At 35.0% G+C, this 57,671-nt stretch carries 58 protein-coding genes and 1 riboswitch (2 of these 59 cut by a window edge); of the genes, 24 read left to right on the top strand and 34 right to left on the bottom strand.

Going from position 1 to position 57,671, the window contains the following annotated elements:
* The 5 genes from CDH50_RS12870 to CDH50_RS12850 all read right to left on the bottom strand — a co-directional run.
* Positions 1-3: the start of a Fic family protein gene (locus CDH50_RS12870; RefSeq protein ID WP_100612750.1), read on the bottom strand. It extends 1,092 nt beyond the left edge of the window; only the first 3 of its 1,095 coding nucleotides appear in the window; the start codon lies at positions 1-3; the stop codon falls past the left edge of the window.
* A gap of 250 nt (positions 4-253) precedes the next feature.
* The gene (locus CDH50_RS12865; RefSeq protein WP_100612689.1) at positions 254-1,693 is read right to left on the bottom strand and encodes a TolC family protein; all 1,440 of its coding nucleotides are present in this window, start codon (positions 1,691-1,693) and stop codon (positions 254-256) included.
* A complete protein-coding gene (locus tag CDH50_RS12860) occupies positions 1,680-4,871 on the bottom strand; it encodes an efflux RND transporter permease subunit (RefSeq protein ID WP_100612688.1) in 3,192 nt (1,063 codons plus the stop codon). Before CDH50_RS12860 ends, CDH50_RS12865 begins: the two co-directional genes overlap by 14 nt.
* A 19-nt stretch (positions 4,872-4,890) precedes the next feature.
* Positions 4,891-5,970, bottom strand: coding sequence for an efflux RND transporter periplasmic adaptor subunit (locus CDH50_RS12855; protein ID WP_100612687.1), 1,080 nt, complete (start codon positions 5,968-5,970; stop codon positions 4,891-4,893).
* 186 nt (positions 5,971-6,156) lie between these two features.
* Complete coding sequence (locus tag CDH50_RS12850) at positions 6,157-6,564, bottom strand: hypothetical protein (RefSeq protein WP_100612686.1); 408 nt, start codon at positions 6,562-6,564, stop codon at positions 6,157-6,159.
* A gap of 289 nt (positions 6,565-6,853) precedes the next feature.
* Between CDH50_RS12850 and CDH50_RS12845 the strand changes: the two genes are divergently transcribed.
* On the top strand, positions 6,854-8,200 hold the full coding sequence (locus CDH50_RS12845; RefSeq protein ID WP_100612685.1) for a DEAD/DEAH box helicase: 1,347 nt from the start codon (positions 6,854-6,856) through the stop codon (positions 8,198-8,200).
* Positions 8,201-8,272: 72 nt separating this feature from the next.
* Here the strand turns inward: CDH50_RS12845 and CDH50_RS12840 are convergent, their stop codons facing one another.
* Positions 8,273-8,617 (bottom strand): TfoX/Sxy family protein, encoded by a 345-nt coding sequence (locus tag CDH50_RS12840; protein ID WP_100612684.1) that lies wholly within the window; start codon positions 8,615-8,617, stop codon positions 8,273-8,275.
* Positions 8,618-8,646: 29 nt separating this feature from the next.
* Positions 8,647-9,198 carry an antibiotic biosynthesis monooxygenase gene (locus CDH50_RS12835; protein ID WP_100612683.1) on the bottom strand — a complete coding sequence of 184 codons (552 nt, stop codon included), beginning with the start codon at positions 9,196-9,198 and terminating at the stop codon, positions 8,647-8,649.
* Positions 9,199-9,400: 202 nt separating this feature from the next.
* On the opposite strand from CDH50_RS12835, the gene CDH50_RS12830 reads away from it, so the two are divergent.
* The 3 genes from CDH50_RS12830 to CDH50_RS12820 are packed head-to-tail and all read left to right on the top strand — an operon-like array spanning position 9,401 to position 11,470.
* A complete protein-coding gene (locus CDH50_RS12830) occupies positions 9,401-10,162 on the top strand; it encodes a threonine/serine exporter family protein (protein WP_100612682.1) in 762 nt (253 codons plus the stop codon).
* A 7-nt stretch (positions 10,163-10,169) separates the two neighbouring features.
* Positions 10,170-10,658 (top strand): threonine/serine exporter family protein, encoded by a 489-nt coding sequence (locus CDH50_RS12825; RefSeq protein ID WP_100612681.1) that lies wholly within the window; start codon positions 10,170-10,172, stop codon positions 10,656-10,658.
* Between the two features lie 32 nt (positions 10,659-10,690).
* Positions 10,691-11,470 (top strand): S1/P1 nuclease, encoded by a 780-nt coding sequence (locus CDH50_RS12820; RefSeq protein ID WP_100612680.1) that lies wholly within the window; start codon positions 10,691-10,693, stop codon positions 11,468-11,470.
* A gap of 79 nt (positions 11,471-11,549) precedes the next feature.
* Here CDH50_RS12820 and CDH50_RS12815 read toward each other — a convergent pair whose 3' ends face one another.
* The 3 genes from CDH50_RS12815 to CDH50_RS12805 all read right to left on the bottom strand — a co-directional run bounded on the left by CDH50_RS12815 (position 11,550) and on the right by CDH50_RS12805 (position 15,712).
* On the bottom strand, positions 11,550-12,485 hold the full coding sequence (locus tag CDH50_RS12815) for an SMP-30/gluconolactonase/LRE family protein (protein WP_198513496.1): 936 nt from the start codon (positions 12,483-12,485) through the stop codon (positions 11,550-11,552).
* 130 nt (positions 12,486-12,615) lie between these two features.
* Positions 12,616-14,016, bottom strand: a complete 1,401-nt coding sequence (gene lpdA / locus CDH50_RS12810) for a dihydrolipoyl dehydrogenase (protein ID WP_100612679.1) — start codon at positions 14,014-14,016, stop codon at positions 12,616-12,618.
* Positions 14,017-14,119: 103 nt separating this feature from the next.
* Positions 14,120-15,712 carry a S41 family peptidase gene (locus CDH50_RS12805; RefSeq protein WP_100612748.1) on the bottom strand — a complete coding sequence of 531 codons (1,593 nt, stop codon included), beginning with the start codon at positions 15,710-15,712 and terminating at the stop codon, positions 14,120-14,122.
* Positions 15,713-15,853: 141 nt separating this feature from the next.
* Between CDH50_RS12805 and smpB the strand changes: the two genes are divergently transcribed.
* Together smpB and CDH50_RS12795 are read left to right on the top strand one after the other, a co-directional pair.
* Positions 15,854-16,312 carry an SsrA-binding protein SmpB gene (smpB, locus tag CDH50_RS12800; RefSeq protein ID WP_100612678.1) on the top strand — a complete coding sequence of 153 codons (459 nt, stop codon included), beginning with the start codon at positions 15,854-15,856 and terminating at the stop codon, positions 16,310-16,312.
* A complete protein-coding gene (locus tag CDH50_RS12795) occupies positions 16,312-16,845 on the top strand; it encodes a hypothetical protein (RefSeq protein WP_100612677.1) in 534 nt (177 codons plus the stop codon). The genes smpB and CDH50_RS12795 overlap by 1 nt, the downstream gene beginning before the upstream one ends.
* A gap of 5 nt (positions 16,846-16,850) precedes the next feature.
* Here the strand turns inward: CDH50_RS12795 and CDH50_RS12790 are convergent, their stop codons facing one another.
* A complete protein-coding gene (locus tag CDH50_RS12790; RefSeq protein WP_100612676.1) occupies positions 16,851-17,378 on the bottom strand; it encodes an SRPBCC family protein in 528 nt (175 codons plus the stop codon).
* 43 nt (positions 17,379-17,421) lie between these two features.
* Positions 17,422-18,081, bottom strand: coding sequence for a TrmH family RNA methyltransferase (locus CDH50_RS12785; protein WP_100612747.1), 660 nt, complete (start codon positions 18,079-18,081; stop codon positions 17,422-17,424).
* A 138-nt stretch (positions 18,082-18,219) separates the two neighbouring features.
* Between CDH50_RS12785 and CDH50_RS12780 the strand changes: the two genes are divergently transcribed.
* Positions 18,220-18,894: an SIR2 family NAD-dependent protein deacylase gene (locus CDH50_RS12780; RefSeq protein ID WP_100612675.1), complete on the top strand. Its 675-nt coding sequence runs from the start codon at positions 18,220-18,222 to the stop codon at positions 18,892-18,894.
* A gap of 6 nt (positions 18,895-18,900) precedes the next feature.
* On the opposite strand, the gene CDH50_RS12775 is transcribed toward CDH50_RS12780, so the two are convergent.
* A complete protein-coding gene (locus CDH50_RS12775; RefSeq protein ID WP_100612674.1) occupies positions 18,901-22,176 on the bottom strand; it encodes an Ig-like domain-containing protein in 3,276 nt (1,091 codons plus the stop codon).
* A gap of 332 nt (positions 22,177-22,508) precedes the next feature.
* On the opposite strand from CDH50_RS12775, the gene CDH50_RS12770 reads away from it, so the two are divergent.
* Complete coding sequence (locus CDH50_RS12770; protein WP_100612673.1) at positions 22,509-23,303, top strand: transglutaminase domain-containing protein; 795 nt, start codon at positions 22,509-22,511, stop codon at positions 23,301-23,303.
* 35 nt (positions 23,304-23,338) lie between these two features.
* Here the strand turns inward: CDH50_RS12770 and CDH50_RS12765 are convergent, their stop codons facing one another.
* The 5 genes from CDH50_RS12765 to CDH50_RS12745 all read right to left on the bottom strand — a co-directional run bounded on the left by CDH50_RS12765 (position 23,339) and on the right by CDH50_RS12745 (position 27,855).
* A complete protein-coding gene (locus CDH50_RS12765; RefSeq protein ID WP_100612672.1) occupies positions 23,339-23,728 on the bottom strand; it encodes a DUF1398 domain-containing protein in 390 nt (129 codons plus the stop codon).
* A gap of 101 nt (positions 23,729-23,829) precedes the next feature.
* On the bottom strand, positions 23,830-24,594 hold the full coding sequence (locus CDH50_RS12760; RefSeq protein ID WP_100612671.1) for a response regulator transcription factor: 765 nt from the start codon (positions 24,592-24,594) through the stop codon (positions 23,830-23,832).
* Between the two features lie 77 nt (positions 24,595-24,671).
* On the bottom strand, positions 24,672-25,241 hold the full coding sequence (locus tag CDH50_RS12755) for an SLATT domain-containing protein (RefSeq protein WP_100612670.1): 570 nt from the start codon (positions 25,239-25,241) through the stop codon (positions 24,672-24,674).
* On the bottom strand, positions 25,219-26,097 hold the full coding sequence (locus tag CDH50_RS12750; RefSeq protein ID WP_100612669.1) for an SMODS domain-containing nucleotidyltransferase: 879 nt from the start codon (positions 26,095-26,097) through the stop codon (positions 25,219-25,221). Before CDH50_RS12750 ends, CDH50_RS12755 begins: the two co-directional genes overlap by 23 nt.
* 120 nt (positions 26,098-26,217) lie before the next feature.
* Positions 26,218-27,855, bottom strand: a complete 1,638-nt coding sequence (locus CDH50_RS12745) for an ABC-F family ATP-binding cassette domain-containing protein (RefSeq protein ID WP_100612668.1) — start codon at positions 27,853-27,855, stop codon at positions 26,218-26,220.
* A 168-nt stretch (positions 27,856-28,023) separates the two neighbouring features.
* Between CDH50_RS12745 and CDH50_RS12740 the strand changes: the two genes are divergently transcribed.
* Positions 28,024-28,470 carry a KTSC domain-containing protein gene (locus CDH50_RS12740; protein ID WP_100612667.1) on the top strand — a complete coding sequence of 149 codons (447 nt, stop codon included), beginning with the start codon at positions 28,024-28,026 and terminating at the stop codon, positions 28,468-28,470.
* A 109-nt stretch (positions 28,471-28,579) separates the two neighbouring features.
* On the opposite strand, the gene CDH50_RS12735 is transcribed toward CDH50_RS12740, so the two are convergent.
* Positions 28,580-29,815 (bottom strand): glycosyltransferase, encoded by a 1,236-nt coding sequence (locus CDH50_RS12735; protein WP_232732012.1) that lies wholly within the window; start codon positions 29,813-29,815, stop codon positions 28,580-28,582.
* Between the two features lie 98 nt (positions 29,816-29,913).
* Positions 29,914-30,387 (bottom strand): heme-binding domain-containing protein, encoded by a 474-nt coding sequence (locus CDH50_RS12730; protein ID WP_100612666.1) that lies wholly within the window; start codon positions 30,385-30,387, stop codon positions 29,914-29,916.
* Positions 30,388-30,428: 41 nt separating this feature from the next.
* Here CDH50_RS12730 and CDH50_RS12725 point away from each other — a divergent pair, with 41 nt between their 5' ends.
* The 3 genes from CDH50_RS12725 to CDH50_RS12715 all read left to right on the top strand — a co-directional run bounded on the left by CDH50_RS12725 (position 30,429) and on the right by CDH50_RS12715 (position 32,639).
* Complete coding sequence (locus tag CDH50_RS12725; protein ID WP_100612665.1) at positions 30,429-31,004, top strand: adenylosuccinate lyase; 576 nt, start codon at positions 30,429-30,431, stop codon at positions 31,002-31,004.
* An 86-nt stretch (positions 31,005-31,090) separates the two neighbouring features.
* Positions 31,091-32,434, top strand: a complete 1,344-nt coding sequence (gene purB, locus CDH50_RS12720; RefSeq protein ID WP_100612664.1) for an adenylosuccinate lyase — start codon at positions 31,091-31,093, stop codon at positions 32,432-32,434.
* Between the two features lie 10 nt (positions 32,435-32,444).
* Positions 32,445-32,639 (top strand): hypothetical protein, encoded by a 195-nt coding sequence (locus CDH50_RS12715; RefSeq protein WP_100612663.1) that lies wholly within the window; start codon positions 32,445-32,447, stop codon positions 32,637-32,639.
* 58 nt (positions 32,640-32,697) lie between these two features.
* Here CDH50_RS12715 and CDH50_RS12710 read toward each other — a convergent pair whose 3' ends face one another.
* Genes CDH50_RS12710 through CDH50_RS12695 form a run of 4 tightly spaced genes read right to left on the bottom strand, consistent with a single transcriptional unit; the run spans position 32,698 to position 34,819 of the window.
* On the bottom strand, positions 32,698-33,237 hold the full coding sequence (locus CDH50_RS12710; protein ID WP_100612662.1) for a DUF4252 domain-containing protein: 540 nt from the start codon (positions 33,235-33,237) through the stop codon (positions 32,698-32,700).
* Between the two features lie 6 nt (positions 33,238-33,243).
* Positions 33,244-33,804, bottom strand: coding sequence for a DUF4252 domain-containing protein (locus CDH50_RS12705; RefSeq protein WP_100612745.1), 561 nt, complete (start codon positions 33,802-33,804; stop codon positions 33,244-33,246).
* A 42-nt stretch (positions 33,805-33,846) separates the two neighbouring features.
* A complete protein-coding gene (locus CDH50_RS12700; protein ID WP_100612661.1) occupies positions 33,847-34,323 on the bottom strand; it encodes a hypothetical protein in 477 nt (158 codons plus the stop codon).
* The gene (locus CDH50_RS12695) at positions 34,310-34,819 is read right to left on the bottom strand and encodes an RNA polymerase sigma factor (RefSeq protein ID WP_100612660.1); all 510 of its coding nucleotides are present in this window, start codon (positions 34,817-34,819) and stop codon (positions 34,310-34,312) included. The genes CDH50_RS12700 and CDH50_RS12695 overlap by 14 nt, the downstream gene beginning before the upstream one ends.
* 147 nt (positions 34,820-34,966) lie before the next feature.
* Between CDH50_RS12695 and CDH50_RS12690 the strand changes: the two genes are divergently transcribed.
* Both CDH50_RS12690 and CDH50_RS12685 read left to right on the top strand, forming a co-directional pair.
* Positions 34,967-36,460 (top strand): S41 family peptidase, encoded by a 1,494-nt coding sequence (locus tag CDH50_RS12690; protein ID WP_100612659.1) that lies wholly within the window; start codon positions 34,967-34,969, stop codon positions 36,458-36,460.
* Complete coding sequence (locus CDH50_RS12685; RefSeq protein WP_100612658.1) at positions 36,447-37,163, top strand: Dph6-related ATP pyrophosphatase; 717 nt, start codon at positions 36,447-36,449, stop codon at positions 37,161-37,163. Before CDH50_RS12690 ends, CDH50_RS12685 begins: the two co-directional genes overlap by 14 nt.
* A 52-nt stretch (positions 37,164-37,215) precedes the next feature.
* Here the strand turns inward: CDH50_RS12685 and CDH50_RS12680 are convergent, their stop codons facing one another.
* The gene (locus CDH50_RS12680) at positions 37,216-39,087 is read right to left on the bottom strand and encodes a TonB-dependent receptor plug domain-containing protein (protein ID WP_100612657.1); all 1,872 of its coding nucleotides are present in this window, start codon (positions 39,085-39,087) and stop codon (positions 37,216-37,218) included.
* A 68-nt stretch (positions 39,088-39,155) separates the two neighbouring features.
* Positions 39,156-39,445: riboswitch (cobalamin riboswitch) on the bottom strand.
* Positions 39,446-39,649: 204 nt separating this feature from the next.
* Between CDH50_RS12680 and CDH50_RS12675 the strand changes: the two genes are divergently transcribed.
* The 6 genes from CDH50_RS12675 (at position 39,650) to CDH50_RS12650 (ending at position 45,001) form a co-directional block, all read left to right on the top strand.
* Positions 39,650-40,795, top strand: coding sequence for an ABC transporter substrate-binding protein (locus CDH50_RS12675; RefSeq protein WP_100612656.1), 1,146 nt, complete (start codon positions 39,650-39,652; stop codon positions 40,793-40,795).
* Positions 40,796-41,827 carry a FecCD family ABC transporter permease gene (locus tag CDH50_RS12670; protein ID WP_100612655.1) on the top strand — a complete coding sequence of 344 codons (1,032 nt, stop codon included), beginning with the start codon at positions 40,796-40,798 and terminating at the stop codon, positions 41,825-41,827. It abuts the gene before it with no gap.
* A gap of 44 nt (positions 41,828-41,871) precedes the next feature.
* Positions 41,872-42,666 (top strand): ABC transporter ATP-binding protein, encoded by a 795-nt coding sequence (locus tag CDH50_RS12665; protein WP_100612654.1) that lies wholly within the window; start codon positions 41,872-41,874, stop codon positions 42,664-42,666.
* Between the two features lie 108 nt (positions 42,667-42,774).
* The gene (gene rmuC, locus CDH50_RS12660; RefSeq protein WP_100612653.1) at positions 42,775-44,091 is read left to right on the top strand and encodes a DNA recombination protein RmuC; all 1,317 of its coding nucleotides are present in this window, start codon (positions 42,775-42,777) and stop codon (positions 44,089-44,091) included.
* Positions 44,092-44,101: 10 nt separating this feature from the next.
* Positions 44,102-44,449 (top strand): 6-phosphogluconate dehydrogenase, encoded by a 348-nt coding sequence (locus tag CDH50_RS12655; RefSeq protein ID WP_100612652.1) that lies wholly within the window; start codon positions 44,102-44,104, stop codon positions 44,447-44,449.
* A 12-nt stretch (positions 44,450-44,461) separates the two neighbouring features.
* A complete protein-coding gene (locus CDH50_RS12650; RefSeq protein ID WP_394337013.1) occupies positions 44,462-45,001 on the top strand; it encodes an acyl-CoA thioesterase in 540 nt (179 codons plus the stop codon).
* 45 nt (positions 45,002-45,046) lie between these two features.
* Here CDH50_RS12650 and carB read toward each other — a convergent pair whose 3' ends face one another.
* Both carB and rpmH read right to left on the bottom strand, forming a co-directional pair.
* Positions 45,047-47,899: a carbamoyl-phosphate synthase large subunit gene (carB, locus tag CDH50_RS12645; RefSeq protein ID WP_100612650.1), complete on the bottom strand. Its 2,853-nt coding sequence runs from the start codon at positions 47,897-47,899 to the stop codon at positions 45,047-45,049.
* Positions 47,900-48,011: 112 nt separating this feature from the next.
* A complete protein-coding gene (gene rpmH, locus CDH50_RS12640; RefSeq protein ID WP_038527912.1) occupies positions 48,012-48,173 on the bottom strand; it encodes a 50S ribosomal protein L34 in 162 nt (53 codons plus the stop codon).
* Positions 48,174-48,423: 250 nt separating this feature from the next.
* On the opposite strand from rpmH, the gene CDH50_RS12635 reads away from it, so the two are divergent.
* Positions 48,424-49,323, top strand: coding sequence for a DUF6263 family protein (locus CDH50_RS12635; protein WP_100612649.1), 900 nt, complete (start codon positions 48,424-48,426; stop codon positions 49,321-49,323).
* Positions 49,313-49,888, top strand: a complete 576-nt coding sequence (locus CDH50_RS12630; RefSeq protein WP_100612648.1) for a hypothetical protein — start codon at positions 49,313-49,315, stop codon at positions 49,886-49,888. The genes CDH50_RS12635 and CDH50_RS12630 overlap by 11 nt, the downstream gene beginning before the upstream one ends.
* 13 nt (positions 49,889-49,901) lie before the next feature.
* On the opposite strand, the gene CDH50_RS12625 is transcribed toward CDH50_RS12630, so the two are convergent.
* From CDH50_RS12625 to CDH50_RS12610, 4 genes are read right to left on the bottom strand one after another with little or no spacing between them, the layout of a single operon-like run.
* Positions 49,902-50,573: an STING domain-containing protein gene (locus tag CDH50_RS12625; RefSeq protein ID WP_100612647.1), complete on the bottom strand. Its 672-nt coding sequence runs from the start codon at positions 50,571-50,573 to the stop codon at positions 49,902-49,904.
* Positions 50,574-50,587: 14 nt separating this feature from the next.
* On the bottom strand, positions 50,588-51,469 hold the full coding sequence (locus CDH50_RS12620) for a hypothetical protein (RefSeq protein WP_157804988.1): 882 nt from the start codon (positions 51,467-51,469) through the stop codon (positions 50,588-50,590).
* A gap of 30 nt (positions 51,470-51,499) precedes the next feature.
* Positions 51,500-52,420: a lytic transglycosylase domain-containing protein gene (locus tag CDH50_RS12615; protein ID WP_100612645.1), complete on the bottom strand. Its 921-nt coding sequence runs from the start codon at positions 52,418-52,420 to the stop codon at positions 51,500-51,502.
* Between the two features lie 44 nt (positions 52,421-52,464).
* Complete coding sequence (locus CDH50_RS12610) at positions 52,465-53,136, bottom strand: alpha/beta hydrolase (RefSeq protein ID WP_100612644.1); 672 nt, start codon at positions 53,134-53,136, stop codon at positions 52,465-52,467.
* A 115-nt stretch (positions 53,137-53,251) separates the two neighbouring features.
* On the opposite strand from CDH50_RS12610, the gene CDH50_RS12605 reads away from it, so the two are divergent.
* Positions 53,252-53,548, top strand: coding sequence for an N-acetyltransferase (locus CDH50_RS12605; RefSeq protein WP_100612643.1), 297 nt, complete (start codon positions 53,252-53,254; stop codon positions 53,546-53,548).
* 61 nt (positions 53,549-53,609) lie between these two features.
* Here CDH50_RS12605 and mtaB read toward each other — a convergent pair whose 3' ends face one another.
* Positions 53,610-54,935 (bottom strand): tRNA (N(6)-L-threonylcarbamoyladenosine(37)-C(2))-methylthiotransferase MtaB, encoded by a 1,326-nt coding sequence (gene mtaB / locus CDH50_RS12600; protein ID WP_100612744.1) that lies wholly within the window; start codon positions 54,933-54,935, stop codon positions 53,610-53,612.
* An 86-nt stretch (positions 54,936-55,021) separates the two neighbouring features.
* Here mtaB and CDH50_RS12595 point away from each other — a divergent pair, with 86 nt between their 5' ends.
* On the top strand, positions 55,022-56,641 hold the full coding sequence (locus CDH50_RS12595) for an ABC transporter substrate-binding protein (RefSeq protein WP_100612642.1): 1,620 nt from the start codon (positions 55,022-55,024) through the stop codon (positions 56,639-56,641).
* Here the strand turns inward: CDH50_RS12595 and CDH50_RS12590 are convergent.
* Both CDH50_RS12590 and CDH50_RS12585 read right to left on the bottom strand, forming a co-directional pair.
* A complete protein-coding gene (locus CDH50_RS12590; RefSeq protein WP_100612641.1) occupies positions 56,638-56,910 on the bottom strand; it encodes a hypothetical protein in 273 nt (90 codons plus the stop codon). The genes CDH50_RS12595 and CDH50_RS12590 overlap by 4 nt on opposite strands.
* A gap of 123 nt (positions 56,911-57,033) precedes the next feature.
* A protein-coding gene (locus CDH50_RS12585; RefSeq protein WP_100612640.1) for a lysoplasmalogenase family protein crosses the window boundary here: on the bottom strand, positions 57,034-57,671 show its 3' portion. 76 nt of this gene lie beyond the right edge of the window; 638 of the gene's 714 nt are visible here — the last part of the coding sequence; its start codon lies beyond the right edge, outside the window; the stop codon is at positions 57,034-57,036.

The raw sequence follows: 57,671 nt of genomic DNA, 5'->3' as shown, positions 1-57,671 counted from the left end.
CATGGCTAAATTGCTTAAAATATCTATGTCGATTGCATCGACATTCATTATATCTATGTCGAAAATATTAAAAAAAATCGACATACTTACATTTATTTCAAGATAATTAAAAAAAATCGACATAGTTTATCCCATCAATGAAGTCACAAACAAAATAAGGCAGATGTAAACATCCGCCTTACTCCTAACCAAACAATAAACAATGAATACATAAGTGAAAACATGCACTTATAACATGACAACAAATCAATCCCTATTTCCAACCGCCACCAAGGGCTTTATATAAATTAACCATGGTAAGCATTTGTTCTTTCTTCGTTTCAATAAGCACCGTTCTGGCTTCTAAGGCATCACGTTGGGTGAGCAACACTTCCATATAATCTGCTCGCGCCGATTGAAACAGTTGGTTTGCCACCGTGATGGACTCCTTAAGCAAATCTACTTGCTCATTTTTTAATTGGTATTCCTGTTCTAAATTTGCCATTTTAGACAATTGCGTACTCACTTCTTGGTACGCTTTTATAATGGTCTGTTCATACTCAAACGCCGACTGTATTTGTTTGGCGTTGGCATTTTTATAGTCCGCTTTAATGGCATTTCTGTTCACCAACGGCGCCACTATTTCGCCCGCCACGGAATAGAACACCGATTCTGGCGTCGTTAACAAATACTTGGTATTAAACGCTTGATAGCCCACGCCTGCTTTCATCCCAAAGGATGGGTAAAAATTGGCTTTTGCGACTTTAATGTTGAGTTTGGCGGCTTCCAATTCCAATTCCGCTTGCTTGATATCGGGACGGTTTGCCAATAACTGCGATGGTATGCCTGTATGAACCACTTTTGGGGATAAGGCCGTAAATTCACCCGTACTTCTTTGGATGGTTACCGAACTTTGCCCGACCAAAAATGCCAACCGATTTTCTACCTCAACAATTTCTTGCTTCAATCTGAATACCTCACTTTGGTTTTTTTGAACTTCGGCTTCAAAACGTTTTACCGCCAATGAGGTAGTTCTAGCTGCTTGCCTAAGCAATTCTACCATGCGCAACGCATCTTTTTGAAGGTTGATGTTCTGCTCAAGATTGCTCAACTTGCTATCTAAAGCCAGTAGCTCGTAATATGAGTCCGCTATCTCCGCAATCAAACTAGTAACCAAGAATTTTTTGCCCTCTACGGACGCCATATATTCCATATAAGCGGCTTTTTTGGAGTTTCTCAACTTCTTCCACACATCCAGCTCCCACGACATATACAGGCCGCCCTGTAAATTCGACAAAGGTTCCGGAAACTCTTTACCCTCTTCAATCTCCAGATTATGCTCCACGGCACCGTTTCGGGTATAGCGACCCACTTTATCAACATCGGCTCCGAGTCCTGCGGAAATAGATGGTAAATACTCTCCTTTTCTGGCTTGGACTTCATTTTGAGCCATGTTCACCTTTTGAAGCATCATATTCAGCTCTTTATTGTTGACCAAGGCGGCATCTATGAGTTGCACCAAATAAGGGTCTTCAAAAAAATCTTTCCAAACAATCTGCGCATCATTTACGGTATCTTGCATGTTGCTTTGATACTGTTCAGGAAGTGGCGCAGATGCGTTTCTTTGCGTGACTTTAGGCACACCGCAGGCATAGGTAAACAAGATGACTATACAGCCCAAACCAATCCGTTTTATTATATTATTCTTTTTCATCAGTAGCATCATTATCGAACGTATATTTATATTCTTCCGTTAGTGGCTCAACATCTTCGTCTTTGATGAGCTTGCGACCAGCGGACATTTTAGCAAATAGATAGTACAAACCAGGAATGGCAATAGCGCCTACCAAGGTTCCGAAAAGCATCCCACCTAAGGCAGACGTTCCAATAGTACGGTTACCAACAGCTCCCGCCCCGGTGGCTATCACCAAAGGAATTAATCCCGCAATAAAGGCGAAAGACGTCATTAATATGGGTCGGAAACGCACCCTAGCGGCTTCAATGGCAGCCTCTTTAATGCTCAAGCCTTTGTTATTTTTCTGCACGGCATACTCAATAATCAGTACAGCATTTTTACCTAGGAGTCCGACCAGCATGACCAGACCCACCTGTGCATAAATATCGTTAGCCAATCCGGTTACCTTTAACAAGAAGAACGCCCCAAAAACACCCGCAGGAAGTGATAACACCACCGCCAAAGGCAAAATGAAACTTTCATATTGCGCGGCTAAAATAAAGTACACGAATATCAATACAATGATGAAAATCACCACAGCTTCATTACCTCTTCTGGCTTCATCAAAAGAAAGCCCTTCCCACGCAATATCATAACCAATGGGAAGTGTTTCTTCTGCGACTTCTTTAACGGCATTAATGGCATCGTCCGTAGTATAACCTTTTGCTGGCGCTCCCATAATGGATGCGGAATTATACAAGTTATAACGGGTGATTTCGTTTGGTCCTTGGCGTTTCTTCAATTGCATGAATGATGAATAAGGCACCATCTCACCAGCTTCATTTTTAATGAAATAATTCAAAATATCACTCGGATATTTTCGATATGCTGGATCTGCTTGGGTATATACTTTGAAATAATTATCAAACCTGACAAACCCTTGCTCATAGGTACTACCGATTAAAATGTTTAGGTTTTCCATAGCCTCACCAATAGACACGCCTTTTTGCATGGCTTTGGCATTATCTATCTTCAGTTCATACTGCGGATAGTTTGCTGCGTAGAAGGTGAAAAGTCCAGTGATTTCTTCACGTTTTGACAATTCCTTGATAAAATCTTGGTTTATTTTATCGAAACCCAAATAATCTGATGACCCTGTTTTATCCAACAAACGCATGGCCAAACCACCTGCGGCACCATAGCCGGGAACGGCGGGCGGCTCAAAATACTCAATAACGGCTCCAAAATCCTTGGTCTTTTCTTCCAGTTCCTCAATAATCTCATGAACGGAATGTTTACGTTCGTCCCAGTTCTTTAAGTTTATCAAACACGTACCTGCATTGGAGCCCCTTCCTTCGGTTAATATTTCATAACCTGCGAGCGATGACACGGATTTAATGCCTTCAATTTTTTCAGCAATGCTTTGAAGTTGCCTAGACACTTTGTTAGTTGATTCTAAAGTAGAACCCGGAGGTGTTTGGATGATGGCATAAATAATCCCTTGGTCTTCATTGGGAATGAATCCCGCAGGCAAAGTTTTATTAACAAACAAAACCCCTAGAATAAATCCGATCAACACCAACAAGGTGATAAGGCGACGACTTACAATTTTATCCAAAATACGAATGTACTTGCCTGTGAGCTTTTCAAACCAATGATTGAAAACATCTAAAAACCTACTGATGGGTGTTTTCTTTTTGGCTTTACCATGATTGTTTTTCAATAACATGGCACATAATACAGGCGTTAGCGTTAAAGCCACTATACCCGAAATAACAATGGATGACGCCATGGTAATGGAAAATTGTCTGTAAAACACCCCAACAGGTCCCGACATAAACGCCACGGGAATAAATACAGAGGTCATAACCAAGGTAATCGCCACAATGGCACCTCCCACTTCACCCAATGCTTTTTGAACCGCTTTATACGGCGTAATATGCGCATCTTCTTCCATTTTGGCATGCACGGCTTCCACCACCACAATGGCATTATCTACCACAATACCTATCGCCAATACCAATGCAAATAATGTAATCAAATTGATGGTAAGTCCGAATGCCTGCATCACAAAAAATGCCCCAATAAGCGATACGGGAACCGCCAAGGTGGGAATGAGTGTAGAACGCCAATCACCTAAAAAGATGAATACCACCAATGCCACTAAAAGAAAGGCCTCACCCAAAGTATGGATCACTTTTTCTATGGAAGCATCCAAAAAGTTGGACACGTCATAACTCACCTCATAATCCATCCCCGCAGGAAATAAGGGCTTCAGTTCATCCATTTTATCTTTAATCTGTGCAATCACATCACTAGCATTACTGCCATAACTTTGTTTTAAGACAATAGCAGCAGACGGATAGCCATCTTTGTTGGAATAAATGTCGAAAAACTCACTGCCCAATTCCACTGTGGCAATATCTTTTAATTTTAATATTTCACCTTCCGGAGTCGCCCGAATAATGATGTTTTGATATTCCTCTGGTTTGTTGAAACGTCCTTGATATACCAATACGTATTCCAAAGATTGCGCTTGGATACCAGAACTTTGCCCCAACCTTCCCGGACGACCAATAACGCTTTGCTCGTCAATGGATTTCATGACCTCTTTCGTAGAAACATTATAAGCTCGCATACGGTCGGGTTTCAGCCAAATACGCATGGCATACTGGCGACTTCCCAATATTTGCGCACTGGAAATACCGCTGACCCTTTTTATTTCGGGAATCACGTTTACGTTGGCATAGTTGTAAAGAAATTTCTCGTCCGCGCCCTTTTCTTTGCTATATAAATTGATATACATCAACATACTTGGCTGAACTCGAGACACCACAACACCTTCCAACTGTACCAAAGCTGGTAATTTATTAATGGCTTGATCAACACGATTCTTGACATTAACTACGGCTTGATTCGGGTCGGTACCCAACTCAAAAATCACTTGAATGGTGGCTTCACCGGCACTTGTGGCATCAGACACAATGTATTTCATGCCCTCCACCCCATTAATGGCGCGCTCCAAAGGAATAAGGGACGTTTGTACCAATACATCGGCACTCGCCCCTGGATACGATACGGTGACGATGACCCTTGGCGGTGCAATTTCTGGAAACTGTGAAATGGGAAGTGTTTTTATGGATAGTAAACCCATGAAGAGTATAATGAGCGATGCAACGATCGCCATTACTGGTCGTTTTATGAATATTTTAAACATGTTATTTCTTCGTTAGGGGTTACTCTGATTCAAGTTCTAGACTAGCCAATACATTTTTGGGCTGAATAAAATTGACTTCAACTTTATCGCCTTTCTGTACCCTACGAAGACCCTCCAATAGGATGTCGTCAGATTCCTTTAGACCACTTTTAACAATGTATAAATGCGGTAATTCTTGGGCAACGGTGATTTCTCGTTGTTCCAGTTTATGGTCTTTATTCACAACAAACACATACTTTTTATCCAAGATTTCAAAGGTTGCTTTTTGGGGAATGATGAGGGCATTTTTATAGGGCAAACGCATTACAATATTCCCCGTTTCACCATGTCTTAAAATGGCGTTCGGATTTGGAAAAACAGCTCTGAAGGCAATGTTTCCTGTTTCATTATTAAATTCACCTTCAATAATTTCAATAAGTCCGGGTTCACTAAACAGCTTGCCATTAGCCATTTCCAACTGGACCTGTTTAAGGCTTTGCCTATTTGTATCGGTCATATAATCCAGATACTCCACTTCGGGCATATTAAAATACACCCACATTTTACTGTTATCTGAAAGTGTAGTTAATAATTCGCCTTCATCCAACAAACTTCCTACTCGCACATGAAGATGATCCATCACACCTGCAAATGGGGCATTGATATTGGTGAAATTTAGATGGGTTTGTGCCAAGGTCACTTCTGCATTAGCCTTATCTAACTTCGCTTTTGATAAAGCTAACTCGTTTTTAGAAACCACATTTTCATCTTGCAACATTTTTGTATTTTCATATTCAATTCTGGCAACAACGGCCTCAGATTTTACTTTTTGAAGATCGGCTTCATAAACATTGGGCATGATTTTAAACATGGATTGACCTTTGCTTACTTTTTGGCCTTCATCTACAAATATATTTTGAAGATAACCGCGTTCCAATGCCCTCAATTCTATATGTTGGCACGATTTAATTTGACACACGTAAACTTTTGAAATAATGGTGTCTTTGATAATGGGTTTACTTACTTGTAATTTTGGAGTTTCTTTATGATTTTTCTTGTCGGATTGACAGCCCGAAAGCAGTAATACGAACATTCCTAAAATAGCAACTATTCTATTCATCGTTAATTTTATATATGGGTTTTTGGATTGAAATGGCGTTAGGATATTGCATCATCAACCATGTCAAAACCGTTGATTGTTTTATGGAGTTTGTGTTTTAAAATTTAAAAACAAGTAATAAGTTTACAATCCTAATTACTATTAGGTTGTTTACTGTATTACTAAAAAACGGAAGAAAGGATTAAATCAAATTATGAAGGTATGATACAATATCTGCTTAGAAACGGCTGGAAATACTCCAGAGTTACTTTCAAATCTGTGTAAAAAAGACTTTAATGTTTTGTAATTTGAGTATGAGAAGTGGCTTTTGTAGCTTAAAAAGGCACTTTTGCTTGACGGATTTGTTTTAAATTCTTTATACTCATTAATTTCAATGAAATCAGTAAATGGGCTAATCTTATTTGAAAATAATGCGCTAACAACACTGTACGATTGGTTTTCCTCAGAAGAAAAAGATTCTGGAATATGAGATATGATAGTTTGTTTAGAGCTCTGTTCAATAGCTAAACAAACCTTCTCTGTTACATTAGATGCTCCAGAAGTATTGAATATACTACTGGCCAGTAGAAATACTAATAAATAAAAAAATCTCATTGTTGGTTATTACTAAGCAAAAGTATAGAAACGCCCAATATTAAAAAAACTTTTTGATGATATTTAAATGTAGCAATTCCATAAAAATTTGACAATTAAATCTTAACAAATACAATAACTAAATCCGTTTTTTAAATATTATGTGGAAGAATTTAATAAATGTTGAAAATTATATAAAATTCAAAGTGTAAGACAAAAAAGCAATGCTGCTTTTTACTTTTAAAAGAGCGTATATACTACATCACCAATTATTAATTTACCTTTGTACCAATAATTCATAAGCAAACACGTGACTTTTCAAGACTTAAATTTAAACACCCCATTATATAACGCCTTAGACGATTTAGGGATTACTACGCCCACGCCCATACAGGAACACGCCTTTAATGTAGTGAGTTCTGGTAAGGATGTGGTTGGTATTGCACAAACAGGTACAGGGAAAACCTTTGCCTATATGTTGCCCATTCTTAAAAACCTCCCTTTTTCCACGCAAGAGAATCCGCGTATTTTGGTGTTGGTACCAACGCGAGAGTTAGTTGTGCAAGTGGTTGAGGAAATTGAAAAACTGGCAAAATATATGAACACCCGCGTTTTGGGTGTGTATGGTGGCACGAATATCAATACCCAAAAACAAGCGATTGCCGAAGGTTTGGATATTTTGGTAGCAACGCCGGGACGGTTTTATGATTTGGCTTTAAGCAGGGTGTTGCAAGTGAAATCCATTCAAAAATTAGTGATTGACGAAGTGGATGTGATGCTGGATTTGGGATTTAGACATCAGCTTATTAATATTTTCGACATCCTGCCCGAACGCCGACAAAACATTATGTTTTCGGCAACCATGACGGAAGATGTGGATGATTTAATCAACGATTTTTTTAAGAGTCCGGAACGCGTTTCTATTGCCGTTTCTGGTACACCGCTAGAAAATATTAAGCAATTACGCTATGAAGTTCCGAACTTTTATACGAAAGTCAATCTCTTATTTGAATTATTGCAAGACAAGGAACGCTTTAATAAAACCTTAATTTTTGTTGCCAATAAAAAAATGGCAGACCGTTTATTTGAAAAATTAGATGAACGTTTTCATGACGAATTATGTGTGATTCATTCCAACAAAACACAAAATTACCGTTTAAGAAGTATTGAGCAATTTAGAACGGGCATGAACCGTATTTTAGTCGCCACCGATATCATGGCGCGTGGATTGGATATCGATAACGTATCGCATGTTATTAATTTTGACACGCCCAATTATCCTGAAAATTACATGCACCGTATTGGTAGAACAGGACGTGCCGAACGTGAAGGTGAAGCGATTGTTTTTACTACGGAAAGCGACTCGGAAGCTATTGAAAATATTCAAAGTTTAATGAGTATGCAGATTCCTGTATTGGATTTTCCTGAGGATATTGAGATTTCAGACCAGTTGATTGAAGAGGAACGTCCGCAAATAAAAGAGCGCAACAATCCCAATAGAAAACCTGAAGATGTAGGGCCAGCTTTTCATGAGAAATCTGAAAAAAATAAAAAGGAAAATTTAGGCGGCTCCTATAAATTTAAAATTGCGGAGAAGTATAAGAAACCTCTAACGAGAGGGGATAAAAATTATAATAGGCGGAATAAGAAGAAGTAGGTTTTAGTTGCAGTATTCAGTATCAGTTTACAGTCTAAGTTAACTATTAGAATTTAGATTCTTATTGGATTGTTATTTCTTTTTGGAAGATTTTGCTTCGTTATTAAAGCTTAAACATAAATTCAGCCAATATTCAAAATCTTGTTTGGTTTGAAATCCTTCTGAAGCGACGTAGCAATAACCTTTATATTCTCTACCCTTCATTACCATAGGTTGATAACCAATTTTTGAAGAAACCTCTTCTATTCTTTTAGAATCAAAACGGCACATTAGGTTGTCGCCACTCACATTTACACACATCTTGTCGTTTACCATAAAGGCAAGACCTGCAAACATTTTTTTCTCTTCTATGTTTTTGTCTGTAGACTTTGCTAAATATTCCCTAACTCTATCTGCCACTTTTACATTGTAAGCCATTATTTAATTTTTAAAATTTTAAGCTAAAACTATTTGTACAACCAATTCTTTATCAATTTGGTGTAGTTTGGCATAACCACATAAACCATTAACCACACTATAAGGCCCGTAATAACCAAAGTATCTAAAACAGGAAACTTTGGAACGGAAATCATTCTTAACAGAGGTAGAATAATTAGTGGAATGCCAAACGCCAAAGGAAATATGGCAGACCATGTCACCAAATATTGTTTCCAACGTGCCGGTGGATTTGATTTTTCGGTTTCAGATACAAACAAAAAGTCCAAGCCACTATTGATGTAATAATGATCGTCTTTAGCAAAAAGCGGTTTTGCTTTTTCAATCAATCGCTTTCTGTCTTGGGATTCCATCCAATTCTTAAGGTTTTCAATGGTATCAAATCTGATGATAACGGTATATATAAACGTTAAATTTGGGATAGGTCGGATAATTTGCCAATCTATATGCCCGGGATAACTTTTACAAATAGGTGCAATCTCACTTAACCATGCTTCATATGCTTCATGCTTGCCCTCTAAAATATGGTGGGATATCACAACCGATGCGCCTTGCTTTTTCATAAATTAAAAATATTTTTTTTCAATGTCATTCACTCTTTTTAGCGATATCTAAAGTAAGGAATTAATTTAAAGGGCATTAAAAATATCTAATAGTCCTAAACCAAATAAGCATTCAAAATAAAATTATTTTCCCAAAAAATATGTCCGAAAAGCCTATAAAAAACACTAAATTTACACACCGTTTACTGATTTAAAACAATCGATGGATTCTTCAAAGGAACTTATAAAAACCGTGGATTTGCTTTTAGAAATCTCATCACTTTTGATGGTTTCTGGGGCTAATACCAACCGAGTGAATTTGAGTATCGACCGATTTGCTTCAGCATTACATTGTAATACGTCCTGCTTTATAAGTCATAAAACTATTGTTATGACAGTTTATGAAGACAACTCTACTTTAAGTTGTACCCGCGTTAAAAATATTCCACCGTATGCCATTAATTTCTCCATTATTTCGGCTATAAGTAAAGCCAGTTGGACCGCTGTGGAAGAGGATTGGAACATAGACCAAATTGCCAAAGAAATTGAAGCCATTAAAAAACAGAAACGATATCCGAAGCTAGTCGTTCTTATCGCCGTTAGTTTAGCGGGTGCTGGATTTTGCAATATTTTTAGTGGTGATTATATAAATATGGGCGTGGCATTTGCCAGCACATTTATCGGGTTACTTATTTTTCAATTGACACATAGAGAAGGATACAATGTGTACCTGCGTATTTTTTCGGCATCGCTTATCGCTTCTGTTTTGGCGTCATTAGGCATTGTTTTTAAATTAGGAGCGAATCCTGAAACAGCACTAGCGACTTCTATTTTATTTTTGGTGCCAGGGGTAGCCTTGATAAATTCGTTTACGGACTTTTTAGATAATAACATTATTAACGGTTTGGTAAGGTATACAACAGGATTAATGACGGTACTTGCCATCGCCTTAGGCCTTTTTATTGCCATGCTTTTATTTCAATGACATTAATATGCTAACAATCATTTTAAATTTATTAGAAGTTGCTGCTTGGTCGGGTATAGCGGCTTTGGGTTTTGGCATCTTATTTAATATGCCTAAAGGAGTTGTACCTACCGTTTTTATATTAGGTTTTACGGCGGGTTTTATAAAATTTGCGTTGATGCATTTTAATGTCCATATTGTATTGGCAACTTTTATTGCTGTTTTTTTTATTGGCATTATTTGTATGCCCGTTGCCCATAAAATACACCATCCGCCCGTTGTGTTTTGTATTCCCCCAACCATCCCCATGATACCCGGTTATTTTGCGTATGAAACCGTTTTATCGGTTATGAATTTCATCTTTATGGAAGCCAATCAAGCCAAACGCATGGAACTGATAGATGCTATTTTCGCCAATGGATTTACTATGTTATTCATACTAATTTCGATAGCGGCGGGTATTTCGTTGCCGATGCTTTTGTTGCGAAAAAATACGGTTAAGAAAATTGAAGATTAACACGGTTAATTGTTACATATTAATTTTAGAAAATGAAAAAATCACTTCCCCTATTACTAGCTTTCTTGTTTATATATTCTTTTCGAATGCATGCTGAAGATGATTGGGGTGCCACAGGACATCGAACCGTTGGGGAAATTGCCAGTCATTATCTCACGTCCAAAACAAAACGCAAACTAAAGAAACTTCTTAATAATCAATCCTTAGCGTTGGCATCTACTTTTGGTGATGAAATCAAATCCGATAAGCGTTACGATAAATTCAGCACCTGGCATTACGTTAACATGCCCATGGAAGCGGATTACGATGTGCCCAAACAACATCCTGAAGGGGATTTGGTTTCTGGCATTGCGTTTTGTAAATCGGTGATCCTAAACAAAAATGCTTCTAATGATGACAAAGCCTTTTATTTGAAACTCCTCATCCATTTTATAGGCGATTTGCACCAGCCCTTGCATGTGGCGCTTGAAGAAGACAGAGGCGGCAACGACTTTAAGTTGCAATGGTTTTACAACGATACCAATTTGCATAGTGTTTGGGACAGCAAAATGATTGATGATTATGGGATGGGTTATTTGGAATTGGCAAAAAACGAAGATTATTTAACGAAAGACGCGATTAAGGAACTTCAAAAAGGAACCGTGATTGATTGGGTGAACGATACTCACAAACTGACAAGAGAGGTTTATGCGAATGTAAAACCAGGTGACAATTTACGTTATGAGTACTCCTATAAATACATGAACGTGGCTCGTAAACAATTACAAATTGCTGGTGTGAGATTGGCTAAGACTTTGAATGAGTTGTTTTAATATAATGGGGTGATTAAATAAAAAAACGGGGTTTTAAAAACCCCGTTTTTTTTACTACAATTATTTATAGAACCTGATTTTAATTATTAATATCAACCGCATGCAACAATCCCGTTTTCATATCAGGCAATAATAAACGTCCTTTATCTTCTTCCAAATAAAAGTCGGCCGCAGATTCCAAGCCCTCAATTAATATCGTAGATTCCTCTGTTTTACCATCAATTTTCCAAACTTTACCTTGTTGCCAGCTGCTCACATAATAATTCCCTTTACTATCTTGCTCAACCGCATCCGCGCCACGAAACTGCCCTTTAAGTGGGGTTAATTGGCCGTTTCTTGTAACCAAAAAATTACCCTTAAAAAATTCACCTACCATCATATTGCCATCATTATCAATCCCTACGCCATTTGGATTCAGCAATAAAGGTGATGTATTTTGGGCAATGGTGACGTTACCTTCTAAATCAATATGGTAAATGCGTCCCAATTCTGGCACCAACTTCGCTTGTTCACTATCAAGCGGCCAAAGATTATTGTTTTCATCCCTCATGAACTTTGTTGCTCCCATATCAACGACATAAATGCCTTTACCTTCGCCATCTACCGACACGTCATTTAAATACAAAACGTCTTCTGGAAAATCTGCCTTATCAGCCAAAATACTGGTGTTGCCATCCTTATCTACTTTCCAAACCCGTGTCACATCCGAAAAATATAAATGTCCGCCCACATAAGCAATTCCTTTGGGTTCATTAAATCCTTTGGCAAAAACCTTTAATGTGCCATCTGGAGACATTTCAACCAACTCAGCATCGCCTTCTTCACTGCCGTTCATAACGGTGATGTAATAGTTATCGTTAAATCCTTTTGTGATGCTTTCTGGATTTTCACCGACTTTAATCGGGAATTGAATATCAGAACCACATCCACTAAAAGATAAGGTTAACATTATTGAAATAACACCTATTGAAATGTGTTGAAAAGGGAGTTTGGTAAAAAATGGTCGTGTATTCATTGTTTTTAGTTTAGTTAAGCTAATTTAGTTTTTTATGGGGTTAATGGCAATTTTTTGGTATAAAAACAAAAAAGCAAACCAATTAGGTTTGCTTTTTTGCTATCAAAAGATTCCCTCCTGCTCGGGAATATTACATATGCAAAGCCCTATCGCCTGTAGCGGCTAAAGCAGCTTCTTTAATAGCTTCTGTAAATGTTGGGTGTGCATGCGACATTCTTGAAACATCTTCGGCACTGGCTCTGTATTCCATAGCCACTACTGCTTCTGCAATCATATCCGCAGCACGAGCACCAATCATGTGAACGCCTAAAATTTCATCTGTTTTCTTGTCCGCTAGAATTTTCACAAAACCATCCAAGTCCATACTCGCTCTACTTCTACCCAACGCACGCATGGGGAAAGAGCCGACTTTATAGTCTACTTTTGCTTCTTGCAATTGTTCCTCAGTTTTACCAACACTGGCAACTTCTGGCCATGTGTAAACCACGCCCGGAATTAAATTATAATCAATGTGTGGTTTTTGTCCAGCAATGGTTTCTGCAACAAAAACACCTTCTTCTTCCGCTTTATGCGCTAACATGGCGCCTTTTACCACGTCACCAATCGCATAAATGTTTTTTGCTGTTGTTTGTAAATGGTCGTTGACTTCAATTTGTCCTCTGTCCGTTACTTTCACACCCGCAGCTTCAGCATTCAGTCCGTCAGTATATGGACGACGGCCCACAGAAACCAAGCAATAATCGCCTTTAAATTCTATTTCATTACCTTTTTTATCATCTGCCTTCACAATAACTTCATTGCCTTTACGCTCAACAGATTTTACTTTATGGGATGTATTAATAGTAAACTTTTGTTTCTTTAGTACTTTAGTCAGTTCTTTAGATAAACCAGCATCCATCGTTGGGATGATTCTATCTAAATACTCAATAACCGTCACTTCTGAACCCAAACGTTTGTATACTTGTCCAAGTTCCAATCCAATCACACCACCGCCAATGACGATTAAATGTTTAGGTATTTCTTTAAGTTTCAAGGCTTCAGTTGACGTAATAATACGCTCCTTATCTAAATTGATAAATGGTAAGTTTGATGGTTTACTACCGGTAGCAATGATGGTGTTTTTTGCTTCAATTTCAATATTTTTTTCACCAGTAATGGTAATATGGGTCGCATCTTTAAAACTGCCCACACCACGATATACATCAATTTTATTCTTGTTCATTAAAAAATCAATACCGCCAACTGTTTGATCAACAACAGATTGTTTACGGGCAATCATTTTTTCTAAATTCACTTTAATATCCCCTGGAATCTCAATACCATGCTCTTCAAAATGTTTCACGGCATCTTCATAATGGTGCGAAGAATCTAAAAGTGCTTTACTTGGTATACACCCTACATTTAAACACGTACCACCAAGGGTTGCATATTTTTCTATTATGGCCGTTTTCATGCCTAATTGAGCGCAACGTATGGCTGCAACATATCCTCCTGGACCCGAGCCAATTACGGCTACATCGTATGAATTCATAGTATGATTTTGATATTCGTTGATTAAAAAATGAAACACAAAAATACAAATGTTTTATGTGAAGGCAATAAAAAACACTTATTTATAAAGCGATTTTATGATATTAATGAGGCTTATTTTCTTTTTCAGTAATGTGATTCAATACCCATTCCAATTCTACATCTTTTTTTAAAAAAACATCTTCCGAAGTCGGCACAATCGCTACATCAGGTTTTACACCATAACCATCTGGCGTTTGTTTGTACGGTGCGTCAATCTGCATTAAACCCATACGAACTTTAAGTTTGGTGGTTGGTAATTCGTAAATTTTGTAAATGCCTGCCACAGTACCATTGTAAGCGCCACCAGTTTCTTCACCTACAAAAATAGCTCTTTTGGTTGCTTGCAAATGTGTTGAAATTAATGAGGATGCCGAAAACGAATTCCCATTAATAAGCACGTATATTTCACCTTTAAAATGATTTGGTTTTGGACTTTTTGGTTTCGTGTACTTAAATGAATAATACAATTTACCATCTTTTCTTTTTGTCTTAATGAGGTTATGAATTACGACTATAGGCGACACGATAGCCGATAGTACTTTCAAACTATTGGGTGTGGTATTACTCATGGCTGCTGTTAAAAATGGTGTCCGACTTTTGACTTCACTATCTTCTAAAAATTGATAGTCAGTGTTGGTTAAATAAGCATATAAATAATTGATTTCTGATATTCTGCCACCACCATTATCCCTTAAATCCAAGATTAAATGTTTGGTTTTGGCAGAATCTAATTTATGAAAACTTTCTTTGTAAAACTTTCTATAAGTACCATTTGTGAAACTTCTAAGGTTCATACAAGCCACCAAACTATCTGTTTCCATAAATCGGAAATTACGAGTGTAATTTTTTGTTTCGGCTATATAACCATGTTTTCTGTTAAACTTTCTTTTTTGTTTTGCCGCTAATTTGGCAGCCTTTTTTTCTGCCTTTGTTAATTTTATTCTTTTTGAAACAGTGGTTGAATCTTTCTTTTTAGTGGGGTCTTCTTTTAAAATGCGCCTGAATGTTTTTGTGAATATGGAATCGCTTTTCTTGAAAGAAATTTGCAGACTATCCATAAATCCTTTATCCTTGAAATAAAAACTGGAAAAATACTTCCCTACAGATCGATCATGCAACGTGGCGTTAAAACCATCAGATGAAAATCGGTTTTTATAAGCTTTTATCAAATCCGATATGGAGTCATTTTCTATTTTAATAACCTCGCTTCCCACGACTGACGAATCCCTTCCTTTAACACCCTTTACCCAAAGCTTATTTTGTAAATAGTCTAAATCCAAATCATAAAACTCAAACTTTTGCTTTTTAAGTTTCTTTGATTCTTTTCTAGTATATCTCTTATTTGCAGAACCTACCGAAATATGACCTTGCCTCACATGACTCACCACCGGTGCTAATTTTTTATAAAATTCGCGGGAATCCATAGGTTCTGTAATGGATTGTTTTAAACTATCAAACTTAAAATCCAAAACTTCCCTACTGGTATATTGATACAATCTGGGATGATGCTTTTGCAACTGATTGTATAATTTATCGACATCTTTTTGTAAATCGCTTACAGGATGTAACCTTGTTATTTCCGCATTGTAATTTTTAATGCTTTTACAAGACATTAGCATCAATAAAAAAGATATGAATAGAATCGTTTTTCTCATGAAATAAATTCGGAATCCTTCTGCTAAAATAACTGTATTTTGTTTAAAATAATGGTTTTGCCGCATGCTTTAACGCCTAAATTATTTTTTCGGAAGCAACACCCATTTAAAAACTCATAAATTTGTGTAATTTTGTGCCCCATGCAAAAAAACATTAACATACAAAACAAAAAAGCGCGCTTTCTATTTGAAATCATAGATACGTACACGGCTGGTATTGTATTAACGGGCACCGAAATAAAATCCATACGCAGCAGCAAAGCGTCTATTGCCGAAAGTTTTTGTGAGTTTAATGAGCAAGGTGAACTATTTGTCATTAATATGACCATTGAAGAATATGCTTTTGGTAATTATTACAATCACCGACCAAAAGCGGAACGAAAGTTGCTATTGAGCAAAAAAGAACTTAAAAAGTTGCTTAAAGAGGTGCAAACTAGCGGACTCACCATCATTCCTTTACGATTATTTCTTAATGAAAAAGGCCTTGCAAAAATGGATATCGCTTTAGCAAAAGGTAAAAAATTGTATGACAAACGCGAAACCATTAAAGACCGCGATAACAAAAGGGATTTAGACCGCGTTAAAAAAATATTTAAATAATGAAAACGTTTGCCTCACTCATATTAACAATTCTCTTTACGGTTACATTAAATGCCCAAGAAAAAGAAACCAAAACGCCTGTTGACATTACCTCTGTTTTAACTATAGATAATACCATAAAAACACTTTACAATGTTATTTCTGGTGAAATAGGAAAAAAACGCCATTGGGAACAATTCAAATTTTTATTTACACCAGATGCCAAATTAATAGCCGCTGGAAAAGATACAAATCGTGAAACCAAAATAACCTACATGAAACCAGATGATTATATTAAAAATTCTGGGAAGTGGCTGGAAACGAATGGTTTTTTTGAAAAGGAAATTCACAGAACCGTAAATATATTTGGAAATATGGCGCAAGTGTTTAGTACTTATGAATGTTTTTATAATGTGACGGACAAAAAACCTTTCATGCGTGGCATTAACAGTATACAGTTATGGAATGATGGTAAACGTTGGTGGATTGTTAATTTGTATTGGACACAGGAAACCAGAGACAATCCCATTCCTGAGGCGTATTTGCCAAACTGATTTTTTTATTCTTCTAACATTTTTTTTAAACTTACTAAACCCTTTTCAAAATCCTCTCCAATCGCTTTCTCCATATTAAATAATAAGAAAAATATACTGGATAATGTTTTGTTTTTTCCAGAAAAACCCCATGTCACAATGGTAGAATTATATTTATCTAAGCCTTTTATTTTTATATAAGCATCCGATTCCGATTTCCATGGTTTATAAAACCGTAATTTCGTTTCAATGACTTCATTTTCAACAATACGTGTAATTTCCTGTTCGCCAGAGCCAACGTCTTTGTTACCTTCCCATTTAGCAATAAAACCAATTTTACCATCAACACCTGTATAACTTTGTTTCATTTCAGGATCTTTCTTTTTCCAAGGTGACCACTCATCTTGATTTTTAATGAATTTTAAATACTCAAAAACTTCATTTGCTGGTTTATTAATGACAATATTTCTGCTAATATTAAAATACTTCGGAATGGCTATAACCAATATAAAAAGTGTTGTGGCAATCATTAAAATAGCAAAAAATAAAAACATAATGAGGCAGGATTAGTTAGTTAGTTAGTTACTTTAAAGATAATCATTTTAAAGACTCATAAAATTTTTTTATTATGTCTTCATAACTTCGAGTGCTTTTTTTCGTCCAATCCAAACGTTTTTCAAGAATCTCGTGTTCTGATAGTTGCCAATTAATATTTGATTGCCTTAACTTGGAAGTCACATGCTGCAAAATAATCGCAGCAGATACCGAAATATTCAAACTTTCCGTAAAGCCCACCATGGGGATTTTTAAATAACAGTCGGCTGCATCCAATACCTCTTGCGATAGACCTTCCACTTCCCTTCCAAAGAAAAAACAGGATTTTTTGGAAATATCAAAATCATGCAAAACACAATCGTTGGTATGCGGTGTGGTAGCCACAATTTGATACCCTTTTTGTTTCATGTCCGCAATACAATCTGTAACCGAGTGAAACCGATTGACATCCACCCATTTTTGTGCACCCATGGCAATTTCCCTATCAATACGTTTGGTATTGCGCTCTTCAATAATTTGAACTGCTTGAATGCCAAACACATCGCAGGTTCTAATAACGGCACTGGTATTATGCAATTGATACACGTCTTCGGTCGCGACCGTAAAATGTTTGGTACGCTGTGCCAGCACTTTTTTAAACTTTTCCCTTCGGGAATCGGTTAAAAAGGTTTCTAAATGCTCTAAAAGTTTTAGGTCAATCATATTTCCAAAATTAATAAAGTTTTCGTCATTACGAGGAATGAAGTGACGAAGTAATCTCATTAAATAATAACAAAAAAGTAAGCAGATTGCTTCGTCGTGCCTTCTCGCAATGACCATAAATTGACTATTTTTATACCGATGAAAAAACATTTAGTTGTATTAACAGGGGCAGGCATCAGTGCCGAAAGCGGTATTAAAACCTTTAGAGATGCCGATGGTTTATGGGAAGGTCATGATATAATGGAAGTTGCGACTCCCGAAGGCTTTGCTAGAAATCCGGAGTTGGTATTAGATTTTTACAACCAACGCAGAAGGCAATTGTTTGAAGTCGACCCCAACCCTGCCCATGTCGGTTTAGCTGCTTTTGAAAAAGATTATAAAGTATCCATCATCACACAAAATGTGGATGATTTGCATGAACGCGCGGGTAGCACCAACGTCATCCATTTACATGGTGAATTGCTTAAAGTACGAAGTACCTATGATGATAATGATATTTTTGAATGGAAAACCGATGTTGTTTTAGGCGATTTTTGTAAAAAAGGGCATCAATTACGTCCGCATATTGTATGGTTTGGTGAAGAGGTACCCATGATTGAAAATGCCATGCGTATTTGCAAAACTGCCGATATTTTAGTGATTATTGGTACCTCCATGCAAGTTTATCCTGCAGCAGGTTTGATGCATTATGTGGCACCGAATACACCTATCTTTTATATTGACCCCAAGCCAACTTTAAGCAACAAACAAAACCTAACCGTTATTCCCGAAACCGCAACTGTAGGTGTTTTAAAACTTAAGGAATTACTTTAGAAAAATTTATCTGACCAAACTAAAATGGCCACGATAGGTTTTTTTATTTCCGTTTTCATCAAACAAATCCACAATAAACCAATAGTCTGTCGCGGTTAATTCCTGTCCGTTAAACGTACCATTCCAACCGTCGCCTCTTGGATTTAATTGCTTTATCAACTTGCCATAGCGGTCAAAAATTAAAACTTTGGAATCTTGGGAAAAGGTATCGCTCAAGCCTTTAATATTCCATGTATCATTATAGCCATCATCATTCGGCGTGAAATATTTAGGAAAACCCAGTACAAAAACTTCTAAGCTTGCAATACCACAGCCTTTCTTATCCCTAACATAAACGGTATGAACCCCTGCTCCAACATTATTAAAGACAGGTTCGTCTTGATAAGGTCCTACACTATCATCCAAAGCAAATTCATAATCCCCAATACCCAGATTATTGGTAGCAATCGTAATGGAATTATTATCTGAAAGTTCTACAATAGTCACGTCATCTAAAGTAATAGTGGCAATAGCCGACTCCACAACAGGAAATACAACAGGAAAAGATTCACAACCTAAACTTGATGTGGCAATAACCGTATAGGTTCCTGGTTCACTTAATGTAATGTTTGGCAAATTGCCTACAACGATGCCATTAGCATCGGTCCATTCATAAGTATAAGCCCCTTGTGAATTGAACGTGGATAAGGTTATTGGCGCATTATCAAAACAATAGACTTCGGATTGTTCTACCTCAAATTCTGGACGTGGATTTACAGTTAGCGTTAAATGTGGCCCAATACCAAAACAATCCCCATTATCCTCACTTTCCACACGAACATATAATACTTGCGAAAAAGGTACTTCACTCATATAATTGGTTTGGTTTATAATTTCATTGAGTTCCAATTGGGCATCGCTTAAATTTCTGTAATAATGCACCGTTAAATTTTGACCTGCAGGGAATTGATTTATGAAGTCGGGAGAAGCTACAGTTAAATCAAATTCATGCAATCCATCAATAAAGGCATCATCATCACAAGAATCTAATTCTTGCATATATCCTGGGGTAAATGACGTTGTAGAAACCTGTAAGTTTACAGTTGCAACCCTGAAACAGCCATTGGTATTTTCTACACGAACATACACGGTGTTTGCTGTTGTATTGTTAAATGGCACAGCATTAATTGCATTCGTTTTAGTATCAGCTTCGGCAGGATTTAGATAATATGTAAACTCCAAATTTGCTGAATTATCATTGGTAATAATATCGTTCACTTCATTCAAATTAAAATCCGTAAAACCATCTGGTGTACCATCTTCATCACAATTTCTAAATATGACTGATGATTGAATAACAGGCAGTGCATCAACTTGAATTGAAAAAGACGTATCTGTGTAACAGGTATTGTCTAAATTATTATTGATTCTCACATAGATAATCTGATTGTCCTGAACTGTATTAACAAAGGCAGTCGGATTCAATACTTGATTGGTATAAGCCACATCTGTAAAATAATTCACTTGAAAATCGGAAGCCGCACTTCCATTCAAGACAATAGCTTCATTTAATGTTAAATCAAACTCAGTAAACCCATTGGTATCATTACCATCTGTATTTGTATCACAAACTTGCAATGTTGGTATATTGGTGCTTAAAGGCGGAATTACCGTATTGTAAATAATAACATCTACCACTAATCTTGTATTACTCTCACAACCTAATTCCGTTTGAGTAGCGTAATATGTTTTGGAAGTTAATACTTCCGAAAGATTTAATGGCACTCCTCCAGTTGCTACATCATACCATAAAATATTGGTTCCTGCAGCTACCAAATTACTAACTGCTGCATTTTCTATATCACAAAACGTCTGCAATGCATTCCCTGTAGGAGCCGTTGTTTTTTGAACCGTTACCGTAACAGCAGACCTAGTAGCGGTCGAACAACCATTTAATGTAGCATCCACATAATATGTTGTTGTGTTTGTCACCACTGGTGTTGTAAATGCATTTCCAGTACCAACTAAATTACCTCCCACTAACGCATCATACCAAGATATGGTCCCTGAGCTTGCTGTCGCTCTTAACACCGTAGAACCATCATCGCAAATGGTGGCATTTGTGGTAGAAGTAATGGTGGGTATTTGATTAATTGTTGCAACTACAGGCCTCCTTACGCCTTCCATACAACCATTGTACGAAGCCATGGCATAATATGTTGTTGTTGAATTTATATTGGGTGTATTGAACGTATTTCCTGTTCCAACAGATGTCCCTCCAGTTGGAGCATCGTACCACACAACGGTACCTATGGATGCTTCTGCCTCTAAAGTTAAAGAACCAACACCACACCTAGTGGCACCCGTAGTAGCTATAATTGAGGGTATGGTAATTTTAGTGCTGGCCGAAATATCAACAGTTGGATCACCAGGCATGCCGCCATACTCAACAATGTACCCTTGCGGAAAATAATTATTAACACCTCCTATATTGGGTAAATCGTTCCAAGAACCCGGAGTGCCTACACCAAAAGTCACGTGGATGTAATCTTCATTACCACCTAAATTATTGGGTTCGCCAATATTCCAATTGGCATAATTCGGGGTCGTACCATTCGTGCCACCATTCCAAAAAATAGTTCCAGCCTCAGGCCCAGTTACCCATTTCCATACACCTTCGGTTTCTTCATCTGTGCCACCTAGCCAACCCACACCGCCGGCTTGTTCTCCTGATAATTGTGCTTCCTCAGGGCTTAAAATGGTTGCTAAGTATCCTTGCAGACCAAAATAAGTTCTATTGGCAGCAGCAGTTCTTGCAGCAGACCAAGAAATTCCAGAACTTGCTACATATTCGTAATAATGACCTGTTGACGGTAAATAATTGGCATCGCCTATGGTAAAGGAAAAAAACTTTTCACCCGAAGTCGTAGGAAACAAACTCTCATATACAACATCATTTACGGCTGCTATCAAATCTGTGTAAAGCATTTCGGCTCCTCCAACTCCCGTCAATCTCAATTTACCTGTATTGGCATTCCAAGAAGCTACAATGTTTGGATGTGAACCCACTAAAGACAACCTATCAACTCCATTAACATAACCCGTTGAAATTTGAATATTAAACGATTCAATACTTGTATTATCTGGATCGGTTATATCAAAACTCGTTACTATGGGTATTTGCGTTAATGGGCAATAATATTGGTCGCCCGTAGCATTAATATTTGGAGGTATGTTTTGAGATAACGCATCTTGAAAACATATAAAACAAAAAAAAGAGATTAAAAACCCAAACCTACTCATCAAAATTTATTCTTATTAGAAGTTGAATGGTTAAAAATAGGAAAATATTCTAGTTATCAAATACCTAATCGATTAAATAGACTTTAAGTTCGAGTAATGTTTCTATTCTTTATGAAGTAAAAAAATCATATTATTCTAAAGATTATTTATATGCCTAAAAATCAATAAAAAAAACCAAATTCACAGTTGATAATTTATTAGATATTTTTTTATGACAACAACAAATATGAGGGTCAATTAATAAACAAAATTTAACATGATTCATACTAAAATCAGCTACTTTTGATAAAACCTTTATTACTAACCCTCAGGTTTTATGACACTTTAGTACTATGTGGTTAAAAGTAAGCTGCGAATTGGTATTTGATATTGAAATACCCACCCCTTTTATCTTAATGTTACGACCAAGAAGCGGTGCACAACAATGGGTAGCCCGAGAAATTTACAAGATAGAACCCAATTTACAAGCTTATGAATATACCGATAGCTTTGGTAATTTATGCCAACGTATTTTAGCTCCAGCTGGGGAGTTTAAAATTTACACCGAAGCCGATGTAAAAACAGCCAATCTAGTCGATGTTGCACCAGGCGCCCCCTTTGTAGATATCCAGAATTTACCTGATGCCATGCTAAATTACTTATTGCCTAGCCGCTATTGTGAGTCTGATAGATTCAGTGATTTGGCAAACAGCATTACTGCCGACCAATTACCTGGCTATGACCAAGTAGCAGCGATTGAATCTTGGTTACGAGACACCATAAGTTATATTCCAAGAAGTAGTGATTATCCCATATCAGCTATTGAAGTTAATTATAAGCAAAGTGGTGTTTGCAGGGATTTAGCGCATTTGGGTATTGCCCTATGCCGAAGTTTAAGTATTCCGGCACGTTTGGTGGTGGGCTATTTGCATGATTTAGAACCGATGGATATGCATGCTTGGTTTGAAGCTTATGTGGGCGGGCGCTGGTATGTTTTTGATGCCACACAAACCGAACAAAAAGGTGGCTATGTGTCTGTTGGCTATGGACGAGATGCTGCCGATGTGCCTATGTTTAACCAATTTGGACCGTCTGTATTTCCTATAAAACAAGTGATATCTGTTGAAGAATTTGAAAATGGGAAGTAGCTAATTTTTCTATTTATAATTACTCAATCCGTTTTTTATTGCGGTATTTCTTCTACCAAAATCTCATTCCCAGCTTTGTCGTAGTAAGTACAAGTCATTTCATCCATACAAACTACCCACTTTTCAATACCTGATTTTGCCGAGTCTTCACAGAACGTCGGATAATTGGTTTTACCTTCTTGGTGCGCTTTTAAATCCGATTTAAATTGTGCTTCATTTGATGTTTCAGCAATGACTAACGGCTCATACTTGGCGGGTACTTTCGCCATATGATTATTAGCTCCGTGATAATCAATATGACCATCGGCGACATACGCTTCGTAGTGCGTAATGCCTAATCCTTTAATGTCTTTGATATATGCAGGGAAATCTGCCCCGGAGGTCACTTTACTATGTGCTGCTTTAATTTGTTCTACTGTAAACATTGCTTTTGATTTTTAATTGTTAAACGATTTTTTGAATGTGTTTTTACTACAACACAAAGATGCAACAGCCCACATCCCTGCCATTGTAAAAAATCGTTTTTCTACAAAAAGCGTTTAAAATTTTCTGGGGTATTGCCCGTAAATTGTTTGAAGTCTTTAATGAAATGGGCTTGGTCGAAGAAATTGTTTTCGTAGCAGATATCGGTTAACGATTTTGTTTCTGATAAATTAGCAACCACTTTATTAAAACGGATAATGGATGAAAACTTTTTGGGCGTGGTTCCTACCACTTTCCGGAATCGTTTTTCAAATGGACTCTGACTTATAAACAGTTTTTCGTTTAGTTCTTTGATGCGGATGGTTCCGTTGCTCTGGTAAATGAGTTTTACGGCTTCAACAATGAGTTTGTCCGTTTGAATATCTTTAAGTTGCGATATTAAAAACTGTTCCACAATCTTTATGCGCTGATAATCCGTGGTAGCAGCAACTAATTTTTCCTCGACTTCCCTTACCAAATTTTTATTAAAAATATCTTCTAGCGAAAGACTTAAATTAAACAAGTCGTTGGCGGGATGGGAAACAAAATGGGTAAACCCGATTTCAGTAAAATAAACCAAAACCGTTCCTATATCTTTTGAGTTTTTAAAAATTTTATAACTATCTGAAATACCAGTAATTCCTGCGGAATCTAATCTGCTTTCCGTGCCATTTTGTAGTGATGAAAGTTGACCTTTATATTGAAAACCAATGACCAAACTTGATGACGGAAAAACTTTGTATTCATTTTCGAAATCATTCTCCGAAACTACAAAATACTTGATGTAGGGTTTTAATGGGTCGGTTGGAAAATGCTTGTCGAATTTCATTTTGTTGGTTGTTAATGCTTAAACATCTCTACTTTAAGTTAAGTCTAAAGTAAGAATCAAATAATTAAAAACAATATTTATTTCTTTCGCAATACGTCAGGTAAAAATTTGTCTATCTCTTCGTCCGAAAAAGTCAGTTCGTCATTCATTTGTAATGCTTTTTGAGCTTCTTTGTACGCTTTGCTAAAAGTCCTAGGCGAACCTTTGTATGTCTTAGATAAATCTTCTTGAAGTTCAACCCTTTTTTCTACTATTATTTCTGGTGATAGTAAACCTGCTTTTAAGTCAGTTAAAAGTGAAAGATATTTTTCTCGAATGTCTAATAATTCAAGGGCTGCTGTTGAATGTTTTTGAATTGTCTCACCTAGATTATACTCCCGTAAAAAACTCGTGAACCCAAACTGAATAGCCGATAAAATCGTACTCACTATTAAAGCCCATTCTTCACCTTTAAAAACACGAACTAATAATCCTGTCGTGATTAAAGCGGAGAGAATAATTTGTGAATTTTTAATGCTATTATTTCTTTTAGAAAGAATGTCTGCACACTTTTCTTGCGTTTTATGTGAGTAAACTATTTTGCCATAGTTTTCTCTTAATTGTGCTTCTAATGTCTTTAAGCCATTATTCTGGGAATCTGTTTCCATAAATTTCTCTCCATTTTTGTTTTGCACTCCAAGTGAAATTGTCTGTTTCTTGTTGTATTGCTTCTAATGATTTATTATAAGCAACTGTCGCTTTATACCTGAAATTATCAGGGTTGTAAATACTTTGTCCACTTCCAATAGCATACCAAGTATTTTGATTTGCGTCTTGATTTTTAAGGTAGCTAAAAAAATCTCTACTCATAAAATCGTAGTATAAGTATGATTTGTCTCTATTTGACCAAGCCGTCAAAAATCTATGTGCTAACGTATCAATTAAAAGACCTGATATTGGCACGCTGTTATAATATTTCCAAGCTCTTGCCATTCTGCATAATGGTCGAAGATTATTATTTGTCAATCCGTCTCCACATGAAACTGCACTGATTTCAGGAACTGGATTTGTTTTTTTCCAAGAACCTCCGTTATTTGAGTTGGCATAAGTATAGCTACCATCATCATTTTTGAAGGCTGGTAATACTTCAAATTTCATACTATCAGAAAAAGTAACTTGAACAATTTGTCCATCACCTCTTAAACTTGTATTTGGATAAGTTGTGGCAATTGAATTCTTAACTGCTTGTAACAATGCTGATTGTCCATTAGAAATATAAGCGTTGTAAGTATTGTAAGTTGATAATGGCATTTCGAACAACATATCAATGTCGCTAACATAACTGTTTGCTGTATTTCTTCCAAAAGAACCTACATAACGACCTCCTGAAGTTGTGTCCATACCCCAAAAGTCCTTATTTAATCGTTTACATATTGCAAGGTATCTATCAGAGATAGTCGAACGTTTTGTTTGAGTTATAAGTAAGTTGTTACAGAAGGTTTCAAAATTTGTCGTTACACTCATTTAATGATGGAATCTTTTGGCATTACATACATCTATAATATGAAATCGTTTCAAAAATTTCATATCAGATCGTTAAACGAATCTATCATTTTTTTCCGACAATTGCAACAAAGTAAAACCTTATTTCTTCAAATCAATCTGCTTTAAATTTTCGATACGGTTTCTTACTAAAAAGTCGTCTATGGTTTCAAAATGCTCAATAACACGTTGGTCTTTAAACTCAAATACTTTTTGTGAGAGGCCTTGAAGAAAATCACGGTCGTGCGACACCAAGATAAGGGTGCCATCAAAGTTTTTTAAGGCTTCCTTTAAAACATCTTTCGATTTTAAATCCAAGTGATTGGTTGGCTCATCCAGAATCAACAAATTAACTGGTTCTAAAAGGAGTTTTACCATCGCCAATCGGGTTTTTTCTCCACCGGAAAGCACGCTCACTTTTTTATCGATATCGTCACCCCTAAACATAAAACCTCCTAAAATGGTTTTTATTTGGGTACGGATATCACCTTCGGCCACTTCATCAACCGTTTGAAAAATAGTCAGGTTTTCATCCAATAAAGACGCTTGATTTTGCGCAAAATAGCCCACTTTCACATTATGTCCTAACGCACAAGTGCCGTCAAAATCAATCTCGCCCATAATGGCTTTAATCATCGTTGATTTTCCTTCACCATTCCTACCGACAAACGATACTTTTTCGCCGCGTGAAATGGACATATTCGCATTTTTAAACACTACATGGTCATCATACGATTTAGATAAATCCTTTACCGTTACCGGATAATCTCCCGAACGTGGTGCTGGGGGAAAACGTAATTTTAAAGCGGAGGTATCGACTTCATCAATTTCAATAATTTCCAATTTTTCCAACATACGCTCGCGCGAACTCACTTGATTGGTTTTAGAATACGTGCCTTTAAAACGCTCTATAAAAGCCATGTTATCGGCTATAAATTTTTGTTGTTCGTTGTAAGCTTTTATTTGGTGGATACGTCTGTCTTCACGTAACTGTAAATAATGGGAATAATTGGCTTTATAGTCGTAAATACGCCCCATCGTCACCTCAATGGTTCTGTTGGTAATGTTATCAATAAAAGCTTTATCATGCGAAATCACCATGACGGCTTTGGCTTTATTCAGTAGAAAATCTTCCAACCAAATAACGGATTCTATATCGATGTGGTTTGTTGGCTCATCCAACAGGATTAAATCTGGTTTTTGCAATAATATTTTAGCCAATTCAATCCGCATGCGGTAACCACCACTAAATTCGCTGGTTAAACGCGTGAAATCCTCACGTTTAAATCCCAAACCACGCAAGGCTTTTTCGACTTCGGCATCATAATTCACATCTTCCAAAGCATAGAATTTTTCACCGACATCCGATACTTGCTGAATAATTTTCATGTAGTCATCAGAATCATAATCCGTTCTGGTTTCCAGTTCTTTATTAAGGCGTTCCATCTCGTCACGCATTTTAAAAATATGGTCAAACGCTTTAGAAGCTTCCTCAAAAACGGTGCAATTATCTTCAGTCAATAAATGCTGTGGCAAATATGCAATAATGACATCTTTGGGATAACGAACGCCTCCACGGCTGGCTTTTTGTTCGCCAGCAATAATCTTCATCATGGTCGATTTTCCCGCGCCATTTTTACCCATAAGGGCAATTTTATCATTTTCATTAATGGTGAAAGACACCTCACTAAATAAGGCACTTCCGCCAAATTCTACTGCTAAATTATCAACTGAAATCATCTTATATTTTTTAAAGGTGCAAAGCTATGAAAAGATGTTAGATGTTAGACCGCTTCACTTTTAGATTTTAGACTAAAATGCGGTATAGTTTGATTCTTTTATCTCAATTCTAGAGTCTTACATCATAAAAAAGAGTATCTTCGCGCCTTATTTCAAAAAAACGACCACATGAAACGTATTGGCGAGTACAAAAAATTGTTTAATGTTGAAAAAGACATTGACCTTAAAGAACTAAAATCTACTTACAGAAATTTAGTAAAAGAATGGCATCCTGATAAGTTTCAAAAAGGTGATGAAAAAGCTGTGGAGGCTGAATTAATGAGCAGACAAATCATTGACGGCTATCACTTTTTAGTTAGTATTGCCCCTGAAACCAAAGCTACTAATTTAGAGGAGTATAATGAGACCATTAATTCTCCAATAATAGATTGGCAACATAAAGGGATGGTTTTAGAATTAACCTTTTTGGATGGTAATACCTATGAGTTTTTTGGTGTTAACAAAGCCTTATTTACTAAGTTTTACCAATCGGGCACATTAACACGGTTTGCGAAACGTAACATTTTCAATGCCTATACTTACAGGAAGATTAAAAAAAGTGAAGTGGAGGTTTAGACCTTTTAGACTTTCTTAGATTGTTAGACTACTTAGAGCTTTAGACTTGTTAGTTTGTTGGACTTTTGATTATAAATTTTCTAAAATCTCACATCTAAAGTCTTACATCTTATTTGCTCTTTTCCTCAATCCATTTACTCATATATTTAGTGCTTTGCAAGGTGTGATACTGTAACATTTGACCTGTAAAATTATCCAAACGATGCACTTGAAGGTTATTTTGTATGGAGTTTAGTTTAAATGTAAAATCTAAAACAAACAGTTGTTTATCAAAACGTGCATTCATTATCTGAAAGCCATTTTTTTGGTTGCCTCTCCAAAAAATTTTGCCCGTATATAATTCGATGGCTTTGTTTGCAAATTCTTCAGTATCATCGGCTATAAATCCGTTAGGTTCAAAATTTCCAAACATCCCTTCAGCAGCAATGGTAGTCATCACACAAGGTGTTCCATTTAACATGGCATCGATAAGTTTGCCTTTTAAACCTGCACCAAAACGCAATGGCGCTAAACACACTTTTGCATGTTGCATCACGGTTTCTACATCGTCAACAAATCCTTTAATGATAAATCCGTCCTTTTTATTATTGAATTTAAGTATTTTGTCAGAAGCATAGGCACCATATATGTGAACTTCTGTTTTGGGCAATCTTTTTCTAATTAAAGGCCAAATATGTTCTTTTAAAAACAAAACAGCATCATAATTAGGAGCATGCAAAAAATTACCAATAGTAATAAAGTGTTCCCTTTCGTTAAACTTTGGCAGGTTACGCTTGGTTTCCATGGCAACTGCTTCGGATAAAAATGGCAGATAATATAAAAGATGAGTGTTGACCTTGAATTGGTTTTTTAATATTTCCATTTCCTCTTCTGAAATAACAAGCGTTAAATCACATCTGTAAATACTGGCTATCTCGCGTTTTGCAGTATCATTGAATAAATAAAATTTATCAAACAGAACCTTATGTTTTAGTGCCTCTTCCCTGCCTTTTCTTAAACAATGCAAATCCTCGGTATCTAAAATCCGTAAGGCATCAGGACATTGTTCTACAACCCGCCAACCAAATTGTTCTTCGGTCATGAATCTATCAAAAATCACAACATCTGGATGTAACTTTTTTACAAACACATCAAAACTAGAATTGTTAAGTTCTATTGAAACTTGTTTTATTCCAATGGTTTCAAGGTTGAATGCATTGTCGGTTTTAGCACACGCACTGGCAAATGTAATTTGGTAGTTTTGGGATTGAAATATGTCAATAAGTTGCATCATTCTGCTACCTGCAGCAGAGCTTTTGGGTTCTGGCCAAACAAAACCAATGATTAAGAGTTTTTTTGATGCCACTAATACCGAATATTTTATTTTATAAAATTAAAACACTAAATTATGATTTAGAGCCTATGCTTATGTTCACTCTTTCAGAAACATAGGATTAGAAACCATTATTCTGGTTGGGGTTCCAGACTGTATTTTAAACGAACCTGTTTCGCCCAATCTATAACAGATGTCATTTGTGCCTTTGTAAGTTTTGCATCAGTATGCGTCCATGTATAGGAATCCAAAGGCATTTCCTTTTTCTCAATCATTTCAATAAGCTCTTCGAACTTATGGTCTTTGCGTTTTGTTGAAGTTCCCTCCCATTTTGAGATATTAAAATGCTTTTTTCCATCGTTTACATGGTCTGCCAACCAATAATTTACTGGCGTAATATTATTATACCAAGGGTATCTGGTAACATCGCTATGGCAGTCGTTACAACTAACTTCTAAAATACGTTTCACTTCAGCTGGTGGATTGGTCTCTGCATAAAAGGCATCCATGGAAGCCATATCACCTTCATTTTTTTTAGGTCTAAAAAACTGGGCAATGACAAATATTACAAGTAAAGCAATAAGTATCTTTTTTAATATCTTCATGATTATTTATATTTAAAGTTTAAAAATAGTAAAATAAATTGATGACTAAAGAAGAATTTTATAATGAATTGACAAAAATAAGCGCATCGCGTGAAAGCCGGCTAAACTGCTCGCAACTTGTTAAAAATGATATGGCGTTATTTCCTTATCTCATTGAGATTCTGTTCAAAGTAGATGATAAAATATCTTGCCACGCTGCTTGGGTTTTGGAATTTGTTTGTACAGATTACATTTATGCCATCATTCCGCATTTGGACACATTCACCAAAAACATTCATAAAGTTCATTTAGAATCTGCGGTTCGACCGGTTTCTAAAGTGTGTCAATTCATAGCTAAAGCCTATTATTCCAAAGAAAATAACACGTTTAAAAGATTGCTTTCGCCAGAACATAAAGAACGCATTGTGGAGACCTGTTTTGATTGGATGATTAACAAACATAAGGTAGCAACAAAAGTATTTGCCATGGAAACGCTATTTCTTATCGGACAAGAAAACACGTGGATTCATGATGATTTAAAGCCCATTTTAGAACAGGATTTTCAAACGCAAAGTGCCGCATTTAAATCCAGAGCCAAACATATTCTGCTTAGAATGAAAAAAATACCCAAATCATAGATTCGAAAATCAAAAATTCGCAATTCGTAAGTCGTAATTCGCAAATCAAATGTCTATCTTTGCATCTTTCAAAAAAACAAGCAAACATGTCATTATCACCACTAAATGCCATCTCACCAATTGATGGAAGATATAGAAATAAAGTCAACGAATTAGCACCTTACTTTTCGGAAGAGGCTTTAATAAAATATCGTGTTTTAGTTGAAATAGAATATTTTATCGCGCTTTGTAAAATCCCGTTACCTCAACTTAAAGGTGTTGATTCAAATGTATTTGAAAGTTTAAGAGGCATTTATAAAAACTTTTCAACTGAAGATGCACTAGCCATAAAAGACATTGAAAACGTTACAAACCATGATGTTAAGGCTGTTGAATATTTTATAAAAGAAAAATTTGACAAGCTAAGCTTGACTAAATACAAAGAATTCATCCATTTTGGTTTAACCTCGCAAGACATAAATAATACAGCTATTCCTTTAAGCATTAAAGATGCTGTAAATGAGGTTTATATTCCAGAATACTTGAAAGTTTTAAATAAACTTAAAACCTTGAGCAACGATTGGTCGGCTATTTCCATGTTGGCAAGAACCCACGGTCAACCAGCATCTCCAACCCGATTGGGAAAGGAAATTAATGTTTTTGTGGTGAGATTGGAACAACAGTTCAATTTATTACAACATATTCCGCATGCTGCGAAATTTGGTGGTGCCACGGGTAATTTTAATGCGCACCACGTTGCTTTCCCAAATATTGATTGGAAAGCTTTTGGAAGGAAATTTGTTGAAGATACTTTAGGATTGCACCATTCCTTCCCAACAACGCAAATTGAGCATTACGACCATATGGCCGCTTTGTTTGACAACTTAAAACGTATCAACACCATTTTAATAGATTTGAATAAAGATATTTGGACCTATGTATCCATGGATTATTTCAAACAAAAAATCAAGGCTGGTGAAGTAGGTAGTTCTGCCATGCCGCATAAAGTAAACCCGATTGATTTTGAAAATAGTGAAGGTAATTTAGGGATTGCCAATGCTGTTTTTGAACATTTATCGGCCAAACTTCCTGTATCTAGATTGCAGCGCGATTTAACAGATAGTACGGTATTACGAAATGTTGGCGTTCCATTCGGACATACATTGATCGGATTTAAGTCTACTTTGAAAGGATTGAATAAATTATTATTGAACGAAAGCAAATTTGCTGATGATTTAAACAATAACTGGGCGGTTGTTGCCGAAGCTATTCAAACCATTTTACGTCGGGAAGGTTATGCCAATCCTTATGAAGCCTTAAAAGGTTTGACTAGGACCAACGAAAAAATAAATCAAGATTCCATTTCAAATTTTATTGATACCTTAGAGATTTCCAATACAATAAAGGACGAATTAAAACGTTTAACACCAAGTAATTATACTGGCATTTAAAATATAAAACATGTTAACAGACAAACAATCATTAATGCTTTGTGGCCTTATGGCAATGGGTGTTTTTGTGACTGGAATGTTGGATATTCTAGATAATTTTGTTGTTTTGACTTTGCTTACCATTATCTTTTTAGCGATTGTTGTAAATCTCTTTTTTTGGAAACATCCAAAAGAAGAAAGTGACGAAGAACAACATATTGAATAAAAAAACTCGGGCTTTCCATGATTTGGAAAGCCCGAGTTTTTATAAATTACTTCATATTCTATTTAAAGAAAGTCATCATATCTTTAAATTGCGAGGTATCCACATTCGAGTTTCCAAATAACTGCCCCAAAGCAATCATTTTTTCCGGACTCATGTTGTCTCCCAAGATACGTACAATTCCAAAACCCATTTCTTTAGAACTGCCAAAAACGATAAATTCATCAGCTTCATCATCACCAATATATTTTACGCTTATTTTGGCTCCTCCATAACTAAAATCAATAAGTTCATTATACTTTTCGTCTTTTAAAATGGTTTTAACTTTTGCTAATTCCGAATTAAACTCATCAACATGTATTGAGTCCACTTTATATCCTAAAAAGTTTAATCTTTCTACCGATTTATAAGCTTCTTTTTGTTCTGCCGTTAATTTTGATTCGTCAATATTCAGCATCGATATGGGTACATCTTGTGCCAAAAAATTTTTAGCTTCTTGATGCTCTACAAAATAACGTTGCATGGTTAAACCATTATTGCAGCTAACTAAAAAGAAAGCTGCAATAATAATTACTACTATGTATTTGATTGATTGATACATGATATGTTATTTCTTTTTCTCTAAATGCTGACCCCCAGGAATGTTCATTTTATCGGTAAGCCTAGATATTTCATTTAAATCGATATCTCCCGTAAGCGAAACCACCACCGTTTCAATTTTTCGTTGTTGACCATTAACATCAACACCATTGGCTTGCATCACTTTATCAATACCATTTACAAAAATCAACAGTTCTTTAACGTGGTCTGAATCTTTGCCTTCCTTCACGTAGAATTTAACTTCGGCACCACCATCTTTAACCTGCATTAATTCTTCTAAAGACCCTGATCGCGATTTTACCCATTTTGAAATATCTGCGGCAATGGTTTTATTATCGGTTACTATGGTTTTAAAACTGGTGATGCTTTTTACCATATCCATATAGGCTTTGGCTTCTGCATCATCTACATTAATACCCATTTTGGCTATCATTTGAAACATTTTGGGTTGTATGGATACATAGGTGACTTCTGAATTACCATTGTATTTTTCAAAAATATCCTGTGCCATTCCTGAGATTGGCAATAACATGATTGCCATGACCATTACTGTTGCTATTTTTTTCATGAGAGTTGTTTTTAAATTATTCATTGTTTGTGTGTTCGTTTTTTATTGATTTTTTTTAAAAATAATACTGGTTCCTTTTTCAATTTCATTGAGATATTCTAATGTTGAAGCTCCTTTGCCATATTCTTCAAGGTAGCCAAGTGTAGAAGTTCCTTTATTGAAAGTTTTAGAAATCATTTCCAACGATTTTGATACTTCGTTGAAAGCAAGTTCTGGGTCTTGAATGGTACCTAAATCGTTGTTTATGGTCGATTTTAAGTAAATCCCCAACATTAGAACCGCTACTGCAGCAACAGAAATCCATTTGTAGTTAAATACTTTTTTAGTGTTTAATGGAACGTGTTTAGTAAATTGTTCTTGTTGGTTTACCAAAAAATACGCAAACATGGGTTTGTAAATCTCTAAATGCGGGGCGACGGTTTCTTGCGAAAAATAGTTTTTTAACTGTTGCTCTTCTTTTAGGGATGTTTCTCCGTTTTCGTACTTTTCAAGTAATTTTTCTATATTATTTAATACCATAACTATGTGTATTTGTTAATTTTTCCCTTATTGTTTTTCTAGCTCTAGATAAGTTAGCTCTTACAGCGGTATTATTCATATCCAGCATATTTGCAATCTCATCTAAATCGTATTCTTCTATATCCCTTAATTGAATGACCATTCTTTGCTGTTCTGGCAACTCTTCTATAATTCTTGATACCCAATGCACACTATCATTTAATTCAACCTGTTTTTGCAATGAGGTGTTATTATCCTCATAATTGCTATGTACAATTTTTAAATTTTGTGATTGTTTGGATTTCAGCTTATCAAAACAAAAATTTTTGGTCATCGTCATTGAAAAAGCCTCAACATTTTTGTAATCCTCAATCTTTTCTTTATTGTTCCATAATTTCATCAAAACCTCTTGTGTGGCATCTTCCGCTTCCTCAGTAGATATAAGCAATCGCTTTGCTAAACGAAATACTTTATCCTTAAATGGCATCACAATATTTAAAAACTCCTTTTGAGTCATTACTTTGGTTTAATTAGTTTTAAAACAACTTAGTTAAGGTTATTTGAGATTACGACGAACGACCATCTGTTTTGTGACAAAATATTTATATTTACATAATAATGTAAGCTAATTTAGAGTTTATAAGACCAAGCTATAAAAAATGTTATGAAAAATTACAAAGCCCTAATTCTATTAATAGTTGTTTCATTTCTAACCTTTAGTTGTTTTGAAGATAATGATGACAATCAAATTACCGGAAACTCTATAAATGATTTTGTTTGGAAAGGCATGAACTTTATCTATTTATATAAAGATAATGTGCCAAATCTTGCAAACGACGCCTTTAATAGCGATGAAGCTTATGCCAATTATTTAAATGGTTTTTCAAGCCCTGAAGATTTATTTGAAAGTCTAATTTATCATAGACAAACCGTTGATAAATTCAGTTGGATTGTTGATGATTATATTGCATTAGAACAGCAATTTGCTGGTGTTTCTACTAGTGATGGTATGATGTTTAATCTATTTCTTCAACCAAACAGTAACACGCAATTAATAGGTATTGTAACCATGGTGTTGCCAAACACGAGTGCAAGTTCCAATGGTTTAGTTAGAGGTGATATTTTTAGTGGCATTAATGGTACGCCTTTAACAATTAATAATTATATAAGTTTACTTAATTCCAATGCTTACACTCTAAACCTAGCTAATTATAATGATAACGGTACTTCCACAACTTCAGATGACACTATTGTTCCAAGAAATATAAGCATTAACTTAACTAAAGTTCAATATACCGAAAATCCCATTTTTAACACCAACATTTTTAATGTTGGAGGAGAAAATGTGGGTTACTTAATGTACAATGGTTTTACCGCAAATTTTGATGAACAGCTCAACGATGCATTTGCGACTTTCAAATCGAATAATGTACAGCATCTTGTATTGGATTTAAGATATAACTCTGGGGGTTCTGTAAATTCAGCGATATTATTGTCAAGCATGATAACCGGTCAATTTACTGGCGAGGTCTTTTTAACTGAACAATGGAATAGCGAATTTCAAGCTGCTTTTGAAAATGAAAATCCCGAATTATTAATAAGCAGGTTTGTAAATAATGATGATGGCAGAACTTTAAATAGTTTAAATCTTCAAAAAGTGTATGTGATTGCTTTAGAATCTTCTGCATCCGCTAGCGAATTGGTTATAAATGCTTTAGACCCCTATATTAATGTTATTCATATTGGTGAAAATACGGCGGGTAAATATCAAGCCTCTACTACAATTTATGATTCCCCCGATTTTACCCGTCAAGGCGCTAATCCGAGTCATAGCTATGCCATGCAACCATTGATTTTTAAATCGTTGAATAAAGTTGGAAGAACCGATTATTTTAATGGTTTAACACCAGATATTCAACTATCAGAAAGTTATTTAGACTTAGGTGTTATTGGTGATGAAAATGAAACATTATTGGCTGCTGCTTTGGCAGATATTCAAAACCCAACAGCAAAATTATCTCCAATAAAATCTGAAAAGGAAGCTTCTTTAACATTGTTTAAAGATAGTAACAGTTTTAAACCACTACATAACGATATGTATGTTGACAAAAAACTTCCATCAGGTTTATTAAGTAAATTTATAATTGAAAAAAATTAAAACCTATTTCAATTGGAGTTCCGGAAAAGACTCTGCGCTAGCGCTTTATCAATTACTAAAAGATAATCGTTATGCGGTTGACGAATTAATTACAACTGTAAATACACATTACAACCGCGTATCTATGCATGGGCTTAGAAAGGAACTTTTAATAGCCCAAACCAACGCACTTAATATTAAATCCAGTGTAATAGAATTACCCGAAATGCCCAGCATGGAAGTTTACGAACAAAAAATACTGGAAAATATATCAAGACTAAAAAACGAAGGTTATACACATAGTGCGTTTGGTGATATTTTTTTAGAGGATTTGAGAACTTATAGAGAAAAACAATTAGCTAAGCAGAATTTAAAAGCGGTATTTCCTATTTGGAAACGGGATACTAAAGAACTTATTAATGAATTTTTAGACCTAGGTTTTAAAACCATTATTGTTTGTGCGAATTCAAAATATTTTAATGAAGACTTTGTTGGAACCGTTATAGACAAGAACTTTATTAATAATTTACCCGAAGATGTTGATCCTTGCGGCGAAAATGGTGAATTTCATACCTTTTGTTTTGATGGTCCTATTTTCAAAAAACCCATTCCGTTTACCATAGGCGAAAAAGTATATCGTGAATATGAAAATCCAAATACAGAAGACGATTCTATTTGTAAAAATGAAAAATATGGGGTTTGGTATTGTGATTTAATTCCATAAAAAAGTCGTCCGAAATTAATTGAACGACTTTTTATTTAATTTATATTTTTTTCTAAAAATTCAAATTCAATCCCAAGCTCACATTTCTGCCTCTGGTTGTATATCCAATGATTTCTAAATAATCTTCATTAAAAAGATTGTTTACAGTAGCAAAAAGTTTTAATTTATTTTCTATTAATTTCTGACTGAAGTATAAATCAATTAAAGAAAATGATTTTAATTCCACGTTTTGGTAGGTTGAAAAATCGGTATCCGTTCTCTCCCCAACAAATTGGTAGGTTAATGATGCATACGTACTTTCAGAAAAATTATAACCAACATTAGCATTCACTTTATGTTTTGGCAAACGCAAACGTAAGCCTTCCTGCAATTCTGTATAGGTATAATTTGTCGCAATTGTTAAATCTTTAATTAAGTTAATTGCCGCTTCAACTTCCACACCATGAACCGTAGCACTTTCGGTGGCATTTTGGTAACCGGTTGTATAAATAATGGTATTGTCTTCTTTTCGGTTAAAATATAATCCGTTTAAACGGAATCCTTTTCTATTTGAAAATTCCAAACCACCTTCAATGGTTCTGTTTTCTTCTGGCTCCAAATCTGGATTCGCTCCAAAAAACCCAAATAACTGTGATAAATTAGGTGCAATAAACGAGGTGGCATACGACCCCAAAACCTTAACATAACCAGAATTTACATCAATAGTAAAAGATGGATTAACATTATAAACAAAATAAGAACCGTATTCACTATGGTTATTCATTCTAGCACCAGCATTTAAATTCAATCCGAAATCCGATACATACACTGCGTTTACATAAGGATCGGAGGTTGTATATGACCGTTCTTGATCAAACAATGTTTTATAATCGGCATAATTATATCCAATAATGGTATAAAAAGTATCGTCAAACACATATTTATTAAATGCATCCAACACATAACTTTTGGCTTCATAACTCGTTACAAAATCTGAAATACTTTCTCTGTCTATTTCCGTATAAGCCGCATTTACCTGAAAACTTCCGTTTTTGTAAGTGAATTTAGGAGAAATTCCAATTCTTTTTTGTTCGTTTTTATAAGCATCATCTGTATCGGCGATTGTATAGTTTGGCGGCGGAAAACCATCCGTATCCGTTCTCAACTTATCGTAACTTGTGAAAGCGGATAATTCAAAAGCATCACTAAAAGCATAACCTAATTTTAGATTGGTATTGAATCTTGAAAAAGGATCTTTTTCAGCATTTTCAGCTTTTGCAGCAGATAAACCATCCACATACCTGTTTGCAAAACTTGCTAAATAACTAAATTTATCTAAGTTTCCATTCACGGAGACATTGTTGTTAAAACTAGCCCCATTATAGTTTTGGTCGTCTGCGGATTGGTTGGTTCCTATAACCGATAAAAAACTAGCGGAAATTGGTTTTCCTGAACTTTTTTTGGTGGTGATATTAATAACCGCCGTAGCTGCCGAATTACCATATAAGGTACTGGCCGCTCCTTTAATAATCTCGATGGATTCTACAGTATTTAAATCTACCAAGCGTAAATCGAATTCGTTGGAAACTAGGGATGGGTCATTTACTTGAACGCCATCAATAAGCACCAAAACCTGCCTATTATTACCACCTCTCACAAAATATCCTAAATTAATACCCTCAACACTTCGTGTCCCATTAATTTCAATACCACTTTTGGCATTAATTAATTCTGAAATATTCCGCCCTTGGTTATTTTCAATTTCAGCTTGTGAAATTTTAATAACCGTTTTACCTGAATTTTCACGTTTTAATTGGAACCGTGAATCTGAAACAACAACCTCATCAAGTTGCTGTACGGTTGTAGAATCGACCTGCTGTTGCGCAAAGCCACATAATGATATACTAAAACACAGTACACCAAAAACATTTGTTTTTTTGTTCATTTTAATGAATAATTACTCGAGAATCGCATGGATTATCATACGCAAACTTTTATCCCGAAAGTTTAACTTTATTTGTTTTGAAAATGGCAGGTCTCCTGACTTGTTTTATGTTATTTCACCTTCCCAGCAAATAAAGCCAGTGGTTTTAGAAGTAAATAACATCTCAAAATGAGGTGCTGAAAAAAATTTCAGCAAAAACTTACAGTTGCGGGAACAGTTCAGGAATTGTTGAGTTACGATTGACGAATTACGATTTAAATAATCGTAAATCTTAAATCAAAATTCGTAAATCAACGCACCTGATTCCCTTTTAATTCATCCACGTGAAGTGAATAAAACCAAATTTCGGTGCAAATGTAAATATTAACTTTAAAATAATAATTGAAAGCTTACTTTTTCTTGGTCATTTTATAAATCAAATAAACAAATCCAATTAAAAAATGAGCCATTATTACGCCAGCTACTATATATATTGTTAAATTTGAGCCGTCTCTCATCGTTAATATTTTCAACAAAAATAACAAGCTTTAAAATGTTTAAAAATGACATTTGTCATCTATTAATGAAATACAAATCACTTTTTTTAATTATTATTTTAACGGTTTTTAATTGTAAAAACGAGACAAAAAAACAAGTCCTTGAAGGCATAAATGGGAAATTATTACCATTAAAATATGCCAAAGGTTTTTCGGTTGAAGATTATGGAACTTATAAAATTTTAGAAATAAAAAATCCTTGGCCTAAAGCGGAAAGCGTTTTTAAATATATCCTCATCAATAAAGAAAACGCTGCAAAAACGACTTTTTCAACAGATGCTTATGATGGCATTATTATAAAACCCATTCAAAAAATAGTCGTCACCTCCACCACGCACATCCCTGCTTTAGAACTTTTAAACGTTGAACAAACTTTGGTTGGATTTCCAGGCATCGATTATATTTCTTCGGAAAAAACCAGACATAGAATCGAAAACGGATTGATCCGGGAATTGGGAAAAAACGAAGGCATTAACACCGAAGTATTATTGGAATTAAAACCAGATGTGGTGATTGGTTTTGGTGTTGATGGCAAAAGTCGGACGTTTGAAACGATAAAAAAATCGGGGATTCCTGTTATTTTTAATGGGGATTGGGTAGAAGAATCACCTCTTGCAAAAGCAGAATGGATTAAGTTTTTTGGTGTATTGTTCAATAAAGAAAAAGAAGCTGATTCTATTTTCAATACGATTGAAAACAATTATTTAGAAGCTAAAAAATTGGCGAAAAACACAAAAAACCAACCAACTATTCTAAGTGGCGCCATGCATAACGATGTTTGGTTTTTACCAAATGGCACAAGCACCGAAGCACAACTTTTTAAGGATGCCAATATTAATTATTTATGGAGTGACTCCGAAGGAACCGGTAGTTTATCACTTAATTTTGAAACGGTTTTTTCAAAAGCCAAAAATGCTGATATTTGGTTTAGTCCGTCGAATTACGTCAACAAAGAAGCTCTTAAAAATGGCAATAAAAATCATGCTTTGTTTAAAGCGTTTCAAAATAATAGTATTTATTCGTCCATCAATACGACTGGGAAATCAGGTGGAATTCTTTATTTTGAATTAGGCACTACCCGACCCGATTTGGTTTTAAAAGACCTAATTAAAATTTGTCACCCAGAACTCTTAAAAAATTATGACCTTTACTTTTTTAAACCTTTAGACTAATTGCCGAATTCCAATACATATAAACTGTCCTTTTTGGCATTGTCCATCTTACTTGTATTTTGTTTTTTAGCAAACATCAGTTTGGGGTCTGTTTATATCCCACTTAATGAAGTCTTCAATAGTCTTTTGGGAAACTCAACCCAACAAGAAACTTGGCAACACATCATTCAGAATTATAGATTGCCAAAAGCGATGACTGCTATATTAGTCGGCTCCGGTTTGGGCATTTCAGGATTATTGATGCAAACCCTATTTAGAAATCCGTTAGCTGGCCCTTTTGTTTTAGGAATCAGTTCTGGGGCGAGTTTGGGTGTGGCGTTGGTTATTTTAGGTTCATCTATTTTTGGCGGTGTTTTTGCTCTATTTTTAATCTCAAAATGGAGCATTGTTATTGCCGCTAGTTTAGGTAGTTTTTTAGTCTTGCTGGCTGTTTTAATGGTGTCGTTAAAAGTGCGCGATACCATGGCGATACTCATCATCGGACTCATGTTTGCAAGCATCACTTCCGCCATTGTAAGCGTGCTTTCCTATTTTGGGTCTGCTCAACAATTGCAACAATATATCTTTTGGGGTTTTGGTAGCTTAGGAAATTTATCTTGGGATGAATTAGGCATCTTTTTCATCATTTACTGTCTCGGACTCATAATCAGTTTAGCTTCCGTAAAATCATTAAACACCATGCTTTTAGGTGAAAATTATGCCAAAAGTTTAGGTTTGAACATTAAAAGAAGTCGGTTTGCCATCATCATGGCGACCAGTTTATTAGCAGGAACTATTACGGCCTTTGCTGGCCCAATTGCGTTTATAGGATTAGCCATTCCGCATTTAACAAGACAAGTTTTCAATACCTCAAACCATAAAATATTATTACCTGCTGTATTTTTATTTGGGGCGATTGTGATGCTTATCTGTGATAGTATAGCCCAAGTGCCCAATAGCGATTATACCCTGCCGATTAATGCCATTACATCATTAGTAGGTGCACCGGTTGTGATTTGGTTATTGGTTAGGAAACGGAAAATGGTGTTTTAAAGTAGATTTTAGATATAAGATTTAAGACGATAGACAAGAAACTAGTGGAAAAGGACAACCAACATATCATTTTAAAAACCAAAGATTTAGCGATTGGTTATGCTTCTAAAAAAGAGCGTACCGTTATAGCTTCCCATATTAATATTGAATTATGTAAAGGAGAATTGGTTGGTTTGGTTGGTGTGAATGGTGTGGGGAAATCGACGCTTTTAAGAACCTTAACCAACGTTCAAAATGGTTTGAGTGGTGATATTCTTATTAATGACAAAAACATCAAACACTATACGGCACTGGATTTAGCTAAAGTATTAAGTCTGGTATTAACCGAGCAACTCATGTCAAAAAATTTGTCGGTTTTTGAAATTGTTGCTTTGGGCAGACAGCCTTATACCAATTGGGTCGGTAATCTATCCGAAAATGATATTTCTATTATAAATACGGCCTTAACCCAAACCAATGTATGGGACTTGAAACATAAAAGATGTTTTGAAATCAGTGATGGACAATTACAAAAAGTCATGATTGCACGTGCCTTGGCTCAAGATACGGATTTGATTATTTTAGATGAACCAACCACACATTTAGACATTTATCACAAAGTATCCACCTTAAAATTACTGCAAAAATTAGCGAAGGAAACCAATAAAACCATTTTGTTTTCGTCACATGAAATAGATTTAGCCATTCAATTGTGTGATAGGTTGATTGTTATGACGCCCAATCATGTGGTGTCAGATATGCCTTGTAATTTAATAACTAAAGGCGTTTTTGATTCTTTATTTCCTGAGGATTTAATTGCTTTTGATGAAAAAACGGGGAGTTTTAGGGTGAAGAAGTAATCAGTTTTCAGTAGCAGTTTTCAGTTTTCAATTTACGTTAAAAACTTCGGTCTTCGGTCTTCCTTCTTCGGTCTAAAAAATATATCTTTGAATAAACTCTTTATTTAAATGAACGACAACATCATTCTAATTCTCGCCATTCTAATTTCTGGAGGCATTGGTACTTACATTGGCATGACCATTACCAAACTTAAAAGCAAAAGCGAACAAAGCACTTTGGAAGAACGTCAGAATCAAATGGGTTTAACCATTAACGATCTTAAGCAAACCCTTAGCAAAATTGAAGTTGAGCGTGATGATATTAGAAAAGAGAAAGAGTTTTTAAATGCAGAATTAACAAGACGGAATACGGAATACGAAAATCTCTATCAGCTTAATTTAAAGCGTGATGAAGAATTAGAAAAGCGCCAAGAGGAACTACGCAAAGATTTTGAGTTATTAGCCAATAAAATTTTAGAAGAAAAATCAGAAAAATTTACGCTTCAGAATAAAGAAAACATCAAAAACATTTTAAATCCGTTACAAGAAAAAATTAAGATTTTTGAAGATAAAGTCGATTTAACACAAAAAGAAAGCATCAGTATGCATTCGGCTTTAAAAGAACAATTGATTGGTTTAAAAGACCTAAATCTATTGATGACCAAAGAAGCCACCAATTTAACAAGAGCCTTAAAAGGTGATAGTAAAATGCAAGGAAATTGGGGCGAGCTGGTTTTAGAACGTGTTTTAGAAAAATCGGGACTAGAAAAAGACCGTGAGTATTTTGTACAACAAAGTTTTGTGCGCGAAGATGGTTTTAGAGTGATGCCCGATGTGGTTTTACACCTTCCCGATGGTAAAAAAATGATTATAGATTCTAAAGTGTCATTAACGGATTATGAGCGATTTGTAAATGCAGAAGATGAGGATAAAGCTATGCTTTTAAAAGCACACGTGAATTCCATTAAAAGGCATATAGACCAACTTTCAGAAAAAAATTATCAGGATTTATACGATATAGAATCCCCGGATTTTGTGTTGATGTTCATTCCTATTGAACCCGCATTCGCCGTTGTTGTGAATGAAGACAATAGCATTTATAACAAAGCTTTTGAGAAAAACATTGTTATTGTAACGCCTTCTACCCTTTTGGCAACGTTGCGCACTATTGACAGTATGTGGAATAACGAAAAGCAACAACAAAACGCCATTGAAATTGCCCGACAAGCAGGTGCTTTATATGATAAATTTGAAGGATTGGTTATTGATTTAACCGGTGTTGGCAAAAAAATTGACGCTGCAAAAAGTGATTACTCCGCTGCTATGAGCAAACTTGTTGATGGTAAAGGAAACTTGATTTCTAGTGTTGAAAGACTTAAAAAAATGGGCGCTAAGGCTAAAAAAGCACTACCCGAGGCGATACTAAAACGTGCTGAAGACCACTAAAAAATAACACATGAAAAGAGTTCTAATAAAAATTGGAATTGGTATTGGTATTATATTCATAATACATCTCTGTTTTCTTTATTTTGCAAGCTACAGTACAGGAGTAAGAGCGGGCGAATTGATTAAATTCAGTCATAAAGGCGTCATGTTCAAAACTTGGGAAGGCGAAATAAGCCAAGGCGTTTCTGAATCCCAACGATTCGTATTTTCGGTACAGGACAAAGAAAAGCAAGTGATTGAAGATTTGAATAATTTTCAAGGCAAAATGGTGAAACTCCATTATTTTGAACGCTACAAATTATTATTTTGGTTGGGAGACACCAAATATTTTGTCACAAAAGTCGAACTACAAAAATAAACACATAATATGATGTTTAAAACCACGGAAGAATCTCAAGTAACCATGACCCAATTGATGCTGCCATCACATTCCAATTTTAGTGGAAAAATTCATGGTGGCTATATTTTAAGTTTGATGGATCAAATTGCCTTTGCTTGTGCGTCCAGACATTCCAGAAACTATTGCGTTACCGCATCTGTTAATAAAGTCGATTTTTTAAACCCCATTGAAGTCGGCGAATTGGTTACTCTCAAAGCATCGGTAAATTATACGGGCAGAACTTCTATGGTTATTGGTGTGAGGATTGAATCTGAAAACATTCAAACGGGAGAACGGAAACATTGTAATTCATCCTATTTTACAATGGTAGCCAAAGACGAACATGGAAATAATGTTCCAGTACCAGGTATTATATTGGACTCGGTTAATAAAGTGCGCCGTTATGCCAGAAGTATTGCACGACAAGAACAAGCCAAAAATAGAACAACAGCTTTTAGAACCTCGGAATTTAAAATGGAATTGTATTTAGATTCTTTGAAAAATCAAAATGCTAAAATTGAACTTATATAAAATTTTAATAGCTAATAAAAAATGCCGCTAATTGCGGCATTTTTTTTATTTATTAAGATACATTTTTCGTCTGGAATACAGCTCGTAAAACTCATCGTCCTTTAAGCTATCGATAAACAAAATGCTTTCTCCAGTACTCTTCATCTCAGGCCCCAGTTTCTTATTGACATTATGGAATTTATCAAACGAAAATACAGGCTGCTTAATGGCATATCCCTGTAATTGTGGGTTGAAATTAAAATCTTTTACTTTCTTATCACCCAACATCACTTTCGTAGCATAGTTTACATAAGGTTCGCCGTATGCTTTTGCAATAAATGGTACGGTTCGCGAGGCTCTTGGATTCGCTTCAATAATATAAACTAAATCGTCTTTAATGGCGAATTGGATATTTATTAAACCAACCGTATTCAATGCCAAGGCAATTTTCTTGGTGTGGTCTTTTATTTGCTGCATCACCAAATCGCCCAAATTGAATGGTGGCAACATGGCATTACTATCACCGGAATGGATACCACATGGTTCAATGTGTTCCATGATACCTATTATGTAAACATCTTCACCATCGCAAATAGCATCAGCCTCAGCTTCTATCGCACCTTCTAAATAATGATCTAACAGCAATTGATTTCCTGGCATTTGGCTCAACAAATCTACCACATGCTTTTCTAAATCTTGTTTGTTGATGACGATTTTCATGCCTTGTCCACCAAGCACATAAGAAGGTCTTACCAAAATTGGGAAATCCAACACATCAGCAATCGCCGAAGCTTCATCTGCTGTGGTCGCAATATCAAATTGCGGATAAGGAATGTTATTTTCTTTCAATAAGTTAGAAAAATGTCCTCTATCTTCGGCCAAATCCAAGGATTCAAAGCTGGTTCCGATAATTTTAACACCATATTTGGTTAATTTTTCAGCAAGTTTTAAAGCCGTTTGTCCACCTAACTGAACAATAACACCTTCTGGTTTTTCATGTTTTATGATATCATAAATATGCTCCCAAAATACAGGCTCGAAATATAGTTTATCGGCAATATCAAAATCTGTTGAAACCGTTTCGGGATTACAGTTAATCATGATGGTTTCATAGCCACATTCAGCAGCTGCTAAAACTCCGTGAACACAGCAATAATCAAATTCAATTCCTTGTCCGATGCGGTTTGGTCCCGAGCCTAAAACAATGACTTTTTTCTTATCGGTAACCACACTTTCATTATCTGCATATCGTTTACCATCAGCAGTTTCCATATCACTTTCAAAAGTGGAATAGTAATAAGGTGTTTGCGCTTTAAATTCCGCTGCACAAGTATCAACCAATTTATAAACACGATTCACACCAAATTCTTCACGCTTGTTGTAAACCTGACTTTCCAAACAACCCAGCATATGCGCAATTTGTCGGTCACCATACCCTTTTTGTTTCGCTTCAAGCAATAAGTCTTTTTGAATGGTATCAATTTTATATGTCGAAATCTCTTTTTGCAACAGGAATAATTCTTCGTACTGCTTTAAAAACCACATATCAATTTTAGTGATTTCGTGAATTCGGCTTAACGGAATTCCCATAGCAATGGCATCATAAATAATGAAAACCCGATCCCATGATGCATTGGTAAGCTTTTCTATAATTTGGTTGTAATCTTTATTTTCTTTGCCATCTGCTCCTAAGCCATTTCGTTTAATTTCCAAAGATTGGGTTGCTTTATGAAGCGCTTCTTGGAAAGAACGACCAATACCCATCACTTCTCCAACGGATTTCATTTGAAGTCCCAACGTTCTATCAGAACCTTCAAATTTGTCAAAATTCCAACGTGGTATTTTTACAATAACGTAATCTAAAGTCGGTTCAAATAATGCTGAAGTCGATTTTGTAATTTGATTTTGAAGTTCGTCTAAATGATATCCTAATGCCAATTTCGCGGCAATTTTTGCAATTGGATATCCAGTCGCCTTACTTGCCAAAGCTGAAGAACGAGATACACGAGGATTAATTTCAATAGCAATAATATCTTCTTTTTCATCTGGAGATACAGCAAATTGCACGTTACATCCGCCAGCAAAATCACCAATGCTACGCATCATGTGGATGGCCATATCACGCATTTTTTGGTAGGTTCTATCACTTAATGTCATAGCTGGAGCAACCGTAATGGAATCTCCTGTATGAATGCCTATCGGATCCATATTTTCTATGGAACAGATAATAACCACGTTGTCATTAGAATCCCTAAGTAACTCTAACTCATATTCTTTCCAACCAATTAAAGCTTTATCAATCATAACCTCATGAATTGGAGAAACCTCTAATCCACGCGTTAATAACTCATCAAAATCCTCTTCTCTATGCACAAAAGAAGCACCAGCTCCACCCAAAGTAAAAGAAGCTCTAATTATTAAAGGAAATCCGAATTCCTGAGCAATTTCTTTACCTTTTAAGTAAGACGTCGCTGTGGCTTGTGGCGCCATTGGGATACCTATTTTAAGCATCAATTCCCTAAATTTCTCTCTGTCTTCAGTAATATTTATGGCATCAATATCGACACCAATAATAGCGACATTAAAATCTTTCCAGATACCTTTTTCATCAGCTTCAATACATAAATTTAAGGCTGTTTGTCCTCCCATGGTTGGTAAAACGGCATCAATTTGTGGATGTTCTTTGAGGATTTTAATAATTGATTTGGTGGTAAGCGGAAGCAAATACACATGATCGGCCATCGCTGGATCGGTCATGATAGTTGCCGGATTGGAATTTATAAGGATGGTTTCAATTCCATCTTCCTTAAGCGATCTTAAAGCTTGAGTTCCCGAATAATCAAATTCGCACGCTTGTCCAATAACAATAGGACCTGAACCAATAATTAAAATAGATTTTAGTTGTGAATTTTTAGGCATTTTTAATGTTTAAATAGTGTATTACAATATGTTACAAAAATAGGCATTAGCAGACATAAAAAAAGGCATTACACTTAAGTAACACCTTTTAAATATTAACAATTGTTAATCATTATTTTTTATGTCTTGACTCCGATGACACAGACAATTTTTTTCTGCCTTTAGCTCTTCTACGAGCAAGCACTTTTCTTCCATTGGCAGAAGCCATTCTTTCTCTAAAACCATGCTTGTTTCTTCTCTTTCTTTTTGATGGCTGAAATGTTCTTTTACTCATTGTCTTATATCTTTAAAATCTGTATTGTATTTATCTATATGGTGTTTCTCCAAAACTGGGGGCAAATATACAAAGAGTTTTTACTTTGACAAACCTTATTTTAAAAATATTTTTTTATTGATGAAATTTTAAAATTCAACACCAAACACCCGTATTTAATTATGTTAATCCCCTCATTTTTGTTAAAAACCTATATAGTTCTTTCCATAAAAATTTAGTTTCTTTGTACACCGAAAGCAAAATCAAATCAATGTCTGTTTTTTTTAAGGGAATATTGCTGTTTACAGCCCTATTCTCTCATGTTGTATCTGCTCAAAACATCCTAGAATATCATTTAAAGGTCGGCGATAGCATGACTGTATTTCAAAAAGCAACGCAAGATATTATCCAAGAGTTGGATGGGACAAAACACGAGTTGAAAAACATCATTGAAGCTGATTATACGTTTGTTGTTTCACAAAAAACCGATAGTACGTATATTATTAATTTTAATTTTGATCGATTTAAAATGATAACAACTTCCAATATTTATGGAGAAGTTAATAATATTGACACAAAAAATAGTATTTCAAAAGATGATATCCAAGCCCAAGTTTTTTCAGGAATGATTGGTGCCAAATTAAAAATGGAATTGCTTAAAAACGGTAGAATAAAATCTGTTTCTGGAACAGAAAAAATGATTACTAAAATGATATCTAAGGCTGGAATTTCTGATGAACTCACAAAACAAGTCATGGTGGAAAGCATGAAAAAGGAATTCGGGAACAAAAGTTTAGCTCAGAGTTTTGAACAGATGACTTTTATTTACCCGAATAAAAAAGTAAAGATAGGCGACACTTGGGTTAATCATTACAAAGGTACTTTGGATGCTAAAAACACTTGGAAGCTGGATGCCATAACCGAAAAAACATTGGAATTGAGTGCCAATAGCGATATTACCATGTCTACTAAGCAAGAAAACCTATCTATGACATTAACTGGCAAACAACAAACCAAATTAACCGCTAGTAAAACATCTGGATTCATTAAAGACATGGTCGTGAAACAAACGGCCAAAGGCGTTTCAGTAATGACACAAATGGAAGACATGGACATACCAACCACTATAACATCGACTACAACCTATAAAACAATTAAACATGTACAATAAAATTATAAAACTCATTATTGTAGCTGCTATTAATGCATATGCAGTATATCAATTTACAGAAAACAATATTGGCAATGGCATCATGCTTATATTACTATCATTAATTTTTGTGTTTTTATATTTTAAAAATGAATTTATCCTTTTAGCATTTTTAAGATTGCGTAAACAAGATTTCCAAGGTGCCAAAAAATGGCTGGACAAGATTAAAAACCCAGAATCTGCACTTGTAAAAAAACAACAAGGGTATTTTAATTATTTGCACGGGATTATGGTATCTCAAACCAATATGAATGAAGCCGAAAAATATTTTAAGAAGGCAGTGGAATTGGGATTATCCATGAACCACGATTTGGCGATGGCAAAATTGAATTTATCTGGTATTGCCTTTTCTAAACGCAGAAAAATAGAAGCTGAAAAATTGCTCTCTGAAGCCCAAAAATTGGATAAACAAGGCATGTTGACCGACCAGATAAAAATGATGAAAGAGAACATGAAACGTGCCCAAATGCCAAATCAACATTTTGGTGCTGGAGGCTCCATTAGAGCACAGAAAAAGAGAGGATAGTCTTAATTTACTTTTAGATAGATATAAAATTCAACTTACCATTTGAAATTTCACTGGAGTATTCAATTCTAAGCTGGTTAATTTTATCATGGAAGAAAGCATAAATTCTTTTAGAGTTTTTTTCGGCTTTGGCTACATCCGTAAAATCTTCTTTCATATATCTTGATATGGAAAACAAGGTTCTGGGAAACTCATATATAATTAGCTTGTTATCTTCAACATTAGCACGGATCCAAAAGGGTTCACTAGAGGTTTGTTCCCTAACATATACAATATCAGAATTCATTTCTACTTTTTCACTATAAGCATTAAGGGATGCTAAACTGACTGGCATACCAATTTCCACCCGTATGGCATCCGATGTAAACGTTTTAATACTGCCATCTGGAAATGAAAAATGTATCGGTGTTTTTGTTTTAAGCAACTTCCCTAACCTTCCCGTAAAATTCATAAAATAGCCTGTTGCTAGAATTTCGGCAAGCGACTTTTTATAGGCTTTTACATTTTCATAATAAAAGACCAGCGCTAAAATAATAGATAAAATAAGACCTATAACAATGGCAACCCACATATTTGGAAAAAACTCTGGAGCAATGCCTTGCAAATAACCACCATAAGTACCTGCTGTTGGAACAACAGAATAAAATAAGTCCTTAATTGGAAAAAACTTAAAACTTAATTTCATTATATAAAACTTTGTTATAAACCAAGCCTGATATTTCCTTCCTCATCATATGCATAGGTCCAATTCTTACTTGATAATGAGCTAGGGGTTGAGCTAAGTACTCCATCATTAGAATAGGTATAAACACTATTTGTATAAGATGCATAGTTGTTTTTTGATAATGATCTTTTAAAAGTTTCATCAAACATAAAAAGATTTTTTGTTGGGTTTGATGCATTATCGTAATTACTGAAAACTTCAACGATTTTCTGAATTGGTATAAGCTTCTTATCTATATCTTCATAAGTCTGCCTGATAGTAATTATACTATCAAGATTATCTTTTTGATTATAATAATATAAAGAATTATCATAAAACCGTCTACCAATGGTAGAAGAATTAATTTTCTTAGTTAAATAAGCTTTAGTCAATAATTTATTCTGGTTATAGGTATATTGAATGGTAACAGTGTCTTTATCACTAAAATTTCCGGATGCGCCCAATTCTAAAATTGTTTTTTTTATCATGTGGCCATCATTACTTAAATCTATTGTTCTCAATCTGTTATACAATCTATCGATTGATGGATTATATGATTTTTTTTCAATTATAATTTTATTTTTTGAATACGATAATTCATCGACTATATCTTCGTGAAAACTAGAATTAAAAACATAACCTAAACTATTAAAACTTAGCAGAAAATCCCCTTTTCGCTGGGCAAGTTTATTTTTCGAATATTCAAGTTGAACTAGAGGGTAGTATCCTCCATAACCATAAAGTGGATCTATATTAGGGCCATAATCCATGTATAATGCATAATAGCTTTCTAACTTTAAGTTGTCATTCAAAGGAACATCATCTTTATCACAAGACAATAAAGAGACAGCAACAAATAGTAAAATAAATTTTTTCAATATGTCCATAGAAAATTAAAGCACGTTATATCAATTATAATACCCTTTTTCAGGAATATCAATAACATATTTTTTTCTAGTTTTATTGATAAGATGTCTATCTCTAAGCCAAGGGTTGTGCAGCTTCAGCACTTTATAGTTGATACCATATTTTTCGGCAAATTTGGTAAAATCCGTTACCGAAGAATCCACTTCAACTTTAAAGGTGGGGATATTATTGTATAAATCTTTTTCCCTAAAATTAAAGCCATATTTATCTGGATTGGTTAAAATTTCCTTTAAAGCAACAATCCTAAATACATAGCGTCCTGTTTCTTCCCCTAAAAGCAAATCGTAATAACTCTTCACATTTTGTTCTTTCATACGTCTAGAAACGCCTGCATTACCAGCGTTATAAGCAGCAGCAGCTAATGTCCATGAACCCAAATCTTGTTTTGATTTTTTCAAATATTTACAGGCAACTTCAGTAGCTTTTTCTAGACTATACCGTTCATCAACATTATCATTAACCTCTAAGCCGTTCTCCCTGCCAGTAGCGGGCATGATTTGCCAAACGCCTGTTGCGCCTGCTGGTGACACCACGTTGGTCAGTCCGCTCTCAATAACTGCTAAATATTTAAAGTCTTCTGGAATCCCATGTTTTTCAAGTATAGGCTCTATAATTGGGAAGTATTTTTTGGCTCGTTTAAACATTAACAAGGCGTTTGATTGCCAATACGTGTTTACCAACAATTCTCTGTCCATGCGCTCATAGGTGTCTGGATCTTTAAGGGGCATGGGCTCTCCAGCAAAATTTAATTCATCTGGTATTTGCAGCGCGTAAACGTTATAATCGTTGATGAGTTGTTTCTCGAAATTCTCATCGGTTGGCGCATCTTGTAGGGCATATACAAATAGGGCGCATAAACTTAATAATCCTACCAATGCCAACGTTCTCTCTATAATTTTCATAACTAATAAGTTTTGTTTAAAGATAAAAAAAATAATTTTAAGTTTTAATGCTCGTTTCCCAAAATTAAGGATGGTAAATGTTCATTAAACCATTTGTATTTATTAATAATCATGATATGTGAACCATTTTTTATAGTGATACAATCCTTGATATTTTTAATGGGAAATACCGTATCATTTTCACCGTGTATGTGAATAATATCTGGACTCGGCACTTCTTGATTCCAACAAATCATGTTTTTAATAGCCCAACTTAAATAACGGCTATCATTAACTGATAAATATTTTTTGTACAAGTCCAAACGCTTTGTTACATTAGTTCCAAAGGCATATTTGGCAAATAAATCTATATTACCGACTAATTGTGTGGGCAATAATTTATAAGCCATAGTCATTTTTGCAAGTTGCATGTGTTTTGGTAATTCATATAATGATTTAACGCTAGAAATGATAATTAATTTTCTAAGGTTTATATGTTTGCTGATTTCTTGAACGATTACACCCCCAAAAGACACTCCAATTAATGCCACATTATCATGTTTTATGTTTTTTGATATACGCAAAGCATAGCCTGTAATAGACTCGTTATCAACTGGTAACAACCACTCCAAATAATGAATTTGAAATTGGTTTTCTGGCAATTTAATGTATTCAAAAATTTTAGGGCTGGCAGCCATACCTGGCATGAAATAGACATGTATTATAGGTTGATACATAAGGTTTTAACAGGTATAACCCTTTTTATTAAGGATTTTTTGTTGTATATTTGCATAGCAAAGCTACAAAATAGTCTTCCATTATTTAGATTCCATTTAATTAAAAACATATACCATGATTGATGTTGCTGAACTAATAGACAATGATTTCTTACGCCAATATGAAATCAGAATTGATGACCACCTCGCTAAAATTGAGTATTCTTTGCAAGACCGAAAGATTTTTTTAACAAAACTCATCATTCCAGACGCTATTAAAGACGATGAATTTAAAAAACAGTTTTTATGTGCCGTTTTTGAACAAATTGAAGAACGCAATTTAAGTGTTGTACCAACAAGTCCTGAAATTGCTAAGTTTGTAAGGAGTAACAGAAAGTATAAGCGTATGCTTCCTGTGGGAGTTATTATTTAGAATCTTAAAAAAGACCAAAAACAAAACATCCAAAGTTAATAAACTTTGGATGTTTTGTTTTTTATAATACTAGTTCTTTCACGAAATCGAACCGAACCAAGCCATCATCATCAATTTTAGTGAGTTCAATATCGTGTAATGTATTGACTAATTCCGGATTCCAAGGCACTTTTACTTTTACATAATTTTCAGTAAAACCATGTATGTAGCCTTCCTTATTTTCGCCTTCAAACAACACGGTTCTTTTGGTTTTTAACTGACTTTCATAAAATGCACGACGTTTTTTAACCGACAAACCTCTTAACATTTTACTGCGCTTATTCCTCACATTCATTGGTACAATGCCTTCCATTTCGGCTGCTTCGGTATTATCGCGTTCAGAATAAGTAAACACGTGTAAATAAGAAATATCTAAATCATTTAAAAAATGATAAGTTTCTAGAAAATGCTCGTCCGTTTCCCCAGGAAAACCAACAATGACATCCACACCAATACAAGCATCTGGCATGACTTCCTTTATTTTAGACACTCTATCTACATACAATTCCCGCATATAACGGCGTTTCATTTTTTTAAGAATGTCATTACTACCACTTTGCAATGGAATATGAAAATGAGGTACAAAGGCTCTGGATTTAGACACCAAATCAATGGTTTCGTTTTTTAAAAGATTGGGTTCGATGGATGAAATTCGCAATCGCTCAATCCCTTCCACTTTATCTAATTCAGTAACCAAATCCAAAAACGTGTGTTCGTGCTTTTTATTTCCGAATTCCCCTTTACCATAATCACCAATATTAACGCCAGTCAACACAATTTCTTTTATATTTTGTGCAGAAATTTCGCGAGCATTATTAAGCACATTATTCATCGTATCACTTCGTGAAATACCACGAGCCAACGGAATGGTACAATAGGTACATTTATAATCACAGCCATCTTGAACCTTTAAAAACGCACGCGTTCTGTCGCCTATGGAATAACTTCCCACGTAAAAATCGGCTTCTTCAATCTCGCAAGAATGCACTTCTCCAAAGTCGTTTTTAGATAAATCGTTTATATAATCAGTGATTTTGAATTTTTCCGTCGCACCCAACACCAAATCCACACCATTTACATCAGCTAATTCCTGAGGTTTCAATTGGGCATAACAGCCAACAGCCGCAACAAAGGCCTTCGGATTGGCTTTTTGAGCTTGTTTTACGATGGTTTTAAAACGTTTGTCCGCATTTTCAGTTACCGAACAGGTATTAATTACGTAAATATCAGCATGTTCAGAAAAGTCCACACGGTCAAACCCCTCATCCGTAAAACTTCTGGCAATCGTAGAGGTTTCAGAAAAGTTAAGTTTACAACCTAATGTATAAAATGCGACTTTTTTTCTCATTAATTTTATAGTCGTTTCCGCAAAGGCAGAAATCTCATTATATTTACCTTCATTAAAAGACTGCAAATTTACAACTAATAAGTTATATGATAAAACTTCCATTGAAACAAATAAGCAACTATTTATCAATTAGTTGCGTGGTTTTATTTATATACTCTTGCGGAACTAAGAACAATTCAAATACAGAGGAGGACGTTTTTCGATACAACGAACATAAAAATATAGGTTCGTTAGATCCCGCATTTTCAAAAGATATCTCAGATATATGGGCAACGAATCAACTCTTTAACGGATTGGTTCAAATGGATGGGAATTTAAATATTCAACCAAGTATTGCTAAAAGCTGGACGATTTCTGAAGATGCCTTAACATACACCTTTTCATTGCGTGATGATGTATTTTTTCATAAACATGAACGATTCGGAAAAGATTCCACAAGGACAGTAAAAGCATCGGATTTTGAATATAGTTTAAACCGATTAATCGATAAAAAAGTAGCCTCGCCAGGCGGTTGGGTTTTGGGAAAAGTAGAACGTTTTAAAGCTGTGAATGATACGCTTTTTCAAATTCAATTAAAACAACCATTTCCAGCATTTTTAGGACTATTGACTATGAAATATTGCTCGGTTGTTCCTAAAGAAATTGTTGAATTTTATGGTAGCGATTTTAGGTCACACCCTATTGGTACTGGTCCTTTTAAATTTAAACGTTGGGAAGAAAACTTAAAATTAGTCTTTAGAAGAAATCCGAATTACTTTGAAAAAGACAGTTTAGGCCATAATTTGCCTTATTTAGAAGCCGTTGCTATTACTTTTTTACCCGATAAACAAAGTGAGTTTTTACAGTTTACACAAGGAAATATCGATTTTATGATTGCGTTGGATGCGTCCTATAAAGATGAAATTTTGACTGCTACTGGCGAACTCCGAAATGAATATTCAAACGATGTTGATATGGTTCGTGGCCCCTATTTAAATACCGAATATTTAGCGTTTTATTTGGATTCAGAGATTCCTGAAATACAATCGGAACTCATTAGAAAAGCCATTAATTATGGTTTTGACAGAAAAAAAATGATGGTTTATTTACGCAATGGCATTGGCATTCCTGCCGAAGGTGGTTTTATACCAAAAGGGTTGCCGAGTTATAGTGAAACACTCGGATTTAATTATAAACCTGATATTGCAAAACAATTAGTTGAACAATTTAAAAAGGAAAGCGGAATTCAAAATCCAGAAATTTCGATTACAACAACGGGGAATTACTTGAGCTTTTCTGAATACATTCAACGTGAGCTTCAAAAAATCGGACTCACAGTAAATATTGACGTGATTCCAGGAGCAGCCTTAAAAGATGCTAAAGCCAATGGAAAACTTGATATTTTTAGAGCCAGTTGGGTGGCGGATTATCCTGATGCTGAAAATTATTTATCACTTTATTACAGTAAAAATTTTGCGCCTGATGGTCCCAATTATACACATTTTAAAAGTGACTTATTTGATACGTGGTATCAAGAAGCTTTTACGGAAACCAATGATGAAAAGAGAAACTTACTTTACACTAAAATGGATTCCTTAATTATGAAACAAGCACCTGTAGTGCCTCTTTTTTATGATGAGATTATACGATTTAACAGAAAAAATGTCAAAGGATTAGAAGTTAATCCTGTGTATATTTTGGAATTGAAACGGGTTAAAAAAGATTAATTTACATCTTCAGCAGACTTACCTATATCTTCTATTTCATTTTTCAATTTATTATTGACTAACAGCATCTTTTTCTTCCATCTACTTTCCAGAATCATGTAAAACGCCCAATCTGCAATTAATCCAATAGGAATAGTTAACAAGTTAATCCCAAAATTATTCTCTAAATCAAGATCCCATTCAAAAATCAAAGCTAAAACTCCCAAAACCACTCCAAATAAAACTCCAGCTGCGTAATAAACAACAATACTTAAATAGCATACAGCCATTTATTTTGGCTAAATTCTTCAGCTAAATCATAAAACCGTTTTCAAATGAAGTAAATAAGTAAAATTCCTAACATAACTTATTTTTATTTTAATTCTTGTCTTGAGATTGATTTTTAAATAAAACTAAGCATCATTGTCTGTTTCATTCAAAACCTTAATTATTCTTTCTTTTACAATTCCAACAACAATTAAATATATAGAAATTCCATAAAAAAGCACTATTAAAAAGTTTGGAAAAGGCAAGTTTTTATTAAACGTATAAATAGCATTGAAACTCTCCACTAAAACAAATAATATGCACCCAAAAAGAACATACAAATAAGATTCTTTTGAAAATTTATCTTTACGTAAGTAAGCTAAATTCAGCATCAGCAGAGATATAAATAAAGTAATCAAACCCGGAATAAGAAAAGCCTGCAAATTTTTATAAACCACTGAAATAATAAAAGTGATAAATATATAGATTATCACTGAAAATGGGAGAAGTCTGGAAAATTCAAAATCTTCTTTACTTTTAAATTTTAGACAGAAAAACACTTTACCAAGTCCGAAAAAAAGCATACTTAGTGTTAAAAAAAGACTATTCAAATAGTTTAAAATCATAATATCACCTAAGAGAAAAAAAATGAATGCCAATAAAACATTTTGTTCTAATTTTTGGTTTTTGTGCTTTTTATTGAAGTAATAATAGGTAATTAAGGACAGTAAAACCAAAGGCTTTGTTAAAAATCTGTCATTCGGATTATTAGAGTAAATCTTCA

The organism is Confluentibacter lentus, from assembly GCF_002806995.1.
GTDB lineage: Bacteria > Bacteroidota > Bacteroidia > Flavobacteriales > Flavobacteriaceae > Confluentibacter > Confluentibacter lentus.
This window is presented reverse-complemented; position numbering and strand designations above follow the sequence as displayed.

Bases quoted from the DNA above. Each gene is read 5' to 3' on its own strand.
- CDH50_RS12680 (WP_100612657.1), bottom strand. From the start codon at position 39,087: ATGAACAAAAAAACAAATGTTTTTGGTGTACTGTGTTTTAGTATATCA.
- CDH50_RS12820 (WP_100612680.1), top strand. From the start codon at position 10,691: ATGAAAAAATCACTTCCCCTATTACTAGCTTTCTTGTTTATATATTCT.
- CDH50_RS12750 (WP_100612669.1), bottom strand. From the start codon at position 26,097: ATGAGTGTAACGACAAATTTTGAAACCTTCTGTAACAACTTACTTATA.
- CDH50_RS12650 (WP_394337013.1), top strand. From the start codon at position 44,462: ATGTTTAAAACCACGGAAGAATCTCAAGTAACCATGACCCAATTGATG.
- rmuC (WP_100612653.1), top strand. From the start codon at position 42,775: ATGAACGACAACATCATTCTAATTCTCGCCATTCTAATTTCTGGAGGC.
- CDH50_RS12815 (WP_198513496.1), bottom strand. From the start codon at position 12,485: ATGAATACACGACCATTTTTTACCAAACTCCCTTTTCAACACATTTCA.
- CDH50_RS12615 (WP_100612645.1), bottom strand. From the start codon at position 52,420: ATGAAAATTATAGAGAGAACGTTGGCATTGGTAGGATTATTAAGTTTA.
- CDH50_RS12825 (WP_100612681.1), top strand. From the start codon at position 10,170: ATGCTAACAATCATTTTAAATTTATTAGAAGTTGCTGCTTGGTCGGGT.
- CDH50_RS12765 (WP_100612672.1), bottom strand. From the start codon at position 23,728: ATGTTTACAGTAGAACAAATTAAAGCAGCACATAGTAAAGTGACCTCC.
- CDH50_RS12745 (WP_100612668.1), bottom strand. From the start codon at position 27,855: ATGATTTCAGTTGATAATTTAGCAGTAGAATTTGGCGGAAGTGCCTTA.
- CDH50_RS12630 (WP_100612648.1), top strand. From the start codon at position 49,313: ATGTACAATAAAATTATAAAACTCATTATTGTAGCTGCTATTAATGCA.
- CDH50_RS12805 (WP_100612748.1), bottom strand. From the start codon at position 15,712: ATGAGAAAAACGATTCTATTCATATCTTTTTTATTGATGCTAATGTCT.
- carB (WP_100612650.1), bottom strand. From the start codon at position 47,899: ATGCCTAAAAATTCACAACTAAAATCTATTTTAATTATTGGTTCAGGT.
- CDH50_RS12865 (WP_100612689.1), bottom strand. From the start codon at position 1,693: ATGAAAAAGAATAATATAATAAAACGGATTGGTTTGGGCTGTATAGTC.
- CDH50_RS12780 (WP_100612675.1), top strand. From the start codon at position 18,220: ATGAAAAAACATTTAGTTGTATTAACAGGGGCAGGCATCAGTGCCGAA.
- CDH50_RS12675 (WP_100612656.1), top strand. From the start codon at position 39,650: ATGAAATACAAATCACTTTTTTTAATTATTATTTTAACGGTTTTTAAT.
- CDH50_RS12610 (WP_100612644.1), bottom strand. From the start codon at position 53,136: ATGTATCAACCTATAATACATGTCTATTTCATGCCAGGTATGGCTGCC.
- CDH50_RS12795 (WP_100612677.1), top strand. From the start codon at position 16,312: ATGAAAACGTTTGCCTCACTCATATTAACAATTCTCTTTACGGTTACA.
- CDH50_RS12695 (WP_100612660.1), bottom strand. From the start codon at position 34,819: ATGACTCAAAAGGAGTTTTTAAATATTGTGATGCCATTTAAGGATAAA.
- CDH50_RS12715 (WP_100612663.1), top strand. From the start codon at position 32,445: ATGTTAACAGACAAACAATCATTAATGCTTTGTGGCCTTATGGCAATG.
- CDH50_RS12690 (WP_100612659.1), top strand. From the start codon at position 34,967: ATGAAAAATTACAAAGCCCTAATTCTATTAATAGTTGTTTCATTTCTA.
- CDH50_RS12595 (WP_100612642.1), top strand. From the start codon at position 55,022: ATGATAAAACTTCCATTGAAACAAATAAGCAACTATTTATCAATTAGT.
- CDH50_RS12770 (WP_100612673.1), top strand. From the start codon at position 22,509: ATGTGGTTAAAAGTAAGCTGCGAATTGGTATTTGATATTGAAATACCC.
- CDH50_RS12860 (WP_100612688.1), bottom strand. From the start codon at position 4,871: ATGTTTAAAATATTCATAAAACGACCAGTAATGGCGATCGTTGCATCG.
- CDH50_RS12710 (WP_100612662.1), bottom strand. From the start codon at position 33,237: ATGTATCAATCAATCAAATACATAGTAGTAATTATTATTGCAGCTTTC.
- CDH50_RS12740 (WP_100612667.1), top strand. From the start codon at position 28,024: ATGAAACGTATTGGCGAGTACAAAAAATTGTTTAATGTTGAAAAAGAC.
- CDH50_RS12830 (WP_100612682.1), top strand. From the start codon at position 9,401: ATGGATTCTTCAAAGGAACTTATAAAAACCGTGGATTTGCTTTTAGAA.
- CDH50_RS12725 (WP_100612665.1), top strand. From the start codon at position 30,429: ATGACTAAAGAAGAATTTTATAATGAATTGACAAAAATAAGCGCATCG.
- CDH50_RS12730 (WP_100612666.1), bottom strand. From the start codon at position 30,387: ATGAAGATATTAAAAAAGATACTTATTGCTTTACTTGTAATATTTGTC.
- CDH50_RS12785 (WP_100612747.1), bottom strand. From the start codon at position 18,081: ATGATTGACCTAAAACTTTTAGAGCATTTAGAAACCTTTTTAACCGAT.
- mtaB (WP_100612744.1), bottom strand. From the start codon at position 54,935: ATGAGAAAAAAAGTCGCATTTTATACATTAGGTTGTAAACTTAACTTT.
- CDH50_RS12850 (WP_100612686.1), bottom strand. From the start codon at position 6,564: ATGAGATTTTTTTATTTATTAGTATTTCTACTGGCCAGTAGTATATTC.
- CDH50_RS12835 (WP_100612683.1), bottom strand. From the start codon at position 9,198: ATGAAAAAGCAAGGCGCATCGGTTGTGATATCCCACCATATTTTAGAG.
- CDH50_RS12855 (WP_100612687.1), bottom strand. From the start codon at position 5,970: ATGAATAGAATAGTTGCTATTTTAGGAATGTTCGTATTACTGCTTTCG.
- lpdA (WP_100612679.1), bottom strand. From the start codon at position 14,016: ATGAATTCATACGATGTAGCCGTAATTGGCTCGGGTCCAGGAGGATAT.
- CDH50_RS12655 (WP_100612652.1), top strand. From the start codon at position 44,102: ATGAAAAGAGTTCTAATAAAAATTGGAATTGGTATTGGTATTATATTC.
- CDH50_RS12775 (WP_100612674.1), bottom strand. From the start codon at position 22,176: ATGAGTAGGTTTGGGTTTTTAATCTCTTTTTTTTGTTTTATATGTTTT.
- rpmH (WP_038527912.1), bottom strand. From the start codon at position 48,173: ATGAGTAAAAGAACATTTCAGCCATCAAAAAGAAAGAGAAGAAACAAG.
- CDH50_RS12605 (WP_100612643.1), top strand. From the start codon at position 53,252: ATGATTGATGTTGCTGAACTAATAGACAATGATTTCTTACGCCAATAT.
- CDH50_RS12590 (WP_100612641.1), bottom strand. From the start codon at position 56,910: ATGGCTGTATGCTATTTAAGTATTGTTGTTTATTACGCAGCTGGAGTT.
- CDH50_RS12625 (WP_100612647.1), bottom strand. From the start codon at position 50,573: ATGAAATTAAGTTTTAAGTTTTTTCCAATTAAGGACTTATTTTATTCT.
- CDH50_RS12635 (WP_100612649.1), top strand. From the start codon at position 48,424: ATGTCTGTTTTTTTTAAGGGAATATTGCTGTTTACAGCCCTATTCTCT.
- CDH50_RS12840 (WP_100612684.1), bottom strand. From the start codon at position 8,617: ATGGCTTACAATGTAAAAGTGGCAGATAGAGTTAGGGAATATTTAGCA.
- CDH50_RS12790 (WP_100612676.1), bottom strand. From the start codon at position 17,378: ATGTTTTTATTTTTTGCTATTTTAATGATTGCCACAACACTTTTTATA.
- CDH50_RS12705 (WP_100612745.1), bottom strand. From the start codon at position 33,804: ATGAAAAAAATAGCAACAGTAATGGTCATGGCAATCATGTTATTGCCA.
- smpB (WP_100612678.1), top strand. From the start codon at position 15,854: ATGCAAAAAAACATTAACATACAAAACAAAAAAGCGCGCTTTCTATTT.
- CDH50_RS12700 (WP_100612661.1), bottom strand. From the start codon at position 34,323: ATGGTATTAAATAATATAGAAAAATTACTTGAAAAGTACGAAAACGGA.
- purB (WP_100612664.1), top strand. From the start codon at position 31,091: ATGTCATTATCACCACTAAATGCCATCTCACCAATTGATGGAAGATAT.
- CDH50_RS12755 (WP_100612670.1), bottom strand. From the start codon at position 25,241: ATGGAAACAGATTCCCAGAATAATGGCTTAAAGACATTAGAAGCACAA.
- CDH50_RS12760 (WP_100612671.1), bottom strand. From the start codon at position 24,594: ATGAAATTCGACAAGCATTTTCCAACCGACCCATTAAAACCCTACATC.